Origin of the sequence: Rickettsia endosymbiont of Urophora cardui (genome assembly GCF_964030725.1) — a bacterium.
Classification (GTDB): domain Bacteria; phylum Pseudomonadota; class Alphaproteobacteria; order Rickettsiales; family Rickettsiaceae; genus Rickettsia.
The window spans coordinates 230687-287623 of sequence record NZ_CAXIPY010000006.1 but is presented as its reverse complement, the minus strand read 5'-3'; the positions used below and the strand labels follow the sequence as shown (position 1 = coordinate 287623).

The window sequence follows — 56937 nt, the reverse complement described above, 5'->3', positions numbered from 1 at the left end:
CCTGTATATATTTTGACACTTCCTTATAGATTTCGCTAGGACGAAAATCCTTACTCTTTAACCATCGACTTGCACTATCGTGAGATAGATCTACTGGACTCACTTCAGATAATGCCTTGCTAGTATATCTGACACTACTTGCTTGTAAAAATGATTTATATAAGTCCTTGCTACATTGTGTTCTTGTCATTTTTATCTAAAACTATTTTTCTCTAGATTAACATACTTTTTGCTAAGTGCGAAACTCCTGATATCCTTTCTGCCAGATAAATCTATTCCTAAAGCTACATATACTGATTTATTAATCTCTCAGGGTTTAATTCCCCGAAGCTCTGCTTCGTGATATCATAAGAAACAACTAAAACTTTTTTAGATACCTCGTAGCTCTGCTGCGAGGAGCATCATTTCCTTAATTAATCCATTCTGACTTAGTACTGTTTTTAAATCTACTCCGCCTTCTATCAGCAAATCTATTGCTTCATTTATTTTTTTATTCTTCTCTATTTGCATTTCTGTTACCTATATTTTTAATTACTTCTAATATAGCTAACACGGAAATGTTTCTACCACAGATTAGGAAAAACTTAGGCATTGATCAATAATTTTACGTAAACAGTTTTTAAAGTTAGTCCAGCAATGTTTAATAGGATTTAGATCTGGTGAATATGTGAGTAAATACAAAAACTATGGTAAAAACCTTTCCGCGTTAGCTATATAGGCTCAACAAAAATTTACACAATCATTGCACAAGACTCCACCAAAGAATTAATTGCTCCGTTAGAGCATCCCGGTTATATTGATAAGCAATTATTTAATCAGTGGGTAGGTGAGCTATTATGCCCATCACTAAAACCTGGACAATGTGTAATAATGGATAATGCGAGTATTCATAAGTCACCGTTGGTAAAGGAACTAAACAACCCTCAGCTATAAGCTGAGGGGTTATAAAGTGGAATCGATTAGAAATCGATCATCATTCACAGGTTCACCTTCCTGTTCATCAATATAGTGCTGTATCATTTCATCAGTTATATTACCTGAACTGACTGCCATATAGCCCCTAGCCCACAAATGATTGCCCCAAAATTGTTTTCGTAAATGAGTAAATTCTTGCAATAAAATTCTTGAGCTAATGCCTTTTAAACCTGAATTCTGGATTAGCTAATTTTGAGATATAGCAGGTTTGTTAGGTTTCATACAGTATGCAATTAGGGCGGATAAGATATGTACAAAGGCATTCCAAATTGATCTATGTCTTGTATGTTCGATCTCGAAAGCACCCTTCAGCACACTAAATACTGTTTCGATAATTGAGCGTTTGCGTAATAATATTTTTTCAAATAATGGCATAAGTTTATTCTTCATTTTCTTCTTTATGCCAGTTACTAACTTGATTCCTTTGCTGTATAGATCATCAAAGAGCGCCTGTTTGATATAACCCTTATCGCCAAACAATAATCCCGTGATATGTTTGGTGATTATCGAAACCGGCGCTCTATCATCTACATTACCAGGCGTTAGTTTTAGATCTTGAATCTCACCTTTTTCGTTAATAACCAAATGTAATTTTAGACCAAAAAACCAACTTTTTGTTGTTTTACCCAAAGCAGCAATACCGGCAAAGACTTTATTACGAGAGATTCTTTTTCGATGACAAACCTCTAAAGATGTGGCGTCAATATAAGAAACTCCCGTAGATTGAGCTGCCTGCATATACCATTCAAGTAATAAAACTAAATAACTCAGAACTCTTAGTTTTAGAGCTATAAAACGAGTATATGATGGAAGAGTTACAAAGTCTGATTTATATAATTGTAGATAGGACATATAAAAATATTTAAAGTTTTTACAAGGTGATTGATGGTATAAAAGCACTATTGTTAACAGCTCAGAATAGCTTATTTCAGGCTTTCTTGTAGGGTTTTTATTAATTAATGGTAGAAATGATGCTCCTCGCAGCAGAGCTACGAGGTATCTAAAAAAGTTTTAGTTGTTTCTTATGATATCACGAAGCAGAGCTTCGGGGAATTAAACCCTGAGAGATTAATCCACTGCTCGCTAATTTTACAAAAATCATCGACAAAACAAAATAATGCAGTAATATCTTTCTTCATGGGGATACTCTTGTTTTTTTGCTAAAAATTATATAGAGTATCTTCTATCCCTTGTAAATACTTACTTCCAAACCTAGATTAATCCAGAATTCAGGTTAATATATCATTTAGTAACGCCGGCAAAGTATAGAAGAGTAATATTCAATCAAGAACTAGATGATTATTTGTGTAAAATTTGTGAGCACATAGAAGATCGTTATGAAATTAGATTTTTAGAAATAGGAGTAGATAAAGATCACGTACATTTTTTATTACAGTCAATACCAATGTATAGCCCAACAAAAATAACTCAAATCATAAAAAGTATTACTTCTAAGAAAATGTTTGAGAAATATCCAAATCTTAAAGAAAAATTATGGGGAAGTGAGTTTTGGAGTAAAGGATATTTTATGAGCACAGTAGGTAAACATGGTGATGAGCAGAAATTACGTAATTATGTACAGAATCAAGGTTCAGGCAAACCTTCTTATAAAGCATTGCAACAAAAACAGTTAAAGCTTTTGGGATAGATACCTCGTAGCTCTGCTGCGAGGAGCATCATTTGTAGATGAAAATCATAGAAACAAAAAATATGGAAGAATGTTAATGGAAAAAGCTGAAGAATTGGCACGTGAGCGTGGCTGTAATTTTGTTGCTTTATCGACTATGGACTTTCAAGCGAAACCGTTTTATGAAAAATTAGGATATAAGCTAGAATTTACAAGACATGGCTATGAAAAAGATTCAGTTATGTATTTACTAAGGAAAGATTTATGACATTAAAATTAGGAATTGTGGGTTTGCCGAATGTCGGTAAGTCAACGTTATTTAATGCCTTAACGGCAAGCGTGGCAGCTGAAGCTGCTAATTATCCGTTTTGTACGATTGAACCAAATAGTGCCGTTGTTTCAGTACCTGATGAGCGTTTACAAAAGCTAGCTAGACTTGTAGGAAGTAAAAAAATTATTCCATCTTATATCGAATTTGTCGATATTGCAGGTCTTGTTAAAGGTGCAAGCAAAGGGGAGGGGCTTGGTAATAAGTTCTTATCAAACATTAGAGAAGTAGACGCAATATTGCATGTGTTACGTTGTTTTGAGGATGAAGATGTAACGCACGTACATCATAAGGTTGATCCGATTCATGACCTTGAAATAATTGAGATGGAGTTAATACTTGCCGATATAGAATCGGTGGAAAAGCGACTTGCTACAAGCGAAAAACGTTTGAAATCAGGTGATAAGACTTTAGCAGAGCAAATAGAGCTATTAATAGAGGTTCATAAAGTATTAGCCGATGGTAAACCTGCAAGAGTGCTAAATAAAACTTTAGGAACTGGTAATCTCAAGCAGTTACAGCTACTTACTTCTAAGCCTGTTCTATATGTGTGTAATGTACTTGAAAAGGATGCAGCAAGTGGTAACGCGTTTACAAAATTAGTAGCAGAACAAGCAAAAAAAGAAGAAGCTAAAAGTGTTGTTATTTCCTCAAAAATAGAAGCAGATATTGCTTTGCTTGAAGATGAGGACGAGAAAAAAGAATTCCTAAATAGTATTGACCTCGAAGAAACAGGATTAAGTCAAGTAATTAAAGAAGGGTATAATCTCTTAAATCTGAAAAGCTTTTTTACGATTGGTCCTAAAGAAGCACATAGCTGGACTTTTAAAGATGGTACGCTTGCCCCTGGGGCTGCAGGTATTATTCATACCGACTTTGAAAAAGGTTTTATTAGAGCGGAAGTAATAGGTGACGCAGATTATATAGTCCGTCCGCCAAAACTCTACAAGCCTTATAGATAATATGGTTTTAAGACAAGAAGTAATACAACAATCCGTAAGAAAATGATAAAATATGGTCATAAACCTTATGGATTTCAGTCAATGCCAATAGACAACATTATCAAATCGCAAGAACAAGGGAAACTGTTTGGTTATAAATTAAAAGAAGAATTAAACCCAAATAATAAGCTATATAAATTAAGAGAATTAATAAATTGGTCTAGGCTCGAAGAGTGGTTATCAAAAGATGTTTGTATTAAGAAATTTGGTAGAAATAGAAAATGTCATAGAGTGATGCTTGGCATAACGATGCTACAAGCAATGTATAATTTTTCAGATTCATTATCAGAGGAAGAGCTAAAAGAGAATATGTATTGGCAGTATTTCTGCGGGTGGGAATATATAGAAAAAGACATAGCTATCTCGGAAACTAGTATACGACGGTTTCGTAGTGTATTAGGTGAAGCTGGATATAATGAGATATTATCGGAGTTGATCAGGGTTGGGATAAAAACTAACACAATTAAAAAAAAAGATTTGGAATTAATCATCGCTGATACGACTGTACAAATTAAGAATATCAAACACCCACACGATGTTTATTTAATGGATAAAGCTAGGCTTAGCATAGTAAAGCTTTGCAACAGTTTGGGTATACATTTGAATGAAACATACGCTAGAACCTATAAACGCGATATAGTAAAGCTATGGAAATATAAAGAACATAGTAAAGCCAAGAAGCGTTGGAAAATAATGAAGCATTTAAAAATATTACTGGGTCGTTTGATTAGAGTATGTGAGCGTGAGATCAAAAATAAGCAATTAAACTTGTCTCTCAAAAATCAAGAAGTATTGCAAAAAATAAAACAAATACATAACCAATCTGTTTTAAAAAGAGAAGCTAAAAAGCAATATAAAGAAGATAACAAAGTATTATATAGCAGGAGTTTCGCACTTAGCAAAGTTGCGAATCAGTTAAAAGCCATCTGATATTGTTTTGAATTGATGTTTTTATAACTTCCCAAGTTTGTTGATATAAAGTAATGTTTTCATTTATCCTCCTTTTATTCATATCAAGCCAGGCAAATACTGCAAGGCAAATATGATTTCTTTGAGCTCGGCCCGTGCGTGCCTGACAGCGTTCAATACCACAAGTTTGTTTTAATTCTCGATGATAAACCTCTATAGACCAACGTGCCTTAACAATTTTCTCTATTTGCTCACGTGTGGGATTTTCCAAGTTCGTTGTTATGTAATCAATGCGACCATTCTTTGCCACAAACTTAAATACCGTAACCCAACCGTATCCACGTAGGTGAATTTTTAGCCCCTCATCGGGTATCTCTAAACTTTCCAAGCTAACATTATGATTAACTTTTCTATTTTTCCTTAGGGTGGTAACCCATAGCCAGCCTAAATTACGTATATGTTTTAAATTCTCCAACCCGCTATACCAAGCATCCATGACTATGGCATCAGGATTGAGACCTCTTTCTTTAGCTAAAGTAAGCATATCACAAAAATGCTCATTCTTTGTTTTACCATCAGTGTCTTTATCATATATTCTATAATCTACGGGAGTAGATTGAGCAATTTTAGTATTGTAATGTAGTAAGTTTACCATTCCTATACCAGGTATAACATCATGTACAGCTCCAGAATATTGATAACGTACAAGCTCAATCTTCTGACTGTATTGCTTTGATAATAAGGTGTCATCCCCCACTAATAAACACGGTGCTTCCCAATCTATATATTTTGACACTTCCTTATAGATTTCGCTAGGACGAAAATCCTTACTCTTTAACCATCGACTTGCACTATCGTGAGATAGATCTACTGGACTCACTTCAGATAATGCCTTGCTAGTATATCTGACACTACTTGCTTGTAAAAATGATTTATATAAGTCCTTGCTACATTTTGTTCTTGTCATTTTTATCTAAAACTATTTTTCTCTAGATTAACATACTTTTTGCTAAGTGCGAAACTCCTGATATAGTTTTCATGCCCCTGAAGTAGAGTGTATAGGAAAGGGAAAACGCAACAAGCCATATGAGTTTGGCAATAAAGTAGCGGTAGTAGTAAGTGGTCGTAGAAATTTTGTTTTATCCGCAAAATCGTTTCATAATAATCCTTATGATGGTCATACATTGCATCAGAGCTTTGAAGCAGTAGAGAGTGTCACTGGAATCAAGATAAAGAAATCATTTGTTGATCTTGGGTATAGTGGTAGCAATGTAAAGGAGAAGAGTAAGGTATATACCCCAAAAACGCGGAAGAAGTTGTTACAAGAGGACAAGTCTATGATCAAGAGACGCAGTGCCATAGAACCAATAATAGGTCACTTAAAGCAATATGGTCGGATGGGTAGAAACTTCTTGAAAGGTATGATAGGAGATATTATCAATCCAATAATCTCTGCTATTGGTTTGAATTTACGATGCATTGCAAATCATTTACAAATCGTGTCTAACTCCACATAAATCAAAAATATCATCATGCAAAAACTAGATGAACGATAAAAAATCGTTAACAATAGCTCCATATCAAAATTAGACCAACACAGAAATGTATCAGTAAAAATTAACATAACTTATTAATTTTTATTGAAAATCTTAGCAATTTGTTGTCAAAACTCTATCCCATTACAAATGATCAGGATTTGAAGTGTTTTTGGCGGATAGACTATATAAATCTCGGTAGCGAAGCAAAAGCCAAAGAAGTAGGAAAAATGCGACTAGAGGGTAAAGAATATAAAATGCAGGATGGGGATATAGTACATTTTAGGTTTAATGTATAAATACTTAAAGTATTATTTGCTCTACTTGAAAGGCTCTGTCTCATCAATTGTGTAAATTTCGTGAACCATCAAATTTGATCATAAAATGAGCCATAGCTTCATTCCAATTGGGGATAGGCATAGACCATTTTTTGGTAATATAATCAATTGTCAGATATAAAACCTTAAATACTGCGTCCATTTGGGAGTCTTTTGCAATGATTGTGTAAATTTTTGTTGAGCCTATATTAGAAGTAATTAAAAATATAGGTAACAGAAATGCAAATAGAGAAGAATAAAAAAATAAATGAAGCAATAGATTTGCTGATAGAAGGCGGAGTAGATTTAAAAACAGTACTAAGTCAGAATGGATTAATCTCTCAGGGTTTAATTCCCCGAAGCTCTGCTTCGTGATATACTACTTGAATGGAAGAAAGCAGTTATATACATAAGAGTCATAATGTCACAGTACTAATATATCATTTAGTAACGCCGGCAAAGTATAGAAGAGTAATATTCAATCAAGAACTAGATGATTATTTGTGTAAAATTTGTGAGCACATAGAAGATCGTTATGAAATTAGATTTTTAGAAATAGGAGTAGATAAAGATCACGTACATTTTTTATTACAGTCAATACCAATGTATAGCCCAACAAAAATAACTCAAATCATAAAAAGTATTACTTCTAAGAAAATGTTTGAGAAATATCCAAATCTTAAAGAAAAATTATGGGGAAGTGAGTTTTGGAGTAAAAGATATTTTATGAGCACAGTAGGTAAACATGGTGATGAGCAGAAATTACGTAATTATGTACAGAATCAAGGTTCAGGCAAACCTTCTTATAAACTGAAGTTTTGACAAAAAGATAACCAAACTTATAAAGTATGATATAAATACGCTCAAATACAAAATGGTTTTTAGTGTGTATGATTATGCAAGAAATGTTGCAAGAAATAAAAAATTTTCCCCTATAATCAAGATGTGGTTTTAGAATTAATACTATCACTAGTAACTAATGATAGCGTTAAAGCAAGATCTGTTGTTGAATTAACAACTAATAAATATTTTCAGCGTAGTTGGTCAAGTGTATACAGAGCTATAGAGAATTTTTACTGTGCTCGTGATGAATCATTAAATATAAGAGATGAGCAACGTTTTAAGACTCGAGAAGATATAGAAAAATACTTAATAAGTAAACTGATTAATGAGGGTAAAAACTTACTGCAAATAGATACTACAGTGAGTAGCAAGAAAGATTCCAAGAAAGCAATTGATCGTACATATATTAGACAGAATGCTAATAACCGACCAGTTGCGGGTTATGAATATAGTGTAGTTTGCATCGGTGCTCAGCCTAAATGGTCTGTACCAATATCTATAAATAGAGTAAAATCAGATGAGAATAAGTATAGCAAAGGTAGCAAACAAATAATGAAAATTGTTAAGCAAATACCACAAAAGGCTCTAAATATAACAGTAGGTGATGCAGGTTATAGCGCTCTATCTTTTATTCACCCGCTGCACAATGAAGCAAATACGGTAACAATAACCCGCCAAAGAATTAATCGCAGTATTTACAAAATATATATAGAGGAGCAAAAAACAAGAGGTCGTAAAAGATCTTATGGAGCTAAGATTTCTTGTAGTAGTTCTGATAATTTACTGATTCCAGATACAGCAGAAACTGTAGTAAAGGCTACAAAAAATGGTGACATATCAATTAGTATTTCACTATTTAAGAATTATCTAATCAAGGGTAAGAAACAGCATATCATGTCTGATAAACCGCTGAATTTTATTCAGGTTAAGGTGTTAGATGCATCAGGAAATAGGAAATATAACAGAGATTTATGGTTATGTGTTTCTGGCCAACAAAAAGATAAAATCAGTGGTAAAGAAGTATATGAATACTATAGACAAAGGTTTGATATTGAGCATTTTTTTAAATTTGGTAAGTCAAAATTATTGATGGATAAATTTCAAACGAATGATCCAAATAAAGATGAGGATTATATGTTATTCGTAATGCTAGCGTACAACATATTGTATCATGCACAATCTTCAGTTAAGGCAAGAAAAGTAAGGGCATGGGATAAAAAAATCAATAGCAATATGTTGTCTCCAAGTGAAGTTTATAGATCTATGCCACAAATTGCCCTTGAAGAAATATTAGAAAAGTCTGTATCCAGAGGGATACCAGATCATAGAAATATTAGAAATAATCATCAGGTCAAACCATTTGCACCAGTAATACGCAAAAGTAATAAACACGGTAAGTGGGAAATTACAATAAAATCAAGTTTTGATGGAAGTAACCAAATTACCAAAACCTCATTTAATAAAAAGCTAGAATTACCAAATAATATTAGTAAGTATAAACCAGCAATATTAGACAAAATTGCTACAGTTTTTGACACATTATGTACCCAAATAGAATAAATAAATTTTGTTATTACTAAAAAAGTATAAAAAAATTGGAATACATTTCTCCTTATGGAAAGGATTTTGTCAAAACTTCAGTATAAAGCATTTCAACAAAAACAGTTAAAGCTTTTTGGATAGATACCTCGTAGCTCTGCTGCGAGGAGCATCATTTGTTCATCTTTGACATCACCTCGTAAAAAAGTAACGGGACTATAATGATATTCATTGCCTGGATTAGAATATGCCGCCTTGATGGTGGCAGTACTTATACTTTGCACTTGTACGGTATAGTAAGGTATGTTGCTTTCCCTACAGCTGTCGAACAATCTTCAGCACCAAATAATAATTGCTTTTTAAAATCACGTTGTGCACCATATTGATACTCTCCAAACAGCATCATGTTCTGTTTAGAAGCAAAAGGATAAGAGGATGGGATCAAATCATCCGGCAAGTGATAACTAGAATTACGAAACGAGACTGATGTAGCAGCACCAACCATACTATCTTGCTTTTTATTACAAGTGGCAGCAATACTCGCAAGCAATACTGAACTAACAGAAGGATTCTCATTACCCCAATATGTTTGTTCACTTGGAGAACGTAAAGTTGGGAGCTCACCAGGGGCAGGCTCTGTCTCATCAATTGTGTAAATTTCGTGAACCATTAAATTCTACCATCAAATTTGATCATAAAATGAGCCATAGCTTCATTCCAATTGGGGATAGGCATAGACCATTTTTTGGTAATATAATCAATTGTCAGATATAAAACTTTAAATACTGCGTCATCATTTGGAAAGATGCGTTTATTCTTAGTAACTTTTCTCAATTGGCTATTCAGCGATTCTATCGCATTTGTAGTGTAAATAATCTTACGAATCTCCTTTGGATATTGCAAGAAAATTATCAAATTATCCCAATTATTATACCAAGATTTAGCTATATGCGGATATTGCTTACTCCATTTTTGATCAAATGACTCAAGAGCTAATTCTGCTTCTTTTTCAGTAGCAGAAGTATAGATTAGTTTCAAATCCCGCTGCTAATTGCTTTCTATCTTTATATGATACATATTTGAGGCTATTCCTGATCTGATGGACAATACAAATTTGATGTTCAGTTTTCGGATATACTGATGCAATAGCATCAGACATACCAGTTAGATTATCACTACAAGCAATTAAGATATCTTTTACTCCTCGATTCTTCATTTCAGTAAAATTACCAAGCCAAAATTTAGCTCCTTCATTCTCACTTATCCATAAGCCTAAAATATCCTTTCTGCCAGATAAATCTATTCCTAAAGCTACATATACTGATTTATTAATAATAAGTTTAGCTTGTCTTACTTTCACTACTAAACAGTCAAAATATACTATAGGGTATACTGACTCAAGAGGTCTACTCTGCCAAATCTTGACCTCATCTATTACTTCATCTGTAATCCTGCTGATTAGGCTCTCACTGATCTCAGCTCCATATAATTCTTGCAATTGTGTTTTAATATCAGACACACTCATACCCTTCGCATATAAGGATATTATCTTTTGGTCTAAGCCATCTATTCTTGTTTGTTTCTTTGAGACTATTATAGGTTCAAATTTACCTTGTCTGTCTCTTGGAACATTTATCTCTATAGTACCATTCTCACTAATCAGATTCTTACTAAAACTACCATTCCTCGCATTCTCAGTTTCAGCTCTATCATACTTGCTATAACCTAAATGTTCTGACATCTCAGCATGCAGTGCTCGCTCTAAAATACCCTTGGTTAATTCCTTAATTAATCCATTCTGACTTTAGTACTGTTTTTAAATCTACTCCGCCTTCTATCAGCAAATCTATTGCTTCATTTATTTTTTTATTCTTCTCTATTTGCATTTCTGTTACCTATATTTTTAATTACTTCTAATATAGGCTCAACAAAAATTTACACAATCATTGCAAAAGACTCCAGGGGCAATAGTATTAGTTAATTTATGATAAAATTTACCATCATTTATTTGACTCACTAAGGTCTCTCCCTGACTTTCTGCCCAGTGTTTAGCCATATCAAGTTGTAAGTGAGTTTTATTAGTTTTTATAGGATATCCTACATTATTTAAGTCTTGATCTTTTAAATATTGATTTATTACTCTATACTAGTAATATGCAATGCGTTTAAGCTTCCTGTGAACAACTTTACTAACTCTGTATCCGACTCATCCAGGATGTTGTTCGCGATACCCAAGAATAATCTTTTGTACTGTATCTTGAGTATCTTTTGTAGCTTTTTGTTTTGCTCTGATTTGTGATACCATATGAGCAACTTGTTTATGCTTAATTTCAAACATTATCTCCTCCTACATTATCAGCATCACCAATCGTAGCAACTGTTACGTCATTATGGTCAATGTAATTCATACATACAGCATTTGATGGAATGCCTTTAATATGCTCTGAACAACTATACTGCCACCAGTCCCAGTTTTTCCAGGAACTAGGAATTATAGGTGACTCCGCATGAGTATAATGTGATATCCATAAATTATATTCACCAAAGTCATATTTATCCGAATTAACGTGAGTAGTCCATTCATTATTATTGGTATTAATATATAAATGCTTATACCCCGCAGATTTTAACAGGATGAGTAACGTATTTAAGCCATCAGACATTTGGTCAGGTGTGGCCTTCTCATTGCCTTGTGATGGTAAAGAAATAGCTAATGCATCATTGTGACGATTAAACCCTACTGCTTGTAACTGTGTATTAATATTTTGCAATTGCTCCTCAGGAGTGCTACTTAAAGCACGGAAATTATGATATGCAGCCTGTTTAACAGTAGTATTACTAAAAATGCCCCAATATTCTTCAAATTTTGGATCTTGATATGTTGCTCCCTCGGTTGCTCTAATAATTGCAAGCTTTATATCATCATCTTGTACTAATTTTGCATTAATCTTGCCTTGCCATTTTGATATATTTATACCTTGGTGATATTTTTTGTGTTCCTGTATCGCAGACTTAATAAACGTTGTAGTACTGTTATCTAAGCTCGATACCATCATGGGATTGTATGTCTGAGAGGAATTAGCAAGAAGCAAATTAGTGTTATTCACTGCAATGTCATTATTACTTGGTGATGTAATAGATGTATTATTAATACTATCGCCTAGCACATTCTGGGTTGCTGATAAAATACTACTAACAATACCAAATATATTATTGATTTTCATTATATCCTCCTAGGTTTTGTTGACAAAAATTATAGTTAGGAAAGAAGAAATGGTAGTTTCTAGTTATCAAAAAAAGGAACTATAGCTTAATCCATTAAGATACTGACACTAAATTTGTGGGATGCCTTATTATATGACATATTAAACACTACCACCATGTAAGGACCTTAGTGAAATAAGCTATACCAATATGAAGTATTGCATAAAAGCACAAGTATGGGAAGTAACTTTATTACAAAACTTACGCTATGAGTAAAAAAGTGATAAATTATTGTAAAAATGATTCACCATGTCAGAGAGGATAACATTGCAAGCAATAGCCATTAACAGGACAGATTATTGTCAATTTTTAACAGTTAGCCAAAAGAATTATAGCTTAACCTACTACGCTGAACATGCAAAGAAATGTAGCAATGATGTTATTAACAGGTTTTTAACGCCAATTTAGGATAAGAGAAGTTGTTCTGGAGCTAAAGCATCAAGTTTTATACGAGATTTAGTGATAGCATAAGAAGTAACACAAGCTAGAATATGCACCAAGAAATTAACGGGAGATCTATGCCTGCGTCCTTTGCAATGATTGTGTAAATTTTTGTTGAGCCTATAGAGAAGAATAAAAAAATAAATGAAGCAATAGATTTGCTGATATAGCTAACACGGAAATGTTTCTACCACAGATTAGGAAACACTTAGGCATTGATCAATAATTTTATGTAAACAGTTTTTAAAGTTAGTCCAGCAATGTTTAATAGGATTTAGATCTGGTGAATATGTGAGTAAATACAAAAACTATGGTAAAAACCTTTGCGCGTTAGCTATAGAAGGCGGAGTAGATTTAAAAACAGTACTAAGTCAGAATGGACTAATTAAGGAATTAACCAAGGGTATTTGGTAAATTCCAGTATTAATTAAGCCAGATTTATATTTTCTTCCCATACCTCATTGGGTGTTTTATAACCGAGCACTTTTCTTGGTAAATTATTTAAAAAATCCTCAATTTCTTGTAATTGCTTTATTGTTAATTTTTTTATATCTAAAGATTTAGAGTATACTCTGTGCACCATTGAGTTAATCTTCTCTATCAATGGTTTTTGCCATGGAGAATAAGGATTGCAAAAATATACTTTTCGTTCAGATTTTGGCAATAGTTGTTCATGATTGGTAAATTCTTTGCCATTATCTAACGTTATGCTTTTGATTATATGCGACAATTGTTTAAGTTTTTTATTCATGTTACCAATCACATCTTGTGTTCTTTTTGAACGGTTTAAAGTGAGAAACACTTTTTGTGTTCTGATATCCACAAGAGCGCCTATATTACGACTTTGATTACCTTTGTTAAAAGTTAAATCACCTTCTAAATGACCTATTGCTGCTATCTTTCTATTTATCTCTGGTCTTTCAGTAATGGAAACTCGATTTGGTATTGTAATTCTTTTGTTTCTGATTCTTGTACCATGATGCAACCTATTTTTCCTTTTTCTTGCTAAAGATAAATATAATTTTTGCCTTTGTGCTATAGGAGATGTATAAATAAACTGGTATATACTCTCTGTAGAAATATTGACAGTATCTCGTGATAGTTTACGTCTACCTGAAATTATATCTGGTGAAATACCCTGTGTTAACTGCTTTATTATTTCTGCTCGTAAATTATTATCAATATCTAATTTTCTTTTTCTCTTACCTTGCCTTAAACTGCAAGCAAGTGTGTTAGCCCTATCTGGTCTATAATTATGCCTCATTCTCTTGAGTTCATAACATATAGTGCTTTTATCACGGCCAATCTTTGTCCCTATATATCGCGAGCTATAACCACTCTTATTCATTTCGTATATTTTAAATCTTTCATCTATCGTTAAATGAGCCATGATATATCTATCAGGAGTTTCGCACTTAGCAAAGTTGCGAATCAGTTAAAAGCCATCTGATATTGTTTTGAATTGATGTTTTTATAACTTCCCAAGTTTGTTGATATAAAGTAATGTTTTCATTTATCCTCCTTTTATTCATATCAAGCCAGGCAAATACTGCAAGGCAAATATGATTTCTTTGAGCTCGGCCCGTGCGTGCCTGACAGCGTTCAATACCACAAGTTTGTTTTAATTCTCGATGATAAACCTCTATAGACCAACGTGCCTTAACAATTTTCTCTATTTGCTCACGTGTGGGATTTTCCAAGTTCGTTGTTATGTAATCAATGCGACCATTCTTTGCCACAAACTTAAATACCGTAACCCAACCGTATCCACGTAGGTGAATTTTTAGCCCCTCATCGGGTATCTCTAAACTTTCCAAGCTAACATTATGATTAACTTTTCTATTTTTCCTTAGGGTGGTAACCCATAGCCAGCCTAAATTACGTATATGTTTTAAATTCTCCAACCCGCTATACCAAGCATCCATGACTATGGCATCAGGATTGAGACCTCTTTCTTTAGCTAAAGTAAGCATATCACAAAAATGCTCATTCTTTGTTTTACCATCAGTGTCTTTATCATATATTCTATAATCTACGGGAGTAGATTGAGCAATTTTAGTATTGTAATGTAGTAAGTTTACCATTCCTATACCAGGTATAACATCATGTACAGCTCCAGAATATTGATAACGTACAAGCTCAATCTTCTGACTGTATTGCTTTGATAATAAGGTGTCATCCCCCACTAATAAACACGGTGCTTCCCAATCTATATATTTTGACACTTCCTTATAGATTTCGCTAGGACGAAAATCCTTACTCTTTAACCATCGACTTGCACTATCGTGAGATAGATCTACTGGACTCACTTCAGATAATGCCTTGCTAGTATATCTGACACTACTTGCTTGTAAAAATGATTTATATAAGTCCTTGCTACATTTTGTTCTTGTCATTTTTATCTAAAACTATTTTTCTCTAGATTAACATACTTTTTGCTAAGTGCGAAACTCCTGTCTATATTTAAATGATGCTCCTCGCAGCAGAGCTACGAGGTATCTATCCAAAAAGCTTTAACTGTTTTTGTTGAAATGCTTTATAAGAAGGTTTGCCTGAACCTTGATTCTGTACATAATTACGTAATTTCTGCTTATCACCATGTTTACCTACTGTGCTCATAAAATATCCTTTACTCCAAAACTCACTTCCCCATAATTTTTCTTTAAGATTTGGATATTTCTCAAACATTTTCTTAGAAGTAATACTTTTTATGATTTGAGTTATTTTTGTTGGGCTATACATTGGTATTGACTGTAATAAAAAATGTACGTGATCTTTATCTACTCCTATTTCTAAAAATCTAATTTCATAACGATCTTCTATGTGCTCACAAATTTTACACAAATAATCATCTAGTTCTTGATTGAATATTACTCTTCTATACTTTGCCGGCGTTACTAAATGATATATTAGTACTGTGACATTATGACTCTTATGTATATAACTGCTTTCTTCCATTCAAGTAGTATATCACGAAGCAGAGCTTCGGGGAATTAAACCCTGAGAGATTAATCCACTGCTCGCTAATTTTACAAAAATCATCGACAAAACAAAATAATGCAGTAATATCTTTCTTCATGGGGATACTCTTGTTTTTTTTGCTAAAAATTATATAGAGTATCTTCTATCCTTTGTAAATACTTACTTCCAAACCTAGATTAATCCAGAATTCAGGTTTACAAAAGATGAGTTAAAACACAATCTTAAATCTTATTTACGTTGCTTACAGAATAATCCTAAACATATACAACCATTATTCCAAGCTGATAATGTTAAATATGCCTCTTAAGTCAGGTATTTAATTGGTGGGTTAATAATAAGTGTTAATCTTAGCAATTATAACATATAGCTAACGCGGAAAGGTTTTTACCATAGTTTTTGTATTTACTCACATATTCACCAGATCTAAATCCTATTAAACATTGCTGGACTAACTTTAAAAACTGTTTACGTAAAATTATTGATCAATGCCTAAGTTTTTCCTAATCTGTGGTAGAAACATTTCCGTGTTAGCTATATATTATAAAAAACGTCTTGCAATAAATCGTAAAAAAAACTATTATGTAGCTTCTAATCGGTAGCGTGGCTTTGGTATGCCTAAATAATTACCGACGAATCTTGTAAATACCAATTAAAGGAAAATCATGCCTAAATTAAAGACAAAATCTGCTGTAAAAAAGCGCTTTAAACTTACTGCTAGTGGTAAAGTGGTTGCATCTCAAGCAGGTAAAAAACATTTTATGCGTCGTCGTACTAAAGCTCAAATTCGTAACTTACGTGGAACTACGATACTTTGTGATCAAGATGGATATAACATCAAGAAATATTTTCTTCCATATGGTACAAATTAATCTCTCAGGGTTTAATTCCCCGAAGCTCTGCTTCGTGATATCATAAGAAACAACTAAAACTTTTTTAGATACCTCGTAGCTCTGCTGCGAGGAGCATCATTTAAGGAGCTAAAAAATGACACGTGCAAAATCAGGAAAAATTTCCAAAAATCGACATAAAAAAATCCTCAAACTTGCAAAAGGTTATAGAGGTAGAGCTAGTACTTGCTTTAGAGTGGCTATTGAGAACGTAGAAAAAGGACTACAATATGCTTACAGAGATCGTAGAAATCGTAAGCGTGATTTCAGAGGTCTGTGGATTCAAAGAATAAATGCAGCGGTAAGAGAGCATGGTTTAGTATATTCTCAATTTATGGGGGCTCTTAAAAAAGCTCAAATCGACATAGATCGTAAAGTCCTTGCAGAACTTGCTGTAAATAACAATGAAGGATTTGCAAGTATCGTAGAACAAGCAAAGGCACATATTTAATATAGACAACGTCGTTGCGAAGCCACTTTTCGCTGCTGTGGCAATCCATATACAATACTGGATTGCTTCGTCAAATTACCTTGTAATTTTCCTCGCAATGACATTTATTTCATTATAAAGTAATTAATTTTCGTTTGGTATAAATATTATGAAGCGTACATTTCAACCTAGTAATTTAGTAAGAAAAAGAAGACATGGTTTTAGAGCTAGAATGGCTACCGCCTCTGGAAGAGCAATTTTAAGAAACCGTCGTGCTAAAGGCAGAAAAAAACTATCCGCATAAATACTAATCTGACCTATTCAATTGTTTATCACCTCTTTAAAAAATCAAAAGGAATTTGAGCTTATAAATAAGCTTGGTAAAAAATTTCATGAAAAATATTTTATTTTGGTGATAGCAAAGAATATCCCAAAAATCTTTCTTGAATCAAAATATAATATCTTCCTAGGAATAAAAGTTAGCAAAAAGCTAAATAAAAAAGCTGTAGTACGTAATAAAATTAAAAGACGTATAAAACATCTTATTAGGCTTCTTTGTAATAATTCTAATCTTAAAAAGCTTGCGATGATAATTATTCCAAGAAAGGGCTTTGATACGGCAGACTTTTCAGTATTAAATCATGAATTAAGCAAAGCAATTTTAGATTTTTACAATCCAAAAAAATAACACACTGAATTTTATGACAGGCATGAGAGTAGAACAATAGTACCAGACTGGAGTCTTTTGCAATGATTGTGTAAATTTTTGTTGAGCCTATATTAGAAGTAAATGATGCTCCTCGCAGCAGAGCTACGAGGTGGCTCTGTCTCATCAATTGTGTAAATTTCGTGAACCATTAAATTCTACCATCAAATTTGATCATAAAATGAGCCATAGCTTCATTCCAATTGGGGATAGGCATAGACCATTTTTTGGTAATATAATCAATTGTCAGATATAAAACCTTAAATACTGCGTCATCATTTGGAAAGATGCGTTTATTCTTAGTAACTTTTCTCAATTGGCTATTCAGCGATTCTATCGCATTTGTAGTGTAAATAATCTTACGAACGCTAATTTAGGATAAGGGATAGATAGAAAGCTTATAGATAAAGGGTTTAAAGGAGATTAATGTTGAGTTATGATAGATTTTTTTAATCCCTGTTGGGTTAAATTCCCCGTGGCTGATGAACGAACATTAGAATTACCCATGACGAATATTAAAATTACCCATTTTTGAGTAAAAAATATTGTCTAAAGTGTTACATTATTATCCTCCGATTTTATAGTTAATTTTTTGCCTTTAGCTGTAGCGATTCTATAACTTTCAGTATTGAGTTCAAGAATTGAAGAATGGTGAACCAATCTGTCAATAACTGCTGACGTAGTCATTTCATCTTTAAAAATAGTATTCCATTTGGCTCTGTCTCATCAATTGTGTAAATTTCGTGAACCATTAAATTCTACCATCAAATTTGATCATAAAATGAGCCATAGCTTCATTCCAATTGGGGATAGGCATAGACCATTTTTTGGTAATATAATCAATTGTCAGATATAAAACTTTAAATACTGCGTCATCATTTGGAAAGATGCGTTTATTCTTAGTAACTTTTCTCAATTGGCTATTCAGCGATTCTATCGCATTTGTAGTGTAAATAATCTTACGAATCTCCTTTGGATATTGCAAGAAAATTATCAAATTATCCCAATTATTATACCAAGATTTAGCTATATGCGGATATTGCTTACTCCATTTTTGATCAAATGACTCAAGAGCTAATTCTGCTTCTTTTTCAGTAGCAGAAGTATAGATTAGTTTCAAATCCGCTGCTAATTGCTTTCTATCTTTATATGATACATATTTGAGGCTATTCCTGATCTGATGGACAATACAAATTTGATGTTCAGTTTTCGGATATACTGATGCAATAGCATCAGACATACCAGTTAGATTATCACTACAAGCAATTAAGATATCTTTTACTCCTCGATTCTTCATTTCAGTAAAATTACCAAGCCAAAATTTAGCTCCTTCATTCTCACTTATCCATAAGCCTAAAATATCCTTTCTGCCAGATAAATCTATTCCTAAAGCTACATATACTGATTTATTAATAATAAGTTTATCTTGTCTTACTTTCACTACTAAACAGTCAAAATATACTATAGGGTATACTGATTCAAGAGGTCTACTCTGCCAAATCTTGACCTCATCTATTACTTCATCTGTAATCCTGCTGATTAGGCTCTCACTGATCTCAGCTCCATATAATTCTTGCAATTGTGTTTTAATATCAGACACACTCATACCCTTCGCATATAAGGTGTAATAGTTGAGATTATATCTTACATTTAGTAAAATAAATTAATTATTAAATGGAGATAAAGAATGAACTTAAATCAAAAAATAATAAAACCAAAATTAGGTTTACTTGAATTAGCTAAGAGCCTTGGTAGTATATCATCAGCATGTAAAGCGATGGGATATAGTAGAGATAGTTATTACAGATTTAAAGAACTGTATGAAACTGGTGGCGAAGAAGCGTTGTATGAAATTAGTCGAAGAAAGCCAATAATAGCGAATAGAGTTGATCCTGCTGTAGAGAAAGCAGTACTAGATATGGCAATAGAATATCCAGCATATGGTCAGCTAAGAGTATCAAATGAGCTTAAAAAAACTGGTGTACTTGTATCACCTGGGGGAGTAAGATCAATTTGGTTACGTAATGATTTAAACAACATCAGTAAAAGACTTAAAGCATTAGAAGCAAAAATGGCTCAAGATGGTATTGTGCTTACTGAGGCACAATTACAAGTGCTAGAGAAGCGTCGTAATGAAAAAGAAGCTCATGGAGAAATTGAGACACAGCATCCAGGGTATCTAGGATGCCAAGATACATATTATGTAGGCAACTTTAAGGGTATAGGTAAGGTTTATTCTCAGGTATTTATTGATAGCTACAGCAGAGTAGCTGATGTTAAACTATATACTGATAAAACAGCTTTAACTGCTGCTGATATGCTTAATGACCGAGTGTTACCATGGTATGAGACTCAAGGGATACCAATACTTCGTATTCTTACAGATCGTGGGTCAGAATATAAGGGGAATATAGAGCATCATGCTTTTGAATTATTTCTAAGTATCGAAGGTATAGAGCATACTACTACTAAAGCATATTCTCCTCAAACAAACGGTATGTGTGAGCGTTTTAATAAAACAATGAAACAAGAATTCTTTGATACAGCTATGCGGAAAAAGATTTATACAAATCTTGATGACCTACAATTAGATCTTGATATCTGGCTAGAGTATTTCAATAATGAAAGACCTCATTCTGGTAAATATTGTTATGGTAAAACTCCTATGCAAACTTTTAAGGATAGTAAGAAATTAGCTGTTGAAAAGAATAATGAAATCTTGTATCGCGAATATGTATCTGACAGTCAAAATTTAACTGACAATCAGGTACGAAATTTATAGTGTCTGTAAGATCAAATCTTGACTTCTACAACCTAAATGTTCTGACATCTCAGCATGCAGTGCTCGCTCTAAAATACCCTTGGTTAATTCCTTAATTAATCCATTCTGACTTAGTACTGTTTTTAAATCTACTCCGCCTTCTATCAGCAAATCTATTGCTTCATTTATTTTTTTATTCTTCTCTATTTGCATTTCTGTTACCTATATTTTTAATTACTTCTAATATAGGCTCAACAAAAATTTACACAATCATTGCAAAAGACTCTTCCATTTTGCAAAAACTAAATTGCTAGTAATTAATACACTACGCATTTCATAACGTTCAGCTAATAAGGTAAATAAAACATCAGTTTCTTCACGATTATATGGTACATATGATATATCATCAATTATCAATATTTCAAAATAATCGAATTTTTTAATAATTTGCTTAAGTTTTAAACTAAGCTTTGCTTCTAGTAATTGTTGAACCAAATTAGCTGCTGTTGTATATAATACACGTCTACCAGCAAGACACCACTCACGTGCTAAACCTATACTAAGATGACTTTTGCCAGTGCCAGGATTACCAAAAATAAGTATATTTTCATAGCGATCCATAAATTCTCCTTGTGCAAGATATTGGATCTTAGTTGGCGATAATCCTGGGATACGCTTAATATCAAAGTTGCTTAATAACTTATCTCGAGAGAGTTTTGCTTGCTTCAGCAATCTGGCAATACGTTGTTGTTGTCTATGTTCTAACTCACGTATGGCTAACTCCTGTAGATAATCTATATATGTTTTCTTTTCTTGCTCAAAGCTTTCTGCAACTGATTTATAGCACGATGCAAAAGTAGGTAAGCAAAGGTTCTTGAGTAAATTATTTAGCGGTTGCGGAGTTATTATCTGTTTACTCATGCAACCTCCATTGTTTTAAAGCAATGTAATTGATCATATTCAGACAGTATTGGTTGATTAATTTTTACTGAACAAACAGTTTGAGTCTGGCTATTTAGTAAATCTGTAATATGATCAATTATTGGCTCAATCTTCTTTTCTAATATAGCTAACGCGAAAAGATTTTTACCATAGTTTTTGTATTTACTCACATATTCACCAGATCTAAATCCTATTAAACATTGCTGGACTAACTTTAAAAACTGTTTACATAAAATTATTGATCAATGCCTAAGTTTTTCCTAATCTGTGGTAGAAACATTTCCGTGTTAGCTATAGCACTTCTAATGCAGTAACTACATTCAATTCTCCATACATTTTTGCTAATTGTAATATTTTAAGATATATTTTATGCCCTTTATATGGATATATAGAGATAAGCTGGTCATATACCTGACGAAATATAGCACGTGGGAATAAAGCTTCATAATATTGATATTGAACAAATGCTCCAGGTTTACGTACTAAACTATCAATAATATGTCTATAATCAATAACATAGCCATTGCTGATTCTAGACATTTTTTGTAAACATTTGTTACCATAGTAAAGCTCTATTTCTTCAGAATAAATATAAGCTTTTAAAGTATAACCTATTAAGCGACTAGGCACAGAATAAGCTACAGATAAAATACTAACTGTACTGCTTGGATTAACACGTACTGATAATATTCAGGAGTTTCGCACTTAGCAAAAAGTATGTTAATCTAGAGAAAAATAGTTTTAGATAAAAATGACAAGAACACAATGTAGCAAGGACTTATATAAATCATTTTTACAAGCAAGTAGTGTCAGATATACTAGCAAGGCATTATCTGAAGTGAGTCCAGTAGATCTATCTCACGATAGTGCAAGTCGATGGTTAAAGAGTAAGGATTTTCGTCCTAGCGAAATCTATAAGGAAGTGTCAAAATATATAGATTGGGAAGCACCGTGTTTATTAGTGGGGGATGACACCTTATTATCAAAGCAATACAGTCAGAAGATTGAGCTTGTACGTTATCAATATTCTGGAGCTGTACATGATGTTATACCTGGTATAGGAATGGTAAACTTACTACATTACAATACTAAAATTGCTCAATCTACTCCCGTAGATTATAGAATATATGATAAAGACACTGATGGTAAAACAAAGAATGAGCATTTTTGTGATATGCTTACTTTAGCTAAAGAAAGAGGTCTCAATCCTGATGCCATAGTCATGGATGCTTGGTATAGCGGGTTGGAGAATTTAAAACATATACGTAATTTAGGCTGGCTATGGGTTACCACCCTAAGGAAAAATAGAAAAGTTAATCATAATGTTAGCTTGGAAAGTTTAGAGATACCCGATGAGGGGCTAAAAATTCACCTACGTGGATACGGTTGGGTTACGGTATTTAAGTTTGTGGCAAAGAATGGTCGCATTGATTACATAACAACGAACTTGGAAAATCCCACACGTGAGCAAATAGAGAAAATTGTTAAGGCACGTTGGTCTATAGAGGTTTATCATCGAGAATTAAAACAAACTTGTGGTATTGAACGCTGTCAGGCACGCACGGGCCGAGCTCAAAGAAATCATATTTGCCTTGCAGTATTTGCCTGGCTTGATATGAATAAAAGGAGGATAAATGAAAACATTACTTTATATCAACACACTTGGGAAGTTATAAAAACATCAATTCAAAACAATATCAGATGGCTTTTAACTGATTCGCAACTTTGCTAAGTGCGAAACTCCTGATATTGTAGGTGCATTCCATTTCCTGATTGGTAACTCTTTTAAATGAACTAATTCTTCAGCTAATTTTTCTTTTCTACAGCTATTTCGCTTTTCTTTAATTTGTGTAAGGAATAATTCATAAGCTTTTAAATCAACAAAATTACGTGATCCACGTAATAGCAGATGTTGATTCACTGCTTGCTTAAATGTATCATGACTTTTTTCAACAGAACCATTTTCATGACTGACGCCTGGATTATTTCGCGATGGTGCAACATTGTAATAACCAAGCAATTCTTGCCATCTTTCTGTAAATTGTCTACTATTACCACATTGCTTGGTAGCTGCACTTAAATTATCTGTACGATGCTCTGGTAAAACTCCACCTAACTCCCATACAGCTTTTTCAAACCCTGATGCTAATGTATCAAAACTTTCACTATGGCATATGCTAAAAGTTTCCCAACATGAATAAGGCAACATAAAATGAAATAGTAAGTGAGGATATGGTTGCCCACCAATACAAATACCCAATTGATTCATATTGGTCCAATCAGACTGACTCTGTTTGCCAGGAAGAATATTTTGTAAAAAGATTAATGTCTTATCCTTACCATGTGCAGCTCTCCATTGTTTCAACCTTTTCTGCAAACAGCGTAATTGCTTCCCATTATAATTCCCATGATACTTTTCTGTCAAATATGCTAATATGGTAGTTGCTTGCAACTCCGGTGCTGATTCTAGGGAAAGTTCTATAATTAATTAAGCCAGATATAATCAATTTTTAATCTCTCAGGGTTTAATTCCCCGAAGCTCTGCTTCGTGATATCATAAGAAACAACTAAAACTTTTTTAGATACCTCGTAGCTCTGCTGCGAGGAGCATCATTTAAATATAGATATATCATGGCTCATTTAACGATAGATGAAAGATTTAAAATATACGAAATGAATAAGAGTGGTTATAGCTCGCGATATATAGGGACAAAGATTGGCCGTGATAAAAGCACTATATGTTATGAACTCAAGAGAATGAGGCATAATTATAGACCAGATAGGGCTAACACACTTGCTTGCAGTTTAAGGCAAGGTAAGAGAAAAAGAAAATTAGATATTGATAATAATTTACGAGCAGAAATAATAAAGCAGTTAACACAGGGTATTTCACCAGATATAATTTCAGGTAGACGTAAACTATCACGAGATACTGTCAATATTTCTACAGAGAGTATATACCAGTTTATTTATACATCTCCTATAGCACAAAGGCAAAAATTATATTTATCTTTAGCAAGAAAAAGGAAAAATAGGTTGCATCATGGTACAAGAATCAGAAACAAAAGAATTACAATACCAAATCGAGTTTCCATTACTGAAAGACCAGAGATAAATAGAAAGATAGCAGCAATAGGTCATTTAGAAGGTGATTTAACTTTTAACAAAGGTAATCAAAGTCGTAATATAGGCGCTCTTGTGGATATCAGAACACAAAAAGTGTTTCTCACTTTAAACCGTTCAAAAAGAACACAAGATGTGATTGGTAACATGAATAAAAAACTTAAACAATTGTCGCATATAATCAAAAGCATAACGTTAGATAATGGCAAAGAATTTACCAATCATGAACAACTATTGCCAAAATCTGAACGAAAAGTATATTTTTGCAATCCTTATTCTCCATGGCAAAAACCATTGATAGAGAAGATTAACTCAATGGTGCACAGAGTATACTCTAAATCTTTAGATATAAAAAAATTAACAATAAAGCAATTACAAGAAATTGAGGATTTTTTAAATAATTTACCAAGAAAAGTGCTCGGTTATAAAACACCCAATGAGGTATGGGAAGAAAATATAAATCTGGCTTAATTAATACTGGAATTTACCATTTGTACATGTCATCAGTAATTCTCGAATAATATTTAAATATTTAAAAATAAATTTTTATTCGATTTTACTGTCCATAGTTACTTCTTTTTTATAGGTAATTTTAATGTTCGTTGAGGGTAATTCTAATATTCGTTAGTCACACGTGAGTGGTGTCTTGCTGGTAGACGTGTATTATATACAACAGCAGCTAATTTGGTTCAACAATTACTAGAAGCAAAGCTTAGTTTAAAACTTAAGCAAATTATTAAAAAATTCGATTATTTTGAAATATTGATAATTGATGATATATCATATGTACCATATAATCGTGAAGAAACTGATGTTTTATTTACCTTATTAGCTGAACGTTATGAAATGCGTAGTGTAATGATGCTCCTCGCAGCAGAGCTACGAGGTATCTAAAAAAGTTTTAGTTGTTTCTTATGATATCACGAAGCAGAGCTTCGGGGAATTAAACCCTGAGAGATTAATCGAGTCTTTTGCAATGATTGTGTAAATTTTTGTTGAGCCTATATTAGAAGTAATTAAAAATATAGGTAACAGAAATGCAAATAGAGAAGAATAAAAAAATAAATGAAGCAATAGATTTGCTGATAGAAGGCGGAGTAGATTTAAAAACAGTACTAAGTCAGAATGGATTAATTAAGGAATTAACCAAGGGTATTTTAGAGCGAGCACTGCATGCTGAGATGTCAGAACATTTAGGTTATAGCAAGTATGATAGAGCTGAAACTGAGAATGCGAGGAATGGTAGTTTTAGTAAGAATCTGATTAGTGAGAATGGTACTATAGAGATAAATGTTCCAAGAGACAGACAAGGTAAATTTGAACCTATAATAGTCTCAAAGAAACAAACAAGAATAGATGGCTTAGACCAAAAGATAATATCCTTATATGCGAAGGGTATGAGTGTGTCTGATATTAAAACACAATTGCAAGAATTATATGGAGCTGAGATCAGTGAGAGCCTAATCAGCAGGATTACAGATGAAGTAATAGATGAGGTCAAGATTTGGCAGAGTAGACCTCTTGAGTCAGTATACCCTATAGTATATTTTGACTGTTTAGTAGTGAAAGTAAGACAAGCTAAACTTATTATTAATAAATCAGTATATGTAGCTTTAGGAATAGATTTATCTGGCAGAAAGGATATTTTAGGCTTATGGATAAGTGAGAATGAAGGAGCTAAATTTTGGCTTGGTAATTTTACTGAAATGAAGAATCGAGGAGTAAAAGATATCTTAATTGCTTGTAGTGATAATCTAACTGGTATGTCTGATGCTATTGCATCAGTATATCCGAAAACTGAACATCAAATTTGTATTGTCCATCAGATCAGGAATAGCCTCAAATATGTATCATATAAAGATAGAAAGCAATTAGCAGCGGATTTGAAACTAATCTATACTTCTGCTACTGAAAAAGAAGCAGAATTAGCTCTTGAGTCATTTGATCAAAAATGGAGTAAGCAATATCCGCATATAGCTAAATCTTGGTATAATAATTGGGATAATTTGATAATTTTCTTGCAATATCCAAAGGAGATTCGTAAGATTATTTACACTACAAATGCGATAGAATCGCTGAATAGCCAATTGAGAAAAGTTACTAAGAATAAACGCATCTTTCCAAATGATGACGCAGTATTTAAAGTTTTATATCTGACAATTGATTATATTACCAAAAAATGGTCTATGCCTATCCCCAATTGGAATGAAGCTATGGCTCATTTTATGATCAAATTTGATGGTAGAATTTAATGGTTCACGAAATTTACACAATTGATGAGACAGAGCCGATTAATCCACTGCTCGCTAGTCCGTCCGCCAAAACTCTACAAGCCTTATAGATAATATGGTTTTAAGACAAGAAGTAATACAACAATCCGTAAGAAAATGATAAAATATGGTCATAAACCTTATGGATTTCAGTCAATGCCAATAGACAACATTATCAAATCGCAAGAACAAGGGAAACTGTTTGGTTATAAATTAAAAGAAGAATTAAACCCAAATAATAAGCTATATAAATTAAGAGAATTAATAAATTGGTCTAGGCTCGAAGAGTGGTTATCAAAAAATGTTTGTATTAAGAAATTTGGTAGAAATAGAAAATGTCATAGAGTGATGCTTGGCATAACGATGCTACAAGCAATGTATAATTTTTCAGATTCATTATCAGAGGAAGAGCTAAAAGAGAATATGTATTGGCAGTATTTCTGCGGGTGGGAATATATAGAAAAAGACATAGCTATCTCGGAAACTAGTATACGACGGTTTCGTAGTGTATTAGGTGAAGCTGGATATAATGAGATATTATCGGAGTTGATCAGGGTTGGGATAAAAACTAACACAATTAAAAAAAAAGATTTGGAATTAATCATCGCTGATACGACTGTACAAATTAAGAATATCAAACACCCACACGATGTTTATTTAATGGATAAAGCTAGGCTTAGCATAGTAAAGCTTTGCAACAGTTTGGGTATACATTTGAATGAAACATACGCTAGAACCTATAAACGCGATATAGTAAAGCTATGGAAATATAAAGAACATAGTAAAGCCAAGAAGCGTTGGAAAATAATGAAGCATTTAAAAATATTACTGGGTCGTTTGATTAGAGTATGTGAGCGTGAGATCAAAAATAAGCAATTAAACTTGTCTCTCAAAAATCAAGAAGTATTGCAAAAAATAAAACAAATACATAACCAATCTGTTTTAAAAAGAGAAGCTAAAAAGCAATATAAAGAAGATAACAAAGTATTATATAGTTTTCATGCCCCTGAAGTAGAGTGTATAGGAAAGGGAAAACGCAACAAGCCATATGAGTTTGGCAATAAAGTAGCGGTAGTAGTAAGTGGTCGTAGAAATTTTGTTTTATCCGCAAAATCGTTTCATAATAATCCTTATGATGGTCATACATTGCATCAGAGCTTTGAAGCAGTAGAGAGTGTCACTGGAATCAAGATAAAGAAATCATTTGTTGATCTTGGGTATAGTGGTAGCAATGTAAAGGAGAAGAGTAAGGTATATACCCCAAAAACGCGGAAGAAGTTGTTACAAGAGGACAAGTCTATGATCAAGAGACGCAGTGCCATAGAACCAATAATAGGTCACTTAAAGCAATATGGTCGGATGGGTAGAAACTTCTTGAAAGGTATGATAGGAGATATTATCAATCCAATAATCTCTGCTATTGGTTTGAATTTACGATGCATTGCAAATCATTTACAAATCGTGTCTAACTCCACATAAATCAAAAATATCATCATGCAAAAACTAGATGAACGATAAAAAATCGTTAACAATAGCTCCATATCAAAATTAGACCAACACAGAAATGTATCAGTAAAAATTAACATAACTTATTAATTTTTATTGAAAATCTTAGCAATTTGTTGTCAAAACTCTATCCCATTACAAATGATCAGGATTTGAAGTGTTTTTGGCGGATAGACTCGCTAATTTTACAAAAATCATCGACAAAACAAAATAATGCAGTAATATCTTTCTTCATGGGGATACTCTTGTTTTTTTGCTAAAAATTATATAGAGTATCTTCTATCCCTTGTAAATACTGACTTCCAAACCTAGATTAATCCAGAATTCAGGTCTATAGTATGCTCTGTGGTACTATCGGCAAGTATCATCCCTTGATCTTCTATAACGATATGTAGCTTTTTCCATATGCGACGCTTATATTGCTTACCATGCTTATTTTCTAGTCCGTCCGCCAAAACTCTACAAGCCTTATAGATAATATGGTTTTAAGACAAGAAGTAATACAACAATCCGTAAGAAAATGATAAAATATGGTCATAAACCTTATGGATTTCAGTCAATGCCAATAGACAACATTATCAAATCGCAAGAACAAGGGAAACTGTTTGGTTATAAATTAAAAGAAGAATTAAACCCAAATAATAAGCTATATAAATTAAGAGAATTAATAAATTGGTCTAGGCTCGAAGAGTGGTTATCAAAAAATGTTTGTATTAAGAAATTTGGTAGAAATAGAAAATGTCATAGAGTGATGCTTGGCATAACGATGCTACAAGCAATGTATAATTTTTCAGATTCATTATCAGAGGAAGAGCTAAAAGAGAATATGTATTGGCAGTATTTCTGCGGGTGGGAATATATAGAAAAAGACATAGCTATCTCGGAAACTAGTATACGACGGTTTCGTAGTGTATTAGGTGAAGCTGGATATAATGAGATATTATCGGAGTTGATCAGGGTTGGGATAAAAACTAACACAATTAAAAAAAAAGATTTGGAATTAATCATCGCTGATACGACTGTACAAATTAAGAATATCAAACACCCACACGATGTTTATTTAATGGATAAAGCTAGGCTTAGCATAGTAAAGCTTTGCAACAGTTTGGGTATACATTTGAATGAAACATACGCTAGAACCTATAAACGCGATATAGTAAAGCTATGGAAATATAAAGAACATAGTAAAGCCAAGAAGCGTTGGAAAATAATGAAGCATTTAAAAATATTACTGGGTCGTTTGATTAGAGTATGTGAGCGTGAGATCAAAAATAAGCAATTAAACTTGTCTCTCAAAAATCAAGAAGTATTGCAAAAAATAAAACAAATACATAACCAATCTGTTTTAAAAAGAGAAGCTAAAAAGCAATATAAAGAAGATAACAAAGTATTATATAGTTTTCATGCCCCTGAAGTAGAGTGTATAGGAAAGGGAAAACGCAACAAGCCATATGAGTTTGGCAATAAAGTAGCGGTAGTAGTAAGTGGTCGTAGAAATTTTGTTTTATCCGCAAAATCGTTTCATAATAATCCTTATGATGGTCATACATTGCATCAGAGCTTTGAAGCAGTAGAGAGTGTCACTGGAATCAAGATAAAGAAATCATTTGTTGATCTTGGGTATAGTGGTAGCAATGTAAAGGAGAAGAGTAAGGTATATACCCCAAAAACGCGGAAGAAGTTGTTACAAGAGGACAAGTCTATGATCAAGAGACGCAGTGCCATAGAACCAATAATAGGTCACTTAAAGCAATATGGTCGGATGGGTAGAAACTTCTTGAAAGGTATGATAGGAGATATTATCAATCCAATAATCTCTGCTATTGGTTTGAATTTACGATGCATTGCAAATCATTTACAAATCGTGTCTAACTCCACATAAATCAAAAATATCATCATGCAAAAACTAGATGAACGATAAAAAATCGTTAACAATAGCTCCATATCAAAATTAGACCAACACAGAAATGTATCAGTAAAAATTAACATAACTTATTAATTTTTATTGAAAATCTTAGCAATTTGTTGTCAAAACTCTATCCCATTACAAATGATCAGGATTTGAAGTGTTTTTGGCGGATAGACTTTCTAGCCATTCGTTCCCTGTGTAGGCTTGTATCCCTGTACTATCCATTGCAATACAACTAAATTCTTTATCTTGATTTCCATGTATAGCTAACGCGAAAAGGTTTTTACCATAGTTTTTGTATTTACTCACATATTCACCAGATCTAAATCCTATTAAACATTGCTGGACTAACTTTAAAAACTGTTTACATAAAATTATTGATCAATGCCTAAGTTTTTCCTAATCTATGGTAGAAACATTTCCGTGTTAGCTATAAATACCTAAGATCGATAGTGGACTGAAAAATCAAGACAAAAAAATGAGTAGTATGTTTTCCTAATTTTTCGATTATCAGGCAGCAATTTGCTGATAATTTTGCATATAATTCAGATATACATTCATAGGCTTTTTATAACCAATACTTGAATGAAATCTGTGATAATTATATTTATTCAGATAATGATCAATCCCCTCTTTTAACTCTTTAACATTGTTAAAATCATTAATAAAGATACAATTATATTTTAAAGTTCTAAAAAACCTTTCTATTACTATATTATCAATACTTCTACCTTGGCCATTCATTGAAATTTGGATATCATGCTCCTTGAGAATATTTATGTGGTCATAACTGGTATATTGGCTACCTTGATCACTATTAAATATCTGTGGAGCGTTATACTTACTGAGAGCTTGTTTCAAGACATCAGTTACAAGAGATGCATCCATAGAATTTGACAGTTTATAGCTCAATATGGCCTTGCTATGCCAATCTATAATAGCTGCCATATACATAAAGCCACCATTAGTTCTAATGTAAGTAATGTCACCACTCCAAACCTCATTCACATTAGGCACATACACTTGCTTTGTTGAGCCAGATTTAGTCCAATATTGATCAAGTAAGTAGCTATAGATCTTATGCTCACTATCGTTTCGAGAAGTAGATTTTTTCTTATGTGGGTAAATAGCTTCTATACCCATCATCCTCATATATTTCAGTACTCGATCTTTACCGACAATAAAACCATCTTCTAGTAACTGTTGATGAATATAGCGATAACCAAATTCAGGATTATCTGTATATATTTCATCTATTCTATTTAAAATACTTAATTTATTTATACTCATCTCCTTGGATTTATAGTAGGCTGTAGATCGACTAATCTTTAATAGTTCACACTGTCTTGATTTTGAGAGTTGATTTAGCTTGGAGTGTACAAGACTCTTTTTATTTGATAAATCCAAGCTTTTGAGCTTTCCCACGGCCCAGTCCCTCTCAACTGTGATTCTACCAAGAGCTTTAGCAAGCTCATCATTTTGCTCTTGTAAATGATTTATTTGTTCTTGATATTCACTCAAAACTTTAGCTGGTTCAAAAGCTAATGCCGCATTACCTAAAAACTGTTTTTTCCAATTTTGAATTGTTTTAACACTTATTGCATATTTTGAAGCTAACTGACCAAGTGTCGACTCCTCTTTTATTAATTCTAATACTATCCCCGTTTTTTCTGAAGCACTGAAAATTTTTACTTTATTTTTCTTCATCTTTCCTCTTAAGTTTATTGCTATTTATTCTAACTTATTGCGGAAACACACTCCTTCATTTTTTTGTCCAATTTTTTTAGTCCATTATAATCTAATGACTTCATACGCTTACTTAATGTTGTATAGTCTGGACATCTAATAGAGAAACCCGATATTTCAAAGAGCCAGTTTATAAAGCCTTGGGTTTGGCGTAACTTAAGACCGAATAAGCATCTGATCTTCAAACACTGTCAGGAGTTTCGCACTTAGCAAAATTGTGTATTAGTTAGAAGCCATTTAATGTTGTTCTGAATTGATGTTTTTATAACTTCCCAAGTTTGTTGATATAAAGTAATGTTTTCATTTATCCTCCTTTTGTTCATATCAAGCCAGGCCAATACAGCAAGGCAAATATGATTTCTTTGAGCTCGACCCGTGCGTGCCTGACAGCATTCAATACCACAAGTTTGTTTCAATTCTCGATGATAAACTTCTATAGACCAACGCGCCTTAACAATTTTCTCTATTTGCTCACGTGTAGGATTCTCTAAATTAGTTGTTATGTAATCAATGCGACCATTTTTTGCCACAAACTTAAATACCGTAACCCAACCGTATCCACGTAGGTGAATTTTTAGCCCTTCATCGGGAATCTCTAAAGTTTCCAAGCTAACATTACGATTAACTTTTCTATTTTTTCTTAGGTTGGTAACCCATATCCAACCTAAATTACGTATATGTTTTAAATTATCCAAACCACTATACCAAGCATCCATAACTATAGCATCAGGCTTGATACCTCTTTCTTTAGCTAAAGTAAGCATATCACAAAAATGCTCGTTCTTTGTTTTACCATCAGTTTCTTTATCATATATTCTATAATCTACAGGAGTAGATTGATCAATTTGAGTATTGTAATGCAGTAAGTTTACCATTCCTATACCAGGTATAACATCATGTACAGCCCCAGAATATTGATAATTTACAAGCTCGATCCTCTTACTGTATTGCTTTGACAATAAGGTGTCATCTCCCACTAATAAACAAGGATCTTCCAGATCAATATATTTTGACACTTTGCTATAGATTTCGCTAGGGCGAAAATCCTTACTCTTTAACCATCGACTTGCACTATCGTGCGATAGATCTAATGGACTTACTTCAGATAATGCTTTGCTAGTATATCTTACACTACTTGCTTGTAAGAATGATTTATATAAATCTTTGCTACATTTTGATCTTGTCATTTTTATCTAAAACTATTTTTCTCTAGATTAGCATATTATTTGCTAAGTGCGAAACTCCTGACTGTAATATAGTGTGATCACTATAGCGTCTAGGTCTTCCTCGTTTCATTTCCTCTCTGTAATCAGCATACCAGCCAATCGCCAAATCACTGGCAATCATAAAATCTATGCGACCCCTATTGCGTAAAAAATTATTATATTCTGACCAATTCGTTATTTTATATTTAGAATACTTGCGTGATTTACTAAAAGGGGCTTTCTTCCGAGATCTCATATAATCTGGATTATTTTTAATCTCTCAGGGTTTAGTTCCCCGAAGCTCTGCTTCGTGATATACTACTTGAATGGAAGAAAGCAGTTATATACATAAGAGTCATAATGTCACAGTACTAATATATCATTTAGTAACGCCGGCAAAGTATAGAAGAGTAATATTCAATCAAGAACTAGATGATTATTTGTGTAAAATTTGTGAGCACATAGAAGATCGTTATGAAATTAGATTTTTAGAAATAGGAGTAGATAAAGATCACGTACATTTTTTATTACAGTCAATACCAATGTATAGCCCAACAAAAATAACTCAAATCATAAAAAGTATTACTTCTAAGAAAATGTTTGAGAAATATCCAAATCTTAAAGAACAATTATGGGGAAGTGAGTTTTGGAGTAAAGGATATTTTATGAGCACAGTAGGTAAACATGGTGATGAGCAGAAATTACGTAATTATGTACAGAATCAAGGTTCAGGCAAACCTTCTTATAAAGCATTTCAACAAAAACAGTTAAAGCTTTTTGGATAGATACCTCGTAGCTCTGCTGCGAGGAGCATCATTTCAGGACATCTTACCAGATTATCACCACTCTTTCTCTACAAATCTTATTTATGCAACAAAGCCACGAGGTATCTATCCAAAAAGCTTTAACTGTTTTTGTTGAAATGCTTTATAAGAAGGTTTGCCTGAACCTTGATTCTGTACATAATTACGTAATTTCTGCTCATCACCATGTTTACCTACTGTGCTCATAAAATATCCTTTACTCCAAAACTCACTTCCCCATAATTGTTCTTTAAGATTTGGATATTTCTCAAACATTTTCTTAGAAGTAATACTTTTTATGATTTGAGTTATTTTTGTTGGGCTATACATTGGTATTGACTGTAATAAAAAATGTACGTGATCTTTATCTACTCCTATTTCTAAAAATCTAATTTCATAACGATCTTCTATGTGCTCACAAATTTTACACAAATAATCATCTAGTTCTTGATTGAATATTACTCTTCTATACTTTGCCGGCGTTACTAAATGATATATTAGTACTGTGACATTATGACTCTTATGTATATAACTGCTTTCTTCCATTCAAGTAGTATATCACGAAGCAGAGCTTCGGGGAACTAAACAACCCTCAGCTATAAGCTGAGGGGTTATAAAGTGGAATCGATTAGAAATCGATCATCATTTACTGGCTCACCTTCTTGTGCATCAATATACTGCTGTATCATTTCGTCAGTAATATTACCTGAACTCACTGCCATATATCCTCTAGCCCAAAAATGATTACCCCAAAATTGTTTCCTTAAATGAGCAAATTCTTGCAATAATATTCTTGAGCTACTCCCTTTTAGATATTGTACAAGCTTACTTAAAGCCACTTGAGGACGGTATGAAATAAATATATGAACATGATCACAAGATACTTTACCTGAAATTATATATGCTTCATGTTCCATGCAAATTTGTCTTAATAAATCCCTGACTCTCTCAGCTACTTTTCCTACCAATGCTCTTTTTCTATACTTTGGTATCCATATAATATGTACTTTTAAATCATACTGGCTATGACTATTTTTTCTATAACTTCTCATATCTTTTTATAAATTCGTTGCTAAAGCAACTTCATTATATCTTCCCTTCGCCTGAAGGCGAGGGATTTTTTATCCCCGTAGGGGGGACATTAAACCCTGAGAGATTAAAAAAAGTGGCGAGTGTATCAATCTATAATTTGTATTATATATCAAATAATTTACTTTCAAATTGTAGAAATATCGCTTTTAAGCTGATAAAAGTACTAAATATTTAACTTTAAATATAAATTTTTACTTTAGTCAGAAAAATTAGAATTTTTGTCAAAACTTCAGTAGAATATAAAAGCTCGATTTATCTCGCTTTATGCTGGATTCCCGCTTCCGCGGGAATGACATAGAACAATAACTGTCCGGTACTATTGAACAAGCCACGGGATAACAATTTTTCACCTTTATCACTAACTATCAAAATGTTGTTTTAAAACCTAAGATTTTTAGCACAACATTTATATCCAGCGTGTTGAGCTATTTCTCCTTGCTAGAGTTTTTCTTAGATCGTCTTGAAAATTATTATTTCCTTGCTGCTTATTCCTATCTTGAGTTGTTTGTATAGTTTTTAATGTTTCTTGCAATTTCGGTGAAATAGCAGGCATTGGAGATGGCTTTGGACCAGCCCCACCCTTTCCTGGCATTGGAGGTGGTGGAGGTGGCGGAGGCGGCGGAATAGGAGCACCTTTCCCCGGAGGAGGTGGTGGTGGAGGTGGTATAACACCAGGTTTTAGAGGTTGTGTAGCTGGATTATTAGCAATTATAGCCTTAATAGCAGCTTCTTCTTGTAATTTTCTAGCAGCTTCTTCTCGTGCTATTTGCTCTTTTCTACGCTGGATTGCTGCCATACCACCTTTTAGCTGCAAGTCAGCCACTGTAGGCTCACCCTTTAAATCCGCAGATTGTGAACTTTTATTAAATTGTTTCTCTCTTTCTTCAGCAGTATTTATAGTATCATATTGCCTTTTTATGCTTTCAAGTTGTTTACTAATTCCATCTAATTCCTTGCCAATTTTCCATTTTTCTTCTTTAGGAGTATGAGAATCAGCCTTTTTTTCTTCAAGCTTTTTCTTTTTATTTTCTAGCTCTTCCTGCTTTTGCTTTAATTCTTCTAAACGTTTTTTGTGATTATCTATTTGTGCTTTAGGTTCTTCGTTTTTAGTTACTGGAGCATTAATAGCTTGCTTTTTTTGTGCATTTTTCCAAGCTAACTCTTCTGCAAACGAATTAAATTTTGGCTTTTTTACTGGTTGATTTAGCTCTTCTATTGGTTGAGTTTTTGCTGGCTGAATGCCTATCTCTGCTTCTTTGAGATCTTGAAAATTTGTTTCAGAGGCTAAAGGAATGCTTTTAGTATCAGGTATTTCTGGATCAGCTTGTTGTACTTTTGCAGTAGTTTCTTTTATTTTATTATGAAGATCTACCACTGAATTTGCTTTTCTTAGTTCCTGTTCAGGATTATTATAATAATTTTCTAAATCCTGTTTCAAATAATCATATGTTGCTTTGATAGAGGTTACTTTAGTCTCAAAACTTGCTGCAATCTGAGCTGCTAATTTTAAAGATTGCTCTGATCCTCCTTTAGGCTGAATCACAAGTTTACTTTTTTCTCCTAAAAACCATTTTGACAAAATATTTGGTTTATAAACTTGTATTTCTACCTCTGCATTACCTGCTTTAACTGATACACTACCCTCATAGCCTGTAAACTTATTAAGCCATGTTTTTGGTTGTTTATGCTGTGCAGTTACATTATTTCCTAGATTAGAAAAAACATTGTTTATATCTGTTTTTGCTGTTAAAACATCATCTAGTTTTTTAAAAGTTGTATCATTTTGTGAACTTATACCGGCTATTTCATAACCAGTAGCAGTTTCTATAAAATTTGCTTCAAAAGGCTCTGCCTTTATTCCATTATAAATATTTTCTAAGAACTCATTGCTAAAATTTTTACCACTCTTAATTCCTTGCAATTTACTTTCTGTATTTAAACCTTTTAGTTGATCCTTAAACTGATCAATTGTCCATTTATCTTTTACGCTAGGATTATGAAGATTAGTATTAAGACCTACTGTAGCATAAGCTGATATAAAAGCTGCATCTGCATGATTTATTTCGTTAGTAGTATTTTGCTCGTAATATTTAGAGGCAAAACTTTCAACCAATCTATCTATTTTTTGAGCCTCACCTGGTAATTTAAAAGCTTTTAAAAACTCTCTTAAACTTTTTAAATAATTTTTATCTTTAAAATCAAATTGTTTAACAAAATGATCTAATACTTTTTTATTATCTTCGCCCTCTGTTCCAAGATAATCCCCAACAGCTACTAAATCTAAATTATTTTTTTCCTCACGAAAAAACTTAGCTGTCTCTTCTGCAAAATCTTTATTATTACTAGCACACCATTCTTTAATCTTACTGATTCCATCTTTAGGTTTATCATTAAAGGCACTTATTACTGCTCTTTTTATTAAGGGGTCCATAACTATCTCTCATAAGTTAATTATTATTAAGTTTTAAATATAACTATTTTATAGCCTCAACGCAAGCAAAAGTTGCTATTTTTAATATTTCACTTGCTGACGCTGTAGCTTGCAATATTTGAACAGGCTTTTCAAAACCATTTGTTATAGGACCTATGAAACTATTTGAAGAAAACTCTTGAAGCAGTTCAGTAGAAATAGCTGCAGAGTTTAAACCTGGCATAATAAGCACGTTAGCAGGACCGGATAACCTACAAAATTTATATAATTTACGTAAATTAGAATCTACAGCAACTTTCACCGACATTTCGCCATCATATTCAAAATCTACTTCCATATCATTAAGCTTTGATTTATCTTCACTAAAATTGTCTAATATATTTACTGCTTCACGAATACGAGCAGTTTTTTCCTTAGAAAAATTGCCAAAACTTGAAAATGAAAGAAGTGCAACACGTGGGACAATTCCCATATCCTTAGCTATTTCTGCTGTTTGAGCTGCTATTTCTGCAAGCTCCGAGCTGCTTGGATATGCAGTAATGCAATTATCAGAAATAATAATATTATTGTCTTTTGCAATCATGATAGAATAACCTAAGATTCTACGATTAGGCTTTCGTGAAATGACTTTTAGTATATCTTCTAAACTATCAACATAGCTTTTCGTAACACCCGTTAAAAGTGCATCACCATCACCACAAGCAAGCATACAAGCGGCGAAAATATTCTTATCGGTTTTAACGAGCTTAGCACAATCTCGGTATAAATAACCTTTACGTTGGAGCCTTTTATATAAATAATCAATATATATCTCTAACTTATCAGTTAAAGCAGCATTCATTATGGTAATACCATCTAAACTAATATTCTGCCCTAATTGCTTTAGCTTTGCTTCGATTCGTTCCGTGCGACCGATCAAGATAGGATTCCCATATTTCTCATCCCGCATCATTATTGCCGCAACGATTACCTCTTCCTCTTCCCCTTCAGCAAAAATAATACGTTTAAGCGGTGCGTTATGAATTTTTTCAGCTAAGAAATTCATATAGTTAGATGTAGGGTTTAGTCTACTTTCTAATTCTTTTTTATATTTATTGAGATTAAAATCAGAAACTTTAGCAACATCGCTATCTAGTGCTGCTTTAGCTACCGCTATCGGCACTACTGTAATTAAACGAGGATCAAACGGAACAGGGATAATATATTCATTACCGAAAATCATCTTACGTCCAGCATATGCCTTATATACTTCATCCGGTACAGGTTTACGAGCAAGCTCTGCTATAGCTTTTGCTGCTGCTATTTTCATTTCTGTATTAATGGTTTTAGCTCTAACATCTAATGCTCCCCTAAAAATATAAGGAAAGCCCATAACGTTATTAATCTGATTATTATAATCAGAACGACCTGTTGCTATAATCGCATCATTACGAACTTGCTTTATCTCTTCAGGCGTAATTTCCGGATCAGGGTTAGCCATAGCAAAAATAATCGAATTATTTGCCATTTTGCTAACCATCTCTTTAGTTACTGCACCTTTTACGGATAATCCTATAAATACATCCGCATCTTTTAATGCTTCTTCTAAAGTTCTAAGTTGCGTGCTATTTGCATAAGCCTCTTTCCATTTATTCATACCCTCCGTGCGACCTTGATAAATAACACCTCTAGTATCGCATAAAATAATTTTTGATTTATCTGCTCCAAGAGCAATCAGCAGATCAATACAAGCAATAGCGGCAGCACCAGCACCATTAACGACTATTTTTAAATTCTCTAGCTTACGGTTAGTAATATAAGCGGCATTTATTAGCCCTGCTGCTGTAATAATTGCCGTTCCGTGCTGATCATCATGAAATACTGGTATATCCATTAAAGATTTTAGCTTCTCTTCAATAACAAAACACTCAGGAGCTTTAATATCTTCAAGATTAATTCCGCCGAAACTGTAACCGAGATATTTTACGGCATTAATAAATTCTTCCGGATCGTTAGTATCAACCTCTAAATCAATTGCATCAATATCGGCAAACTTTTTGAAAAGTACTGCTTTACCCTCCATCACCGGTTTTGAGGCAGCAGCTCCTAAATTACCAAGACCAAGCACCGCAGTACCATTAGATATCACCGCAACTAGATTCCCGCGTGCAGTATATTTATACATCTCATTAGTGCTTTTAGCGATCTCAAGACAGGGAGCCGCAACGCCCGGGGAATAAGCAAGCGATAAATCATGCTGCGTAACAAGCGACTTAGTCGCTGAAATAGCAATTTTACCTGGTTTATCTTTTTGATGATACTCAAGTGCTTCAGTGTAATTTATTTTGTTCATTTCATCCATTTTTTAGATATTCCTGTTTTGTTATTGTGTTTTTTGGTTTTTCGTCATTGCGAGGAGAAACGCAGTTTCGACGCGGCAATCTTGTAAGGACTCCTGAGATTGCTTCGTCGCTACGCTCCTCGCAATGACGTTGAATTACTAATTACCCCATCACATACATAATAATCGATATAGTAACTACCGAGAAGAAAGTTGTACATGTTATGATCGATGCCATCGAATCAGGATCGCCGCCAAGCTGACGTGATAAAACATAAGCAGTGCTTGCACAAGGCAGAGAGCTATATAATATCCCTACCGATTTATCTATCCCGCTAATTGACATCATCCATAGCACTACTACGCTCACTAACGGAAAAGCGATTAACTTAACAAAGCTCGTAAATATTATGCTATGTAAAAGCTCTTGTCTAATAGTAAAATTAAGCCCTGCCCCAACATTTAACATGCCGATCGCTAAAGCAGCATTAGAAAGGCTATCTAAAGTTTTTTTAAGACCTAAATGTAGTTCAAGGTTTGAATAATTAAAAACAAATCCTACTAAGCTTGCAATAATTAGGGGGTTGCGTACGATTAGCTTGATCATTAAAACAATACTAGTTCTAATGGTAGTAGTGACCGACTTATCAGGAACGTAATATGCAAAAATCATTACCGATAAAATATTGGTAAAAATAATCATGTAAGAAGAAATAACAGCAACGATAGAAAGACCGCTAGAGCCAAGCAAAGGACTGCCTACCGCAAAGAAAATGTAGCTATTATAACGAATTGATCCTTGAAAAATAGAAGTGAATTCTATCTTATCAATATTGTATTTTCTTTGATAAATTATTAGACCTAAAGTAATAAGAATAGTAGAAATAATAAGAGCGATTACTAATTTAATTATTGATGTAACGCTTAAATCTGCTGTAGAGATATAGTTAAAAAGCATTGCAGGAAACAATACAAAATAGGATAATTTCTCTATGCCACGCCAAAATTCTTCTGAAGTGAGCCATTTATTTTTTATAATACTACCAAGTAAGGTAATTAAAAAAATAGGCAACGTACTGCAAAAAATATCATTCATATTCGATGTCATACCGCGACTTGATCGCGGCATCTAAAAATTAACTTATCGAGATACCACGGTCAAGCCGTAGTGGGATTGTTGCGTGGATCAAAAAACTTTCTCGGTGTCATCCCGTGACTTGACCACGGGATCCAGAAAAAAGTAAAAAGTACTAATAATTTTAGTATTTTAAGTTGGATCCCGCGATCAAGTCGCGGGATGACAACTGGAAAACCGATCTACGCAACAAAGCCAGCCGTGGTATGACAAAAATTATCCTCTATAATTTCTCTTCAATCAACTTCATAGTTTCATTTATACCATAAAGCTTTATGAAAGTGCCAAGCCTTGGACCATCGCTTTGCCCAAGTAATATTTGGTATAAATCTTTGAAATAATCACGCAAATTTTCATACCCTGCTTTCATGCCGATATCATAAATTCCTTTTTGAATACTTTCCGCTTCTATCTGCTTAGGCAAGCTTTTTAACATATCTAAAATATCTTGCAAAATAGCTTTATGCTTTTCAGACGGAGCTAAATACGATTTATGTGCTTTAACAAAATCATTATAATATCTTATAGCAAATTCTGCTAAGTGGTCAAGATAAGGACTATTATTTGGCGTCGCTTTTGGTTCATATCTGCTAATAAAACCCCAAAGTACTGATTTATCGGATGGATTACACACAGAAGTTAGGTTCAATAATAGCGAGTAAGTAATACCAAAAGTCTCAATTTTAGGCACATTTCCATGATGAATATGATAAACCGGATTTGCAAAACGTTTTGATCTATCTTCTTCTAAATGATATTTTTGATTAAAGGTAATATATTCATCAACATTTTTAGGAATTACATCGCAAAATAACCTTTTAGCCCTAGTAGGGTTTTGGTACATAAATAAAGCCATACTTTCAACAGGGGCATATTTAAGCCAATCATCAACGCTAATACTATTGCCTTTTGACTTCGATATTTTTTCACCATTTTCGTCTAAGAATAGCTCATAACATAATTGTACTGGTGGCTTTCCACCTAAGATTCGGCAAATCTCAGAGTAAAGTCTACCATTTGCTAAGTGATCTTTCCCATACATTTCATAATCAACTTTTAAAGCTGCCCAACGCATACCAAAATCCGGCTTCCACTGCAATTTACAATGACCTTTTGTTACAGGTACTTCTATTGTCTCACCGTTTTCATCTTTATAAGTTATTGTACCAAGTTTTGCATCCCATTTATGTATAGGTACTTGCAGTACCTTGCCAGTTTTCGGACAAATGGGCATAAAAGGTGAATAGGTAGCTTTCCGCTCTTCTCGAAAAGTTGGTAGCATCAGCTCCATTATCTCGTCATATTTTTCAAGCACTCTTATTAGCATTTCATCAAACATACCGGCTTTATAGCACTCGGTGCTGCTATAAAATTCATACTTAAAGCCAAATTTATCAAGGAATGCGCGGAGTTTTGCATTCATATAATGCCCATAGCTCTCACATTCACCGAAAGGATCAGGGATAGAGGTTAATGACATATCCATATATCCGGCTACCATTTCAGGATTTGGGATGTTACTCGGCACTTTACGCAAGCCATCCATATCATCAGAAAAGCAGATCAGCTTAGTCTTTATATTAGATAATTGTTCAAACGCTTTCTGCACCATTACCATACGGGCATTTTCACCAAAAGTCCCAATATGCGGTAGTCCTGACGGACCATAGCCTGTTTCAAACAATACATAACCTTTTTCAGGTGCTTTGCCGTTTAAGCTATCTAGTATTTTTTTAGCTTCTTCAAAAGGCCAAGCTTTTGACTTTATCGCATCTTCCAAAATTTCCGACATTTATTTTTCTTATACTTGTAATTAATTATCAGTGACAATATACTATATTTAGCTAATTGTAAAATTTAATTGTCATTCCCAGCAATGGTTTGTTGCATAACTCTTATGTCATTCCCGCGTGGCATTGTTGCGTGGATCGAAAAACGTCCTCGGTGTCATCCCGTGGACAAGCCACGGGATGACAAGTGTGCAATGCCTCCACAGGATGGCACTGTTTGACAATACAAAAACTATAAAATAAAAATATGCCATTTAATACCATTATAAACTACATAAGAAAAGACAGCTATAAAATGCTGCATATAGGCTTAATTGCGATTTCTGTCACAGCTCTTGCTACTGCTTATTTTGCTGAGTATATATTGCATTATGCCCCCTGCCCTTTATGTGTTTACGAAAGATTTCCTTATCTAACATTAATAAAAATTTGTCTAACTGCTTTAATTATCAGGCAATTAAGTAAATATACTTTAGTATTTATTTTCTTAACACTGCTTAGCTCCTGCATATTATCAACCTATCATAGTATGGTGGAGCAAGGAATAGTTCAGCCAAGCAGTCTTTGTTCATCTATGATCCGCTTCCCAAAAGGCTTATCTATTGAGCATATTAGACAGATGCTTTATTCACAGCCAATAACTTCCTGCACCAAACCGGCAATTAAGCTTTTAGGCATTTCCATGACGGAATACAATTTGCTTCTAAATCTTGGTCTTTTAATCGGATTGTTAATTGTTTGGCTTTACCCTAAAGAATCTTCATTATAAAGCTGTATTTACTGATATTAATTGCAATAATACTAGATTTGATGAAGAACTCGGCCGCAAGCGACCGAGTTTCAAAACAGGTTAAACTGCTTTATTTCTTTTTCAATTTTATCCATTGCGTTTAGTTGATTTTGGTATCCACACAAAGTGATACATTATTCTAAAAACATGATGACTATTACGCCTCAATTCCATTCTACTAAATTATAATATGCCAACGCTTATATTATAACGCTATCCATCTAGGGAGCAAGCTCCCTAGATTTTCGCTATGCGGTTAAATTTAGAATTATTTTTTAAACCTGAATTCTGGATTAGCTAATTTTGAGATATAGCAGGTTTGTTAGGTTTCATACAGTATGCAATTAGGGCGGATAGGATATGTACAAAGGCATTCCAAATTGATCTATGTCTTGTATGTTCGATCTCGAAAGCACCCTTCAGCACACTAAATACTGTTTCGATAATTGAGCGTTTGCGTAATAATATTTTTTCAAATAATGGCATAAGTTTATTCTTCATTTTCTTCTTTATGCCAGTTACTAACTTGATGCCTTTGCTGTATAGATCATCAAAGAGCTCCTGTTTGATATAACCCTTATCGCCAAACAATAATCCCGTGATATGTTTGGTGATTATCGAAACCGGCGCTCTATCATCTACATTACCAGGCGTTAGTTTTAGACCTTGAATCTCACCTTTTTCGTTAATAACCAAATGTAATGTTAGACCAAAAAACCAACTTTTTGTTGTTTTACCCAAAGCAGCAATACCGGCAAAGACTTTATTACGAGAGATTCTTTTTCGATGACAAACCTCTAAAGATGTGGCGTCAATATAAGAAACTCCCGTAGATTGAGCTGCCTGCATATACCATTCAAGTAATAAAACTAAATAACTCAGAACTCTTGGTTTTAGAGCTATAAAACGAGTATATGCTGGAAGAGTTACAAAGTCTGATTTATATAATTGTAGATAGGACATATAAAAATATTTAAAGTTTTTACAAGGTGATTGATGGTATAAAAGCACTATTGTTAACAGCTCAGAATAGCTTATTTCAGGCTCTGTCTCATCAATTGTGTAAATTTCGTGAACCATTAAATTCTACCATCAAATTTGATCATAAAATGAGCCATAGCTTCATTCCAATTGGGGATAGGCATAGACCATTTTTTGGTAATATAATCAATTGTCAGATATAAAACTTTAAATACTGCGTCATCATTTGGCAAGATGCGTTTATTCTTAGTAACTTTTCTCAATTGGCTATTCAGCGATTCTATCGCATTTGTAGTGTAAATAATCTTACGAATCTCCTTTGGATATTGCAAGAAAATTATCAAATTATCCCAATTATTATACCAAGATTTAGCTATATGCGGATATTGCTTACTCCATTTTTGATCAAATGACTCAAGAGCTAATTCTGCTTCTTTTTCAGTAGCAGAAGTATAGATTAGTTTCAAATCCGCTGCTAATTGCTTTCTATCTTTATATGATACATATTTGAGGCTATTCCTGATCTGATGGACAATACAAATTTGATGTTCAGTTTTCGGATATACTGATGCAATAGCATCAGACATACCAGTTATAGCTAACGCGACTAGAATTATTCCTTAGAATAATGTAAGATAATGATTTTAACTACGGTAGAGATGAAAGCATACAGTCAGGATTTAAGAGATAGGGTAATCAGTCTTCACAAAACCTCTAAATATAGAATAAAAGCAATATCAGACTTATTAGGTATAGAGCGTCATACGATATCAAATTGGATTAGACGTTATAAAGAAAATGGAGACTACAGCTCAAGACAACATCTGCAAAGTGGACGTGATGCTAGGTTTACTAATAAGGAGAATATAATTGAATTTTTAGCAAATAATCCTGATAGCCGAGCTATAGATATAAGAGATGCAGTAGCGCCCGAGCTGCCAATGAGCACATTTTATGACACGCTTCATAGAATGAAAATTACATATAAAAAAAGAGCCAAAATACAAAGGCAGGGATGAAGAAGCTAGAAAACAATTTGTGGAATATATTGATCAAATAGCATCTGATAAACTTGTGTATTGTGACGAAATGGGGGTAAGTAATAATATAACCATGTTGTACGGATGGTCAGAAAGAGGAACAAGAGCTTACTCAGAGCAAGCAGGTTTTGCTACTGAGCGAGTAAATATAGTTGCTGGTTATAATAAGGGCACCAAAGAATTAATTGCTCCGTTAGAGCATTCCGGTTATATTGATAAGCAATTATTTAGTCCGTCCGCCAAAACTCTAAAAGCCTTATAGGCAATAGGGTTTTAAGGCAAAAATGCATAGTAAAATCCATAAGAAAATGAAAGGTTTTATATCAAAAGCTTATGGAAATACAAAAAAATGACAATAAAAAAATGAATGCATTTTGGGAAATAGTGTGGTTTTTAATACAAAAATTTAAAATCAGCCCTCAAAATTAGAGTAATTTGCTCTAAAATCGCACTATTTTTGGAAATTAGTGACACAAGTGATATTTTTTAGAGTTTTGGCGGAGGGACTACCTTATAAAAAGAAAAACCAGTAGACACTCAAATTTTGGTCAAGGAGAGCATCTACTGGTAAATGAAAAACCCATAAATCAATATGAGGTCATATATGAATATATCACACTATCCTGTTGATAGCAATACAGCTATATTAGTTGCTGACTATTGTAATTCACATAATGTTTGCAACCCACCAAAACCTCATATGGTAAATTCCAGTATTAATTAAGCCAGATTTATATTTTCTTCCCATACCTCATTGGGTGTTTTATAACCGAGCACTTTTCTTGGTAAATTATTTAAAAAATCCTCAATTTCTTGTAATTGCTTTATTGTTAATTTTTTTATATCTAAAGATTTAGAGTATACTCTGTGCACCATTGAGTTAATCTTCTCTATCAATGGTTTTTGCCATGGAGAATAAGGATTGCAAAAATATACTTTTCGTTCAGATTTTGGCAATAGTTGTTCATGATTGGTAAATTCTTTGCCATTATCTAACGTTATGCTTTTGATTATATGCGACAATTGTTTAAGTTTTTTATTCATGTTACCAATCACATCTTGTGTTCTTTTTGAACGGTTTAAAGTGAGAAACACTTTTTGTGTTCTGATATCCACAAGAGCGCCTATATTACGACTTTGATTACCTTTGTTAAAAGTTAAATCACCTTCTAAATGACCTATTGCTGCTATCTTTCTATTTATCTCTGGTCTTTCAGTAATGGAAACTCGATTTGGTATTGTAATTCTTTTGTTTCTGATTCTTGTACCATGATGCCATGATGCAACCTATTTTTCCTTTTTCTTGCTAAAGATAAATATAATTTTTGCCTTTGTGCTATAGGAGATGTATAAATAAACTGGTATATACTCTCTGTAGAAATATTGACAGTATCTCGTGATAGTTTACGTCTACCTGAAATTATATCTGGTGAAATACCCTGTGTTAACTGCTTTATTATTTCTGCTCGTAAATTATTATCAATATCTAATTTTCTTTTTCTCTTACCTTGCCTTAAACTGCAAGCAAGTGTGTTAGCCCTATCTGGTCTATAATTATGCCTCATTCTCTTGAGTTCATAACATATAGTGCTTTTATCACGGCCAATCTTTGTCCCTATATATCGCGAGCTATAACCACTCTTATTCATTTCGTATATTTTAAATCTTTCATCTATCGTTAAATGAGCCATGATATATCTATATTTAAATGATGCTCCTCGCAGCAGAGCTACGAGGTATCTAAAAAAGTTTTAGTTGTTTCTTATGATATCACGAAGCAGAGCTTCGGGGAATTAAACCCTGAGAGATTAATACACTACGCATTTCATAACGTTCAGCTAATAAGGTAAATAAAACATCAGTTTCTTCACGATTATATGGTACATATGATATATCATCAATTATCAATATTTCAAAATAATCGAATTTTTTAATAATTTGCTTAAGTTTTAAACTAAGCTTTGCTTCTAGTAATTGTTGAACCAAATTAGCTGCTGTTGTATATAATACACGTCTACCAGCAAGACACCACTCACGTGCTAAACCTATACTAAGATGACTTTTGCCAGTGCCAGGATTACCAAAAATAAGTATATTTTCATAGCGATCCATAAATTCTCCTTGTGCAAGATATTGGATCTTAGTTGGCGATAATCCTGGGATACGCTTAATATCAAAGTTGCTTAATAACTTATCTCGAGAGAGTTTTGCTTGCTTCAGCAATCTGGCAATACGTTGTTGTTGTCTATGTTCTAACTCACGTATGGCTAACTCCTGTAGATAATCTATATATGTTTTCTTTTCTTGCTCAAAGCTTTCTGCAACTGATTTATAGCACGATGCAAAAGTAGGTAAGCAAAGGTTCTTGAGTAAATTATTTAGCGGTTGCGGAGTTATTCAGGAGTTTCGCACTTAGCAAAGTTGCGAATCAGTTAAAAGCCATCTGATATTGTTTTGAATTGATGTTTTTATAACTTCCCAAGTTTGTTGATATAAAGTAATGTTTTCATTTATCCTCCTTTTATTCATATCAAGCCAGGCAAATACTGCAAGGCAAATATGATTTCTTTGAGCTCGGCCCGTGCGTGCCTGACAGCGTTCAATACCACAAGTTTGTTTTAATTCTCGATGATAAACCTCTATAGACCAACGTGCCTTAACAATTTTCTCTATTTGCTCACGTGTGGGATTGTCCAAGTTCGTTGTTATGTAATCAATGCGACCATTCTTTGCCACAAACTTAAATACCGTAACCCAACCGTATCCACGTAGGTGAATTTTTGGCTCTGTCTCATCAATTGTGTAAATTTCGTGAACCATTAAATTCTACCATCAAATTTGATCATAAAATGAGCCATAGCTTCATTCCAATTGGGGATAGGCATAGACCATTTTTTGGTAATATAATCAATTGTCAGATATAAAACCTTAAATACTGCGTCATCATTTGGAAAGATGCGTTTATTCTTAGTAACTTTTCTCAATTGGCTATTCAGCGATTCTATCGCATTTGTAGTGTAAATAATCTTACGAATCTCCTTTGGATATTGCAAGAAAATTATCAAATTATCCCAATTATTATACCAAGATTTAGCTATATGCGGATATTGCTTACTCCATTTTTGATCAAATGACTCAAGAGCTAATTCTGCTTCTTTTTCAGTAGCAGAAGTATAGATTAGTTTCAAATCCGCTGCTAATTGCTTTCTATCTTTATATGATACATATTTGAGGCTATTCCTGATCTGATGGACAATACAAATTTGATGTTCAGTTTTCGGATATACTGATGCAATAGCATCAGACATACCAGTTAGATTATCACTACAAGCAATTAAGATATCTTTTACTCCTCGATTCTTCATTTCAGTAAAATTACCGAGCCAAAATTTAGCTCCTTCATTCTCACTTATCCATAAGCCTAAAATATCCTTTCTGCCAGATAAATCTATTCCTAAAGCTACATATACTGATTTATTAATAATAAGTTTATCTTGTCTTACTTTCACTACTAAACAGTCAAAATATACTATAGGCAGGAGTTTCGCACTTAGCAAAATTGTGTATTAGTTAGAAGCCATTTAATGTTGTTCTGAATTGATGTTTTTATAACTTCCCAAGTTTGTTGATATAAAGTAATGTTTTCATTTATCCTCCTTTTGTTCATATCAAGCCAGGCCAATACAGCAAGGCAAATATGATTTCTTTGAGCTCGACCCGTGCGTGCCTGACAGCATTCAATACCACAAGTTTGTTTCAATTCTCGATGATAAACTTCTATAGACCAACGCGCCTTAACAATTTTCTCTATTTGCTCACGTGTAGGATTCTCTAAATTAGTTGTTATGTAATCAATGCGACCATTTTTTGCCACAAACTTAAATACCGTAACCCAACCGTATCCACGTAGGTGAATTTTTAGCCCTTCATCGGGAATCTCTAAAGTTTCCAAGCTAACATTACGATTAACTTTTCTATTTTTTCTTAGGTTGGTAACCCATATCCAACCTAAATTACGTATATGTTTTAAATTATCCAAACCACTATACCAAGCATCCATAACTATAGCATCAGGCTTGATACCTCTTTCTTTAGCTAAAGTAAGCATATCACAAAAATGCTCGTTCTTTGTTTTACCATCAGTTTCTTTATCATATATTCTATAATCTACAGGAGTAGATTGATCAATTTGAGTATTGTAATGCAGTAAGTTTACCATTCCTATACCAGGTATAACATCATGTACAGCCCCAGAATATTGATAATTTACAAGCTCGATCCTCTTACTGTATTGCTTTGACAATAAGGTGTCATCTCCCACTAATAAACAAGGATCTTCCAGATCAATATATTTTGACACTTTGCTATAGATTTCGCTAGGGCGAAAATCCTTACTCTTTAACCATCGACTTGCACTATCGTGCGATAGATCTAATGGACTTACTTCAGATAATGCTTTGCTAGTATATCTTACACTACTTGCTTGTAAGAATGATTTATATAAATCTTTGCTACATTTTGATCTTGTCATTTTTATCTAAAACTATTTTTCTCTAGATTAGCATATTATTTGCTAAGTGCGAAACTCCTGTATAGGGTATACTGATTCAAGAGGTCTACTCTGCCAAATCTTGACCTCATCTATTACTTCATCTGTAATCCTGCTGATTAGGCTCTCACTGATCTCAGCTCCATATAATTCTTGCAATTGTGTTTTAATATCAGACACACTCATACCCTTCGCATATAAGGATATTATCTTTTGGTCTAAGCCATCTATTCTTGTTTGTTTCTTTGAGACTATTATAGGTTCAAATTTACCTTGTCTGTCTCTTGGAACATTTAGCTCTATAGTACCATTCTCACTAATCAGATTCTTACTAAAACTACCATTCCTCGCATTCTCAGTTTCAGCTCTATCATACTTGCTATAACCTAAATGTTCTGACATCTCAGCATGCAGTGCTCGCTCTAAAATACCCTTGGTTAATTCCTTAATTAATCCATTCTGACTTAGTACTGTTTTTAAATCTACTCCACCTTCTATCAGCAAATCTATTGCTTCATTTATTTTTTTATTCTTCTCTATTTGCATTTCTGTTACCTATATTTTTAATTACTTCTAATATAGGCTCAACAAAAATTTACACAATCATTGCAAAAGACTCAAAATCTGAACGAAAAGTATATTTTTGCAATCCTTATTCTCCATGGCAAAAACCATTGATAGAGAAGATTAACTCAATGGTGCACAGAGTATACTCTAAATCTTTAGATATAAAAAAATTAACAATAAAGCAATTACAAGAAATTGAGGATTTTTTAAATAATTTACCAAGAAAAGTGCTCGGTTATAAAACACCCAATGAGGTATGGGAAGAAAATATAAATCTGGCTTAATTAATACTGGAATTTACCTATCAAACAGGAGCTCTTTGATGATCTATACAGCAAAGGCATCAAGTTAGTAACTGGCATAAAGAAGAAAATGAAGAATAAACTTATGCCATTATTTGAAAAAATATTATTACGCAAACGCTCAATTATCGAAACAGTATTTAGTGTGCTGAAGGGTGCTTTCGAGATCGAACATACAAGACATAGATCAATTTGGAATGCCTTTGTACATATCTTATCCGCCCTAATTGCATACTGTATGAAACCTAACAAACCTGCTATATCTCAAAATTAGCTAATCCAGAATTCAGGTTGAGAGATTAAAACCAGTAACCAAGGGAAGATTTTTATTGTCAATCTTAGCTGCCGCACAAACAATCGGCTTATTAGGGATATGTGAAATTACAGTTTGGCAAGCAGATGTACCGATCGGAATTATTACGTCAATATCTTGATCTTTAAGCTGCTTTATAATAGCAAGTAAAATATTAGAATCGGCATGGGCATTTTTCACTATAATTTTTGCATCTATAGCTTTAAGTGATTCTTCAATTCCTGCTACGATCTGAGTCATTGCTGCATGTTCAAGCGGAACAATAACAGCGATGTTTTTTTGAGCCGCATAAATTGATAAAGTGAAAAATAATGAAAATAAAAGAGAGAAAACTCTTAAGAAAAGATTAAGGGATGACATTTTAATATCCTGTATTAAGTGATAATTTAATAATTGAGCAGTGGGCATAATACACCCATAACGAAAAAGTATTATCTACGCCAACACCAATTTTGTATTAAACTAATAACTTTCAAAGATATCATAAATAATTTAACATATTATTTTGTATTCTAATTACTAGCAGTATTTTAATATTTTGTCAATAGTTGGTCCTTGGTTGTGGCTGGCATTGTTGCGTGGATCATTTTCCCCCTGTCATCCCGTGATTTATGAACTAGAGCCAGTTAAAAATACTAATAAAATTAGTATTTTTTATTATTTTTTGGATACCGTGGTCAAGCCACTAGATGACTACCTTAGGGCGTTTTTCTATCCACGCGGGCAATGCCGTTGTGGCTTGACATAATCACCATAAGCCATTATCTTAAATGAGAAATTTATAAAAAGGATTTTATTATGAAATATTTAGTAATTTTATTTGCTGCTTTGGCTTTAATTGGCTGTTCTAATCAAAAAAACACCAAGTCAAAAGAAGTAATGCAAGCTGATGGTGATCCAAGCTATGCTATCATGAGAACAGTCAACGATACTAATAGAAATATTGCCAGTACTGTTTCAACAGTGCCAAATCCTCCAGCTTCTAGATAATGCTTACTATTATCTCATCCGCTAAAACTCTTAATTTTGAGCCGATAGCTTTCAAAGGGGAGCTAACTTCCCCTGCTTTTCCTAAAATAACAAATCAACTACTTGCTATAGTTAAAAATTATTCTGAAGTTCAGCTATCTAAAACTATGGATATCAGCGAGAAATTGGCACATCTAAATAAAGAAAGATTTCAAAATTTTGAAAAGCAAGACAGCAAAGCAGCTATTTTTGCTTATGCGGGTGATGTTTTTCACAATATACAATCAGAAAATTTAAACGAAGATGCAGTAAATTTTTTACAATCGCATTTGCTTATCATATCAGGACTATATGGAGCTTTAAAGCCGCTCGATGCTATCAAACCTTATAGGCTTGAGATGGCAGCCAAGCTAAATGAAATAAACGATTTAAGCAAATTCTGGCAAGATGAGATCACAAATTATATTAATCAGACGCTTGAGCATCATAAACATAAATATTTGCTTAATCTTGCATCACAGGAATATTCATCTGTGATAAATCAAGATAAGTTAAAATATCCTATAATTAATATTTATTTTAAAGAAAATAGAAATGGTAAGTTAGCAACTATTGGAATAAATGCTAAAAAGTCCGTCCGCCAAAACTCTACAAGCCTTATAGATAATATGGTTTTAAGACAAGAAGTAATACAACAATCCGTAAGAAAATGATAAAATATGGTCATAAACCTTATGGATTTCAGTCAATGCCAATAGACAACATTATCAAATCGCAAGAACAAGGGAAACTGTTTGGTTATAAATTAAAAGAAGAATTAAACCCAAATAATAAGCTATATAAATTAAGAGAAATGATGCTCCTCGCAGCAGAGCTACGAGGTATCTAAAAAAGTTTTAGTTGTTTCTTATGATATCACGAAGCAGAGCTTCGGGGAATTAAACCCTGAGAGATTAATAAATTGGTCTAGGCTCGAAGAGTGGTTATCAAAAAATGTTTGTATTAAGAAATTTGGTAGAAATAGAAAATGTCATAGAGTGATGCTTGGCATAACGATGCTACAAGCAATGTATAATTTTTCAGATTCATTATCAGAGGAAGAGCTAAAAGAGAATATGTATTGGCAGTATTTCTGCGGGTGGGAATATATAGAAAAAGACATAGCTATCTCGGAAACTAGTATACGACGGTTTCGTAGTGTATTAGGTGAAGCTGGATATAATGAGATATTATCGGAGTTGATCAGGGTTGGGATAAAAACTAACACAATTAAAAAAAAAGATTTGGAATTAATCATCGCTGATACGACTGTACAAATTAAGAATATCAAACACCCACACGATGTTTATTTAATGGATAAAGCTAGGCTTAGCATAGTAAAGCTTTGCAACAGTTTGGGTATACATTTGAATGAAACATACGCTAGAACCTATAAACGCGATATAGTAAAGCTATGGAAATATAAAGAACATAGTAAAGCCAAGAAGCGTTGGAAAATAATGAAGCATTTAAAAATATTACTGGGTCGTTTGATTAGAGTATGTGAGCGTGAGATCAAAAATAAGCAATTAAACTTGTCTCTCAAAAATCAAGAAGTATTGCAAAAAATAAAACAAATACATAACCAATCTGTTTTAAAAAGAGAAGCTAAAAAGCAATATAAAGAAGATAACAAAGTATTATATAGTTTTCATGCCCCTGAAGTAGAGTGTATAGGAAAGGGAAAACGCAACAAGCCATATGAGTTTGGCAATAAAGTAGCGGTAGTAGTAAGTGGTCGTAGAAATTTTGTTTTATCCGCAAAATCGTTTCATAATAATCCTTATGATGGTCATACATTGCATCAGAGCTTTGAAGCAGTAGAGAGTGTCACTGGAATCAAGATAAAGAAATCATTTGTTGATCTTGGGTATAGTGGTAGCAATGTAAAGGAGAAGAGTAAGGTATATACCCCAAAAACGCGGAAGAAGTTGTTACAAGAGGACAAGTCTATGATCAAGAGACGCAGTGCCATAGAACCAATAATAGGTCACTTAAAGCAATATGGTCGGATGGGTAGAAACTTCTTGAAAGGTATGATAGGAGATATTATCAATCCAATAATCTCTGCTATTGGTTTGAATTTACGATGCATTGCAAATCATTTACAAATCGTGTCTAACTCCACATAAATCAAAAATATCATCATGCAAAAACTAGATGAACGATAAAAAATCGTTAACAATAGCTCCATATCAAAATTAGACCAACACAGAAATGTATCAGTAAAAATTAACATAACTTATTAATTTTTATTGAAAATCTTAGCAATTTGTTGTCAAAACTCTAGAGTCTTTTGCAATGATTGTGTAAATTTTTGTTGAGCCTATATTAGAAGTAATTAAAAATATAGGTAACAGAAATGCAAATAGAGAAGAATAAAAAAATAAATGAAGCAATAGATTTGCTGATAGAAGGCGGAGTAGATTTAAAAACAGTACTAAGTCAGAATGGATTAATTAAGGAATTAACCAAGGCAGGAGTTTCGCACTTAGCAAATAATATGCTAATCTAGAGAAAAATAGTTTTAGATAAAAATGACAAGATCAAAATGTAGCAAAGATTTATATAAATCATTCTTACAAGCAAGTAGTGTAAGATATACTAGCAAAGCATTATCTGAAGTAAGTCCATTAGATCTATCGCACGATAGTGCAAGTCGATGGTTAAAGAGTAAGGATTTTCGCCCTAGCGAAATCTATAGCAAAGTGTCAAAATATATTGATCTGGAAGATCCTTGTTTATTAGTGGGAGATGACACCTTATTGTCAAAGCAATACAGTAAGAGGATCGAGCTTGTAAATTATCAATATTCTGGGGCTGTACATGATGTTATACCTGGTATAGGAATGGTAAACTTACTGCATTACAATACTCAAATTGATCAATCTACTCCTGTAGATTATAGAATATATGATAAAGAAACTGATGGTAAAACAAAGAACGAGCATTTTTGTGATATGCTTACTTTAGCTAAAGAAAGAGGTATCAAGCCTGATGCTATAGTTATGGATGCTTGGTATAGTGGTTTGGATAATTTAAAACATATACGTAATTTAGGTTGGATATGGGTTACCAACCTAAGAAAAAATAGAAAAGTTAATCGTAATGTTAGCTTGGAAACTTTAGAGATTCCCGATGAAGGGCTAAAAATTCACCTACGTGGATACGGTTGGGTTACGGTATTTAAGTTTGTGGCAAAAAATGGTCGCATTGATTACATAACAACTAATTTAGAGAATCCTACACGTGAGCAAATAGAGAAAATTGTTAAGGCGCGTTGGTCTATAGAAGTTTATCATCGAGAATTGAAACAAACTTGTGGTATTGAATGCTGTCAGGCACGCACGGGTCGAGCTCAAAGAAATCATATTTGCCTTGCTGTATTGGCCTGGCTTGATATGAACAAAAGGAGGATAAATGAAAACATTACTTTATATCAACAAACTTGGGAAGTTATAAAAACATCAATTCAGAACAACATTAAATGGCTTCTAACTAATACACAATTTTGCTAAGTGCGAAACTCCTGCAAGGGTATTTTAGAGCGAGCACTGCATGCTGAGATGTCAGAACATTTAGGTTATAGCAAGTATGATAGAGCTGAAACTGAGAATGCGAGGAATGGTAGTTTTAGTAAGAATCTGATTAGTGAGAATGGTACTATAGAGATAAATGTTCCAAGAGACAGACAAGGTAAATTTGAACCTATAATAGTCTCAAAGAAACAAACAAGAATAGATGGCTTAGACCAAAAGATAATATCCTTATATGCGAAGGGTATGAGTGTGTCTGATATTAAAACACAATTGCAAGAATTATATGGAGCTGAGATCAGTGAGAGCCTAATCAGCAGGATTACAGATGAAGTAATAGATGAGGTCAAGATTTGGCAGAGTAGACCTCTTGAATCAGTATACCCTATAGTATATTTTGACTGTTTAGTAGTGAAAGTAAGACAAGATAAACTTATTATTAATAAATCAGTATATGTAGCTTTAGGAATAGATTTATCTGGCAGAAAGGATATTTTAGGCTTATGGATAAGTGAGAATGAAGGAGCTAAATTTTGGCTTGGTAATTTTACTGAAATGAAGAATCGGGGAGTAAAAGATATCTTAATTGCTTGTAGTGATAATCTATAGCTAACACGGGAAGGTTTTTACCATTGCTGCCGTTATTGCATCACGAAAATCTTTAAAGTTTTTAATAATTTTTCTCAAGTAATTTTTAAAATTAGCCCAACAGTGTTCAATAGAATTTAAATCTGGAGAATAGACCGGTAGATAAATAAGAGTACAACCCGCTTTTTCTATTAATTCCTTTACCAACGGTGACTTATGAATACTCGCATTATCCATTATTACACATTGTCCAGGTTTTAGTGATGGGCATAATAGCTCACCTACCCACTGATTAAATAGTCTATCCGCCAAAAACACTTCAAATCCTGATCATTTGTAATGGGATAGAGTTTTGACAACAAATTGCTAAGATTTTCAATAAAAATTAATAAGTTATGTTAATTTTTACTGATACATTTCTGTGTTGGTCTAATTTTGATATGGAG

At 33.2% G+C, this 56937-nt stretch carries 58 protein-coding genes and 22 pseudogenes; 36 read left to right on the top strand and 44 right to left on the bottom strand.

Annotated elements, in window-relative coordinates; all coding sequences use genetic code 11:
* Positions 1-4 precede the first annotated feature (4 nt).
* Both AAHI98_RS09195 and AAHI98_RS09190 read right to left on the bottom strand, forming a co-directional pair.
* Positions 5-190, bottom strand: a pseudogene (locus tag AAHI98_RS09195) (IS701 family transposase); the annotation flags it as partial.
* 179 nt (positions 191-369) lie between these two features.
* Positions 370-510: a hypothetical protein gene (locus AAHI98_RS09190; protein WP_342225272.1), complete on the bottom strand. Its 141-nt coding sequence runs from the start codon at positions 508-510 to the stop codon at positions 370-372.
* Positions 511-714: 204 nt separating this feature from the next.
* On the opposite strand from AAHI98_RS09190, the gene AAHI98_RS18165 reads away from it, so the two are divergent.
* Positions 715-933 carry a transposase gene (locus AAHI98_RS18165; protein WP_410526243.1) on the top strand — a complete coding sequence of 73 codons (219 nt, stop codon included), beginning with the start codon at positions 715-717 and terminating at the stop codon, positions 931-933.
* A gap of 9 nt (positions 934-942) precedes the next feature.
* Here AAHI98_RS18165 and AAHI98_RS09185 read toward each other — a convergent pair.
* Together AAHI98_RS09185 and AAHI98_RS09180 are read right to left on the bottom strand one after the other, a co-directional pair.
* Positions 943-1143: pseudogene (locus tag AAHI98_RS09185) on the bottom strand (transposase); the annotation flags it as partial.
* Positions 1144-1161: 18 nt separating this feature from the next.
* A pseudogene (locus tag AAHI98_RS09180) lies at positions 1162-2114 on the bottom strand (IS982 family transposase).
* Between the two features lie 77 nt (positions 2115-2191).
* On the opposite strand from AAHI98_RS09180, the gene tnpA (AAHI98_RS09175) reads away from it, so the two are divergent.
* The 4 genes and pseudogenes from tnpA (AAHI98_RS09175) to AAHI98_RS09160 all read left to right on the top strand — a co-directional run bounded on the left by tnpA (AAHI98_RS09175) (position 2192) and on the right by AAHI98_RS09160 (position 4861).
* Positions 2192-2623, top strand: coding sequence for an IS200/IS605 family transposase (tnpA, locus tag AAHI98_RS09175; protein WP_342226156.1), 432 nt, complete (start codon positions 2192-2194; stop codon positions 2621-2623).
* Between the two features lie 13 nt (positions 2624-2636).
* Complete coding sequence (locus AAHI98_RS09170) at positions 2637-2870, top strand: GNAT family N-acetyltransferase (RefSeq protein WP_342226155.1); 234 nt, start codon at positions 2637-2639, stop codon at positions 2868-2870.
* Positions 2867-3856: pseudogene (gene ychF, locus AAHI98_RS09165) on the top strand (redox-regulated ATPase YchF); the annotation flags it as partial. The gene AAHI98_RS09170 and the pseudogene ychF, both read left to right, overlap by 4 nt.
* A 78-nt stretch (positions 3857-3934) precedes the next feature.
* Positions 3935-4861 carry a transposase gene (locus AAHI98_RS09160; protein ID WP_342225707.1) on the top strand — a complete coding sequence of 309 codons (927 nt, stop codon included), beginning with the start codon at positions 3935-3937 and terminating at the stop codon, positions 4859-4861.
* On the opposite strand, the gene AAHI98_RS09155 is transcribed toward AAHI98_RS09160, so the two are convergent.
* Complete coding sequence (locus tag AAHI98_RS09155) at positions 4827-5807, bottom strand: IS701 family transposase (protein ID WP_342224659.1); 981 nt, start codon at positions 5805-5807, stop codon at positions 4827-4829. The two genes, AAHI98_RS09160 and AAHI98_RS09155, sit on opposite strands and share 35 nt — an antisense overlap.
* Before the next feature lie 91 nt (positions 5808-5898).
* Here AAHI98_RS09155 and AAHI98_RS09150 point away from each other — a divergent pair, with 91 nt between their 5' ends.
* Together AAHI98_RS09150 and AAHI98_RS09145 are read left to right on the top strand one after the other, a co-directional pair.
* Positions 5899-6357: a transposase gene (locus AAHI98_RS09150; protein WP_342224960.1), complete on the top strand. Its 459-nt coding sequence runs from the start codon at positions 5899-5901 to the stop codon at positions 6355-6357.
* Positions 6358-6557: 200 nt separating this feature from the next.
* Positions 6558-6674: pseudogene (locus AAHI98_RS09145) on the top strand (DUF933 domain-containing protein); the annotation flags it as partial.
* Positions 6675-6717: 43 nt separating this feature from the next.
* Here the strand turns inward: AAHI98_RS09145 and AAHI98_RS09140 are convergent.
* Positions 6718-6852 (bottom strand): annotated as a pseudogene (locus AAHI98_RS09140) (IS256 family transposase); the annotation flags it as partial.
* A gap of 80 nt (positions 6853-6932) precedes the next feature.
* Here AAHI98_RS09140 and AAHI98_RS09135 point away from each other — a divergent pair.
* From AAHI98_RS09135 to AAHI98_RS09125, 3 genes are all read left to right on the top strand, one after another.
* Positions 6933-7067, top strand: coding sequence for a hypothetical protein (locus tag AAHI98_RS09135; protein WP_342224770.1), 135 nt, complete (start codon positions 6933-6935; stop codon positions 7065-7067).
* Between the two features lie 12 nt (positions 7068-7079).
* Positions 7080-7514 carry an IS200/IS605 family transposase gene (gene tnpA / locus AAHI98_RS09130; protein ID WP_342225705.1) on the top strand — a complete coding sequence of 145 codons (435 nt, stop codon included), beginning with the start codon at positions 7080-7082 and terminating at the stop codon, positions 7512-7514.
* 123 nt (positions 7515-7637) lie between these two features.
* Complete coding sequence (locus AAHI98_RS09125; RefSeq protein ID WP_342225704.1) at positions 7638-9095, top strand: transposase; 1458 nt, start codon at positions 7638-7640, stop codon at positions 9093-9095.
* 250 nt (positions 9096-9345) lie between these two features.
* Here AAHI98_RS09125 and AAHI98_RS09120 read toward each other — a convergent pair whose 3' ends face one another.
* The 4 genes and pseudogenes from AAHI98_RS09120 to AAHI98_RS09105 form a co-directional block, all read right to left on the bottom strand.
* Positions 9346-9744 carry a hypothetical protein gene (locus AAHI98_RS09120; RefSeq protein WP_342225703.1) on the bottom strand — a complete coding sequence of 133 codons (399 nt, stop codon included), beginning with the start codon at positions 9742-9744 and terminating at the stop codon, positions 9346-9348.
* Positions 9744-10960 (bottom strand): annotated as a pseudogene (locus tag AAHI98_RS18650) (IS256 family transposase). The gene AAHI98_RS09120 and the pseudogene AAHI98_RS18650 overlap by 1 nt, the downstream one beginning before the upstream one ends.
* Positions 10961-11280: 320 nt before the next feature.
* A complete protein-coding gene (locus AAHI98_RS09110; RefSeq protein ID WP_342225702.1) occupies positions 11281-11412 on the bottom strand; it encodes a hypothetical protein in 132 nt (43 codons plus the stop codon).
* A complete protein-coding gene (locus AAHI98_RS09105; protein WP_342225701.1) occupies positions 11405-12298 on the bottom strand; it encodes a glycoside hydrolase family 25 protein in 894 nt (297 codons plus the stop codon). Before AAHI98_RS09105 ends, AAHI98_RS09110 begins: the two co-directional genes overlap by 8 nt.
* 307 nt (positions 12299-12605) lie before the next feature.
* On the opposite strand from AAHI98_RS09105, the pseudogene AAHI98_RS18645 reads away from it, so the two are divergent.
* Both AAHI98_RS18645 and AAHI98_RS09100 read left to right on the top strand, forming a co-directional pair.
* A pseudogene (locus tag AAHI98_RS18645) lies at positions 12606-12734 on the top strand (IS701 family transposase); the annotation flags it as partial.
* Between the two features lie 336 nt (positions 12735-13070).
* Positions 13071-13193 (top strand): hypothetical protein, encoded by a 123-nt coding sequence (locus AAHI98_RS09100; protein WP_342225700.1) that lies wholly within the window; start codon positions 13071-13073, stop codon positions 13191-13193.
* Positions 13194-13206: 13 nt separating this feature from the next.
* Here the strand turns inward: AAHI98_RS09100 and AAHI98_RS09095 are convergent, their stop codons facing one another.
* From AAHI98_RS09095 to tnpA (AAHI98_RS09085), 3 genes are all read right to left on the bottom strand, one after another.
* Complete coding sequence (locus tag AAHI98_RS09095) at positions 13207-14169, bottom strand: IS30 family transposase (RefSeq protein WP_342224646.1); 963 nt, start codon at positions 14167-14169, stop codon at positions 13207-13209.
* A gap of 25 nt (positions 14170-14194) precedes the next feature.
* Positions 14195-15175, bottom strand: coding sequence for an IS701 family transposase (locus tag AAHI98_RS09090; protein WP_342224659.1), 981 nt, complete (start codon positions 15173-15175; stop codon positions 14195-14197).
* Positions 15176-15278: 103 nt separating this feature from the next.
* Complete coding sequence (gene tnpA, locus AAHI98_RS09085; RefSeq protein WP_342225699.1) at positions 15279-15737, bottom strand: IS200/IS605 family transposase; 459 nt, start codon at positions 15735-15737, stop codon at positions 15279-15281.
* A 686-nt stretch (positions 15738-16423) separates the two neighbouring features.
* Between tnpA (AAHI98_RS09085) and rpmI the strand changes: the two genes are divergently transcribed.
* The 4 genes from rpmI (at position 16424) to rnpA (ending at position 17766) form a co-directional block, all read left to right on the top strand.
* Positions 16424-16630 (top strand): 50S ribosomal protein L35, encoded by a 207-nt coding sequence (rpmI, locus tag AAHI98_RS09080; protein ID WP_011477530.1) that lies wholly within the window; start codon positions 16424-16426, stop codon positions 16628-16630.
* A gap of 115 nt (positions 16631-16745) precedes the next feature.
* A complete protein-coding gene (gene rplT, locus AAHI98_RS09075; RefSeq protein WP_342225698.1) occupies positions 16746-17099 on the top strand; it encodes a 50S ribosomal protein L20 in 354 nt (117 codons plus the stop codon).
* A gap of 148 nt (positions 17100-17247) precedes the next feature.
* Entirely contained in the window at positions 17248-17382 is a 135-nt protein-coding gene (rpmH, locus tag AAHI98_RS09070; protein WP_011477532.1) for a 50S ribosomal protein L34, read from the top strand.
* A 21-nt stretch (positions 17383-17403) separates the two neighbouring features.
* On the top strand, positions 17404-17766 hold the full coding sequence (gene rnpA, locus AAHI98_RS09065) for a ribonuclease P protein component (RefSeq protein WP_342225697.1): 363 nt from the start codon (positions 17404-17406) through the stop codon (positions 17764-17766).
* A 169-nt stretch (positions 17767-17935) separates the two neighbouring features.
* Here rnpA and AAHI98_RS09060 read toward each other — a convergent pair.
* The 3 pseudogenes from AAHI98_RS09060 to AAHI98_RS09050 all read right to left on the bottom strand — a co-directional run.
* Positions 17936-18151 (bottom strand): annotated as a pseudogene (locus tag AAHI98_RS09060) (transposase); the annotation flags it as partial.
* Positions 18152-18333: 182 nt separating this feature from the next.
* A pseudogene (locus AAHI98_RS09055) lies at positions 18334-18489 on the bottom strand (ATP-binding protein); the annotation flags it as partial.
* Between the two features lie 46 nt (positions 18490-18535).
* A pseudogene (locus AAHI98_RS09050) lies at positions 18536-19408 on the bottom strand (IS256 family transposase); the annotation flags it as partial.
* A gap of 63 nt (positions 19409-19471) precedes the next feature.
* Here AAHI98_RS09050 and AAHI98_RS09045 point away from each other — a divergent pair.
* A complete protein-coding gene (locus AAHI98_RS09045; RefSeq protein ID WP_342225696.1) occupies positions 19472-20566 on the top strand; it encodes an IS481 family transposase in 1095 nt (364 codons plus the stop codon).
* On the opposite strand, the gene AAHI98_RS09040 is transcribed toward AAHI98_RS09045, so the two are convergent.
* The 5 genes and pseudogenes from AAHI98_RS09040 to AAHI98_RS18150 form a co-directional block, all read right to left on the bottom strand.
* Positions 20561-20758 carry a hypothetical protein gene (locus AAHI98_RS09040; RefSeq protein WP_342225695.1) on the bottom strand — a complete coding sequence of 66 codons (198 nt, stop codon included), beginning with the start codon at positions 20756-20758 and terminating at the stop codon, positions 20561-20563. The genes AAHI98_RS09045 and AAHI98_RS09040 overlap by 6 nt on opposite strands.
* Positions 20759-20815: 57 nt before the next feature.
* On the bottom strand, positions 20816-21466 hold the full coding sequence (gene istB / locus AAHI98_RS09035) for an IS21-like element helper ATPase IstB (RefSeq protein ID WP_342225694.1): 651 nt from the start codon (positions 21464-21466) through the stop codon (positions 20816-20818).
* Positions 21463-21657: a hypothetical protein gene (locus AAHI98_RS09030; protein ID WP_342225693.1), complete on the bottom strand. Its 195-nt coding sequence runs from the start codon at positions 21655-21657 to the stop codon at positions 21463-21465. The genes istB and AAHI98_RS09030 overlap by 4 nt, the downstream gene beginning before the upstream one ends.
* Before the next feature lie 121 nt (positions 21658-21778).
* Complete coding sequence (locus AAHI98_RS09025; protein WP_342225692.1) at positions 21779-22027, bottom strand: hypothetical protein; 249 nt, start codon at positions 22025-22027, stop codon at positions 21779-21781.
* 15 nt (positions 22028-22042) lie between these two features.
* Positions 22043-22177 (bottom strand): annotated as a pseudogene (locus AAHI98_RS18150) (Mu transposase domain-containing protein); the annotation flags it as partial.
* A gap of 61 nt (positions 22178-22238) precedes the next feature.
* Here AAHI98_RS18150 and AAHI98_RS09020 point away from each other — a divergent pair.
* Positions 22239-23219, top strand: coding sequence for an IS701 family transposase (locus AAHI98_RS09020; protein ID WP_342224856.1), 981 nt, complete (start codon positions 22239-22241; stop codon positions 23217-23219).
* Here AAHI98_RS09020 and AAHI98_RS09015 read toward each other — a convergent pair.
* Entirely contained in the window at positions 23196-23912 is a 717-nt protein-coding gene (locus tag AAHI98_RS09015; protein WP_342225691.1) for a hypothetical protein, read from the bottom strand. The two genes, AAHI98_RS09020 and AAHI98_RS09015, sit on opposite strands and share 24 nt — an antisense overlap.
* A gap of 206 nt (positions 23913-24118) precedes the next feature.
* Between AAHI98_RS09015 and AAHI98_RS09010 the strand changes: the two genes are divergently transcribed.
* The 4 genes and pseudogenes from AAHI98_RS09010 to AAHI98_RS08995 all read left to right on the top strand — a co-directional run bounded on the left by AAHI98_RS09010 (position 24119) and on the right by AAHI98_RS08995 (position 28359).
* On the top strand, positions 24119-25081 hold the full coding sequence (locus tag AAHI98_RS09010; protein WP_342224646.1) for an IS30 family transposase: 963 nt from the start codon (positions 24119-24121) through the stop codon (positions 25079-25081).
* 177 nt (positions 25082-25258) lie between these two features.
* Positions 25259-25504, top strand: a pseudogene (locus AAHI98_RS09005) (ATP-binding protein); the annotation flags it as partial.
* Between the two features lie 143 nt (positions 25505-25647).
* The gene (locus AAHI98_RS09000; protein WP_342225690.1) at positions 25648-26862 is read left to right on the top strand and encodes an IS256 family transposase; all 1215 of its coding nucleotides are present in this window, start codon (positions 25648-25650) and stop codon (positions 26860-26862) included.
* 135 nt (positions 26863-26997) lie between these two features.
* Positions 26998-28359 (top strand): IS5 family transposase, encoded by a 1362-nt coding sequence (locus AAHI98_RS08995; protein ID WP_342224717.1) that lies wholly within the window; start codon positions 26998-27000, stop codon positions 28357-28359.
* Between the two features lie 335 nt (positions 28360-28694).
* Here AAHI98_RS08995 and AAHI98_RS08990 read toward each other — a convergent pair whose 3' ends face one another.
* Entirely contained in the window at positions 28695-28841 is a 147-nt protein-coding gene (locus AAHI98_RS08990) for a hypothetical protein (RefSeq protein WP_342225689.1), read from the bottom strand.
* A gap of 65 nt (positions 28842-28906) precedes the next feature.
* Between AAHI98_RS08990 and AAHI98_RS08985 the strand changes: the two genes are divergently transcribed.
* Complete coding sequence (locus AAHI98_RS08985; RefSeq protein ID WP_342224717.1) at positions 28907-30268, top strand: IS5 family transposase; 1362 nt, start codon at positions 28907-28909, stop codon at positions 30266-30268.
* Positions 30269-30430: 162 nt separating this feature from the next.
* Here the strand turns inward: AAHI98_RS08985 and AAHI98_RS08980 are convergent, their stop codons facing one another.
* The 5 genes from AAHI98_RS08980 to AAHI98_RS08965 form a co-directional block, all read right to left on the bottom strand.
* Entirely contained in the window at positions 30431-30604 is a 174-nt protein-coding gene (locus AAHI98_RS08980) for a hypothetical protein (RefSeq protein WP_342225688.1), read from the bottom strand.
* A gap of 201 nt (positions 30605-30805) precedes the next feature.
* On the bottom strand, positions 30806-32002 hold the full coding sequence (locus tag AAHI98_RS08975; protein WP_342224752.1) for an IS3 family transposase: 1197 nt from the start codon (positions 32000-32002) through the stop codon (positions 30806-30808).
* Positions 32003-32031: 29 nt separating this feature from the next.
* Complete coding sequence (locus AAHI98_RS18145) at positions 32032-32226, bottom strand: transposase (RefSeq protein ID WP_410526227.1); 195 nt, start codon at positions 32224-32226, stop codon at positions 32032-32034.
* Between the two features lie 21 nt (positions 32227-32247).
* On the bottom strand, positions 32248-33228 hold the full coding sequence (locus AAHI98_RS08970; RefSeq protein WP_342224656.1) for an IS701 family transposase: 981 nt from the start codon (positions 33226-33228) through the stop codon (positions 32248-32250).
* 22 nt (positions 33229-33250) lie between these two features.
* Positions 33251-33502, bottom strand: coding sequence for a hypothetical protein (locus AAHI98_RS08965; protein ID WP_342225687.1), 252 nt, complete (start codon positions 33500-33502; stop codon positions 33251-33253).
* A gap of 70 nt (positions 33503-33572) precedes the next feature.
* Here AAHI98_RS08965 and tnpA (AAHI98_RS08960) point away from each other — a divergent pair, with 70 nt between their 5' ends.
* Positions 33573-34031 carry an IS200/IS605 family transposase gene (tnpA, locus tag AAHI98_RS08960; RefSeq protein WP_342225686.1) on the top strand — a complete coding sequence of 153 codons (459 nt, stop codon included), beginning with the start codon at positions 33573-33575 and terminating at the stop codon, positions 34029-34031.
* 105 nt (positions 34032-34136) lie between these two features.
* Here tnpA (AAHI98_RS08960) and tnpA (AAHI98_RS08955) read toward each other — a convergent pair whose 3' ends face one another.
* The 6 genes from tnpA (AAHI98_RS08955) to AAHI98_RS08930 form a co-directional block, all read right to left on the bottom strand.
* The gene (gene tnpA / locus AAHI98_RS08955; protein ID WP_342225686.1) at positions 34137-34595 is read right to left on the bottom strand and encodes an IS200/IS605 family transposase; all 459 of its coding nucleotides are present in this window, start codon (positions 34593-34595) and stop codon (positions 34137-34139) included.
* A 65-nt stretch (positions 34596-34660) separates the two neighbouring features.
* On the bottom strand, positions 34661-35101 hold the full coding sequence (gene tnpA / locus AAHI98_RS08950) for an IS200/IS605 family transposase (RefSeq protein ID WP_342225685.1): 441 nt from the start codon (positions 35099-35101) through the stop codon (positions 34661-34663).
* 446 nt (positions 35102-35547) lie between these two features.
* Positions 35548-37572: a T4SS guanine nucleotide exchange effector RalF gene (ralF, locus tag AAHI98_RS08945; RefSeq protein WP_342225684.1), complete on the bottom strand. Its 2025-nt coding sequence runs from the start codon at positions 37570-37572 to the stop codon at positions 35548-35550.
* Positions 37573-37615: 43 nt separating this feature from the next.
* Positions 37616-39913, bottom strand: a complete 2298-nt coding sequence (locus tag AAHI98_RS08940; RefSeq protein WP_342225683.1) for an NADP-dependent malic enzyme — start codon at positions 39911-39913, stop codon at positions 37616-37618.
* 142 nt (positions 39914-40055) lie between these two features.
* Positions 40056-40988 carry an AEC family transporter gene (locus AAHI98_RS08935; protein ID WP_342226154.1) on the bottom strand — a complete coding sequence of 311 codons (933 nt, stop codon included), beginning with the start codon at positions 40986-40988 and terminating at the stop codon, positions 40056-40058.
* A gap of 262 nt (positions 40989-41250) precedes the next feature.
* Entirely contained in the window at positions 41251-42819 is a 1569-nt protein-coding gene (locus tag AAHI98_RS08930) for a lysine--tRNA ligase (protein WP_342225682.1), read from the bottom strand.
* A 245-nt stretch (positions 42820-43064) separates the two neighbouring features.
* Between AAHI98_RS08930 and AAHI98_RS08925 the strand changes: the two genes are divergently transcribed.
* The gene (locus AAHI98_RS08925) at positions 43065-43586 is read left to right on the top strand and encodes a disulfide bond formation protein B (protein ID WP_342225681.1); all 522 of its coding nucleotides are present in this window, start codon (positions 43065-43067) and stop codon (positions 43584-43586) included.
* Between the two features lie 318 nt (positions 43587-43904).
* Here the strand turns inward: AAHI98_RS08925 and AAHI98_RS08920 are convergent.
* A pseudogene (locus tag AAHI98_RS08920) lies at positions 43905-44651 on the bottom strand (IS982 family transposase); the annotation flags it as partial.
* A 35-nt stretch (positions 44652-44686) separates the two neighbouring features.
* The gene (locus tag AAHI98_RS08915) at positions 44687-45205 is read right to left on the bottom strand and encodes an IS256 family transposase (RefSeq protein ID WP_342226153.1); all 519 of its coding nucleotides are present in this window, start codon (positions 45203-45205) and stop codon (positions 44687-44689) included.
* A 21-nt stretch (positions 45206-45226) separates the two neighbouring features.
* Here AAHI98_RS08915 and AAHI98_RS08910 point away from each other — a divergent pair, with 21 nt between their 5' ends.
* On the top strand, positions 45227-45607 hold the full coding sequence (locus AAHI98_RS08910; protein ID WP_342224696.1) for an IS630 transposase-related protein: 381 nt from the start codon (positions 45227-45229) through the stop codon (positions 45605-45607).
* Positions 45608-45677: 70 nt separating this feature from the next.
* Positions 45678-45890: a hypothetical protein gene (locus AAHI98_RS08905; protein ID WP_342225680.1), complete on the top strand. Its 213-nt coding sequence runs from the start codon at positions 45678-45680 to the stop codon at positions 45888-45890.
* Between the two features lie 458 nt (positions 45891-46348).
* On the opposite strand, the pseudogene AAHI98_RS18640 reads toward AAHI98_RS08905, so the two are convergent.
* The 6 genes and pseudogenes from AAHI98_RS18640 to AAHI98_RS08870 form a co-directional block, all read right to left on the bottom strand.
* Positions 46349-47319, bottom strand: a pseudogene (locus AAHI98_RS18640) (IS30 family transposase).
* A gap of 79 nt (positions 47320-47398) precedes the next feature.
* A complete protein-coding gene (locus AAHI98_RS08890; RefSeq protein WP_342226151.1) occupies positions 47399-48025 on the bottom strand; it encodes an ATP-binding protein in 627 nt (208 codons plus the stop codon).
* A 15-nt stretch (positions 48026-48040) separates the two neighbouring features.
* Positions 48041-48409: pseudogene (locus AAHI98_RS08885) on the bottom strand (transposase); the annotation flags it as partial.
* A gap of 38 nt (positions 48410-48447) precedes the next feature.
* A pseudogene (locus AAHI98_RS08880) lies at positions 48448-49176 on the bottom strand (IS256 family transposase); the annotation flags it as partial.
* 2 nt (positions 49177-49178) lie between these two features.
* Complete coding sequence (locus AAHI98_RS08875; RefSeq protein WP_342224656.1) at positions 49179-50159, bottom strand: IS701 family transposase; 981 nt, start codon at positions 50157-50159, stop codon at positions 49179-49181.
* A gap of 51 nt (positions 50160-50210) precedes the next feature.
* Positions 50211-50717, bottom strand: a pseudogene (locus AAHI98_RS08870) (transposase); the annotation flags it as partial.
* Positions 50718-50797: 80 nt separating this feature from the next.
* Here AAHI98_RS08870 and AAHI98_RS08865 point away from each other — a divergent pair.
* A pseudogene (locus tag AAHI98_RS08865) lies at positions 50798-51028 on the top strand (transposase); the annotation flags it as partial.
* Between the two features lie 19 nt (positions 51029-51047).
* Positions 51048-51320 (top strand): annotated as a pseudogene (locus AAHI98_RS08860) (transposase); the annotation flags it as partial.
* A 24-nt stretch (positions 51321-51344) separates the two neighbouring features.
* Here the strand turns inward: AAHI98_RS08860 and AAHI98_RS08855 are convergent.
* A pseudogene (locus AAHI98_RS08855) lies at positions 51345-51719 on the bottom strand (ABC transporter substrate binding protein); the annotation flags it as partial.
* Between the two features lie 435 nt (positions 51720-52154).
* Here AAHI98_RS08855 and AAHI98_RS08850 point away from each other — a divergent pair.
* The 7 genes and pseudogenes from AAHI98_RS08850 to AAHI98_RS08820 all read left to right on the top strand — a co-directional run.
* Complete coding sequence (locus AAHI98_RS08850; RefSeq protein ID WP_342226150.1) at positions 52155-52349, top strand: hypothetical protein; 195 nt, start codon at positions 52155-52157, stop codon at positions 52347-52349.
* Positions 52349-53041 (top strand): YaaA family protein, encoded by a 693-nt coding sequence (locus AAHI98_RS08845; RefSeq protein WP_342225676.1) that lies wholly within the window; start codon positions 52349-52351, stop codon positions 53039-53041. Before AAHI98_RS08850 ends, AAHI98_RS08845 begins: the two co-directional genes overlap by 1 nt.
* Positions 53038-53217 carry a hypothetical protein gene (locus AAHI98_RS08840; protein ID WP_342225675.1) on the top strand — a complete coding sequence of 60 codons (180 nt, stop codon included), beginning with the start codon at positions 53038-53040 and terminating at the stop codon, positions 53215-53217. Before AAHI98_RS08845 ends, AAHI98_RS08840 begins: the two co-directional genes overlap by 4 nt.
* Before the next feature lie 25 nt (positions 53218-53242).
* A complete protein-coding gene (locus AAHI98_RS08835; protein ID WP_342226149.1) occupies positions 53243-54499 on the top strand; it encodes an IS5 family transposase in 1257 nt (418 codons plus the stop codon).
* 230 nt (positions 54500-54729) lie between these two features.
* Positions 54730-54882, top strand: coding sequence for a hypothetical protein (locus AAHI98_RS08830; protein WP_342225674.1), 153 nt, complete (start codon positions 54730-54732; stop codon positions 54880-54882).
* Positions 54883-54904: 22 nt separating this feature from the next.
* Positions 54905-55885 (top strand): IS701 family transposase, encoded by a 981-nt coding sequence (locus AAHI98_RS08825; protein WP_342224656.1) that lies wholly within the window; start codon positions 54905-54907, stop codon positions 55883-55885.
* A 15-nt stretch (positions 55886-55900) separates the two neighbouring features.
* Positions 55901-56509: pseudogene (locus AAHI98_RS08820) on the top strand (IS256 family transposase); the annotation flags it as partial.
* 3 nt (positions 56510-56512) lie between these two features.
* On the opposite strand, the gene AAHI98_RS08815 reads toward AAHI98_RS08820, so the two are convergent.
* Positions 56513-56803: a transposase gene (locus tag AAHI98_RS08815; RefSeq protein ID WP_410526226.1), complete on the bottom strand. Its 291-nt coding sequence runs from the start codon at positions 56801-56803 to the stop codon at positions 56513-56515.
* Between the last annotated feature and the right edge of the window lie 134 nt (positions 56804-56937).

Bases quoted from the DNA above. Each gene is read 5' to 3' on its own strand.
- AAHI98_RS09110 (WP_342225702.1), bottom strand. From the start codon at position 11,412: ATGTTTGAAATTAAGCATAAACAAGTTGCTCATATGGTATCACAAATC.
- AAHI98_RS09000 (WP_342225690.1), top strand. From the start codon at position 25,648: ATGCAAATAGAGAAGAATAAAAAAATAAATGAAGCAATAGATTTGCTG.
- rplT (WP_342225698.1), top strand. From the start codon at position 16,746: ATGACACGTGCAAAATCAGGAAAAATTTCCAAAAATCGACATAAAAAA.
- ralF (WP_342225684.1), bottom strand. From the start codon at position 37,572: ATGGACCCCTTAATAAAAAGAGCAGTAATAAGTGCCTTTAATGATAAA.
- AAHI98_RS08930 (WP_342225682.1), bottom strand. From the start codon at position 42,819: ATGTCGGAAATTTTGGAAGATGCGATAAAGTCAAAAGCTTGGCCTTTT.
- AAHI98_RS08935 (WP_342226154.1), bottom strand. From the start codon at position 40,988: ATGAATGATATTTTTTGCAGTACGTTGCCTATTTTTTTAATTACCTTA.
- tnpA (WP_342225685.1), bottom strand. From the start codon at position 35,101: ATGAGAAGTTATAGAAAAAATAGTCATAGCCAGTATGATTTAAAAGTA.
- AAHI98_RS08825 (WP_342224656.1), top strand. From the start codon at position 54,905: ATGACAAGATCAAAATGTAGCAAAGATTTATATAAATCATTCTTACAA.
- AAHI98_RS09105 (WP_342225701.1), bottom strand. From the start codon at position 12,298: ATGAAAATCAATAATATATTTGGTATTGTTAGTAGTATTTTATCAGCA.
- rpmI (WP_011477530.1), top strand. From the start codon at position 16,424: ATGCCTAAATTAAAGACAAAATCTGCTGTAAAAAAGCGCTTTAAACTT.
- AAHI98_RS08910 (WP_342224696.1), top strand. From the start codon at position 45,227: ATGATTTTAACTACGGTAGAGATGAAAGCATACAGTCAGGATTTAAGA.
- AAHI98_RS09155 (WP_342224659.1), bottom strand. From the start codon at position 5,807: ATGACAAGAACAAAATGTAGCAAGGACTTATATAAATCATTTTTACAA.
- AAHI98_RS09120 (WP_342225703.1), bottom strand. From the start codon at position 9,744: ATGGTTCACGAAATTTACACAATTGATGAGACAGAGCCTGCCCCTGGT.
- tnpA (WP_342225686.1), top strand. From the start codon at position 33,573: ATGGAAGAAAGCAGTTATATACATAAGAGTCATAATGTCACAGTACTA.
- AAHI98_RS08970 (WP_342224656.1), bottom strand. From the start codon at position 33,228: ATGACAAGATCAAAATGTAGCAAAGATTTATATAAATCATTCTTACAA.
- AAHI98_RS08875 (WP_342224656.1), bottom strand. From the start codon at position 50,159: ATGACAAGATCAAAATGTAGCAAAGATTTATATAAATCATTCTTACAA.
- AAHI98_RS09160 (WP_342225707.1), top strand. From the start codon at position 3,935: ATGATAAAATATGGTCATAAACCTTATGGATTTCAGTCAATGCCAATA.
- AAHI98_RS08840 (WP_342225675.1), top strand. From the start codon at position 53,038: ATGATAAAATATGGTCATAAACCTTATGGATTTCAGTCAATGCCAATA.
- tnpA (WP_342225705.1), top strand. From the start codon at position 7,080: ATGGAAGAAAGCAGTTATATACATAAGAGTCATAATGTCACAGTACTA.
- tnpA (WP_342225699.1), bottom strand. From the start codon at position 15,737: ATGGAAGAAAGCAGTTATATACATAAGAGTCATAATGTCACAGTACTA.
- AAHI98_RS09190 (WP_342225272.1), bottom strand. From the start codon at position 510: ATGCAAATAGAGAAGAATAAAAAAATAAATGAAGCAATAGATTTGCTG.
- AAHI98_RS08925 (WP_342225681.1), top strand. From the start codon at position 43,065: ATGCCATTTAATACCATTATAAACTACATAAGAAAAGACAGCTATAAA.
- AAHI98_RS09025 (WP_342225692.1), bottom strand. From the start codon at position 22,027: ATGTCTAGAATCAGCAATGGCTATGTTATTGATTATAGACATATTATT.
- istB (WP_342225694.1), bottom strand. From the start codon at position 21,466: ATGAGTAAACAGATAATAACTCCGCAACCGCTAAATAATTTACTCAAG.
- AAHI98_RS08830 (WP_342225674.1), top strand. From the start codon at position 54,730: ATGCAAATAGAGAAGAATAAAAAAATAAATGAAGCAATAGATTTGCTG.
- AAHI98_RS09010 (WP_342224646.1), top strand. From the start codon at position 24,119: ATGGCTCATTTAACGATAGATGAAAGATTTAAAATATACGAAATGAAT.
- tnpA (WP_342225686.1), bottom strand. From the start codon at position 34,595: ATGGAAGAAAGCAGTTATATACATAAGAGTCATAATGTCACAGTACTA.
- AAHI98_RS08940 (WP_342225683.1), bottom strand. From the start codon at position 39,913: ATGGATGAAATGAACAAAATAAATTACACTGAAGCACTTGAGTATCAT.
- AAHI98_RS08845 (WP_342225676.1), top strand. From the start codon at position 52,349: ATGCTTACTATTATCTCATCCGCTAAAACTCTTAATTTTGAGCCGATA.
- AAHI98_RS08975 (WP_342224752.1), bottom strand. From the start codon at position 32,002: ATGAAGAAAAATAAAGTAAAAATTTTCAGTGCTTCAGAAAAAACGGGG.
- AAHI98_RS09135 (WP_342224770.1), top strand. From the start codon at position 6,933: ATGCAAATAGAGAAGAATAAAAAAATAAATGAAGCAATAGATTTGCTG.
- AAHI98_RS09090 (WP_342224659.1), bottom strand. From the start codon at position 15,175: ATGACAAGAACAAAATGTAGCAAGGACTTATATAAATCATTTTTACAA.
- AAHI98_RS08985 (WP_342224717.1), top strand. From the start codon at position 28,907: ATGATAAAATATGGTCATAAACCTTATGGATTTCAGTCAATGCCAATA.
- AAHI98_RS08905 (WP_342225680.1), top strand. From the start codon at position 45,678: ATGGGGGTAAGTAATAATATAACCATGTTGTACGGATGGTCAGAAAGA.
- rpmH (WP_011477532.1), top strand. From the start codon at position 17,248: ATGAAGCGTACATTTCAACCTAGTAATTTAGTAAGAAAAAGAAGACAT.
- AAHI98_RS09095 (WP_342224646.1), bottom strand. From the start codon at position 14,169: ATGGCTCATTTAACGATAGATGAAAGATTTAAAATATACGAAATGAAT.
- AAHI98_RS09040 (WP_342225695.1), bottom strand. From the start codon at position 20,758: ATGCAAATAGAGAAGAATAAAAAAATAAATGAAGCAATAGATTTGCTG.
- AAHI98_RS09020 (WP_342224856.1), top strand. From the start codon at position 22,239: ATGACAAGAACACAATGTAGCAAGGACTTATATAAATCATTTTTACAA.
- AAHI98_RS08995 (WP_342224717.1), top strand. From the start codon at position 26,998: ATGATAAAATATGGTCATAAACCTTATGGATTTCAGTCAATGCCAATA.
- AAHI98_RS09045 (WP_342225696.1), top strand. From the start codon at position 19,472: ATGAACTTAAATCAAAAAATAATAAAACCAAAATTAGGTTTACTTGAA.
- AAHI98_RS08965 (WP_342225687.1), bottom strand. From the start codon at position 33,502: ATGAGATCTCGGAAGAAAGCCCCTTTTAGTAAATCACGCAAGTATTCT.